This is a genomic window from Candidatus Acidulodesulfobacterium sp. H_13 (genome assembly GCF_048541835.1).
In the GTDB taxonomy this organism is placed as follows: domain Bacteria; phylum SZUA-79; class SZUA-79; order Acidulodesulfobacterales; family Acidulodesulfobacteraceae; genus QIJE01.
The window spans coordinates 461373-506729 of sequence record NZ_JBLEOY010000002.1; the positions used below are offsets into that span (position 1 = coordinate 461373).

Sequence of the window (45357 nt, forward strand, 5' to 3'; positions counted from 1 at the left end):
TCGGTTATAGTTTTTTCAAACTCTTTTTCAAACTCTTTTCGCAATTCCTTGATCACGCAAAACAGCTCGTTGATATTGACAAAAGCCATTACATCATCACCACCAGCGTAGATGAGCTTTCCTATAGATTCGTTTTCAAATATTTTTTGTACTTCTGTGGCAAACTTGTTAAGGCATCCGGCTAAGTATTTATGAAAATCCAGTAAACCAGCGTCATTTTTTAGCCACTTTCCTGAAAGGCACTTCCCCATATCATCGATATCGAGCATGATAAGAGCATAATATTTGTTGAATTTTAAATTTTCATTCCTTGCTAATTCGCGAATATTAAGATTTTCTTTCCTAATGTCAGAAAGATTGTTCAAACCATGTTTTTTAAAGTATTTTTCTGTTAAATTTTCATAATAAAACAGTTGCTCATCAAAATTACTATTAAAAAGATTCTTGTATGCATTAATTTTACATCCATCAAGCTTTTGTAATGTATATTCTAGTGCTATTTTAGCCGTAGATGGAAAGCTTTTATTACTTTCATTATAAAACCTCTTTGTAAAACATACAGCGCACAAAAATTCATTTTCTTCAATCCTTTTGCGGCTATCAGGAACTTTAAACTCCGCCGTTTGTTTTTTCAATGCTCCATTGCCACGCCCAAATACAATATCCCGCTCACCGCAGAGACTGCACTTAGCGTCAGTCTCCGGATACTGCTCGAAAACTCGAACGCTCTTAACTGCGCCTAATAGTGATTCTATTTTCTTAAATTGTTTTGGATAATTGATAGGATCATTATGATCATACGGTAATGCTGCCCATGAGATTTTAAATAAACTCTCCAATTGATTTATGCACTTTTGTTTTTTTTCATCACTAATGCCATCAGAAGTATTCCTATAATTTTTTAAAGCTTCAGAAAAATAAAAATTTAGTTTATCTTTAATTAGTTTTTCAATTTTATTTTCGATCTCTTTTGGCTTATTAGTAATTACCCCGATAAATTTATTCGGTTTGTCAGGAGCGTCTTTTGAAGGGAATATCAGTTCATTACCAACAGCTTCATTCTCGAATAACTCGTTTATTACTTTCTTAACCAGCTCTGACAGTAGCTTGCTCCCACCGTACAAATCGGCCGTCTTTCTTGCCTGCGCTATGAATGATTGCACGGGGGATATGGTAAATATAAATAGTAATTTATTCACATTTTCTCTCCAAAATACATTTTTTAAATGACGCAACGTTTTTATTATTCGCATTATTATGCAATGTTGTAACTACCGGATGATATTTATTGCTTATTTCAACTACCGACACATATATTGGAGACGCGAGCCGTTTTTCATTACGGGCGTATCCAAGCGCATCATCATTATAATCTGAGCTTGCTTTTTTTATTTGTTTTAATAACTCATCATAGGAATTATACTGCGCTCCGATTTCAACTTTTTCGATATAAGGGTATTCTTTTTGCTCAGGCTCTTTGGTTATTTTTATTGCACTGCGTTCATTTTTATAATATCCAGGTTTTAGATTGTTTAATAATTTATCAATATTAACAATAACTTTATTAATACTGATAAATGCTTGTTCAACAATCATAATGCTACCATAACCCCTTCTACTTCTCCCCCCTAACCCGCCCAATAAAATAGTCAACTTGAACAACCACCCAAGCATTTTATCGTCAAAGTTAATCCCGTTAGTTAGTTTAACTTCATTTGTTAAATTCAACCGGATTTCTAATTTTTGCCCAATGTGAAATCCTTCATCATTAACACTCTTCTTAATCTTTCCTTTACTGTCTGTTTTACCATATATTTCGTCATCTCTATGAGTAAGCACTTTAATGTTTTGATGGCTTAATGTTGCTACAGCCCTTATCGCCACCTTACTCCGCCCCGTATCACTGCTACCAAAGATAGCGGCCTCATTTTTCTTAAGCTCACATAATTCCCCTTCCGCCTGCACCGCTCGCCACCAAAAGCGCATGACCCCCTTGATTGACGGCGGTCTTGGCTTATGTGTTTTACCATCCGCACCGGACATGAACATCGGTGTTATAGTTTTACAATTAAATATCATTCCTTCACCCCACTTTCATGAACATTCCGTACATTCCATCCTAGCGCCGGTGCTTTCTCCGATATTAATGACGCTACCTAATATAAGGCACTAAGTGTATTGGGAGTCAGACTGTCATCTGATATCCTTACTCTCTTTGCGGGTCGAACCCCATATGAATATTACTCAGCAAAAAGTACCGCTGAAGCGGGTTCTCAATTAAAACATGAAACCCAAGCGTCTCTGCAGGTTCACCATTTTTAATGATCTACAACGGCGTGAGGAACCTTATGCTCAGCTACTTTGCCATCTTCACACCGCGTAGTAAACTCCGGGGCTTGCCACCATTAGCGCTTTCAAGAGCAATACCGGTCAGCATCATGCCCAAATTCAAGTAAATTATCGCAAGTCAGCTCATTTAGAGTGTCAGAACGCGGCCGTATTGCATAAGGAGCGCGCGGTCTTTCATATAGTTTCATCATTTTAGATTTCGGATTAGGCGCGGCAGTGAAAATTGTATAATATGAGCAGTTCGAGTTTTTGGAACAGGAATCGCACTTACGCTTGTTCGTCCCGCAGACTATTTGCCTAATGGTCTTATCAAAAGAGCCTCTTATGGCAGTACCCTTGAACGGTGGGAGACTCACCTTAGTCAGAGGGGTAAAGTTTACCTTTAGTTTTGTAACTTTGAACTCGTCTATTTTATTCATAGCATGACTGGGCGCTGTTAAAATATATTTTAATTATTTAAGTAATAATTATTAGTATTAATATAGTCCGCATAGTCTACAAAAAAGACGCATATAATAAACATGAATACTAAAATACAATTTCTTATCTATATAACATTATAACTTTATTTGCAAGGAAATAATGTACGTGGTTTGCAAGCATGAAATTCAAGGATCAATGTCCGCTGAATCAAAATCAATTCGCAGAAATATACCTAAAAAAAGCTTCCCCGCTGTTTTTTGTAAACGTGGTTCTTGACCGTAAGCAATTGCTGCTACATGAATGATCGGTGAAACGTTTCCCTTTTTCATCCGTTTGCGGGATTCAGTCGACCCGACATCAGACAGGGAATGTCATCAGGTTTTGGACAGATGAAATGTATAATCTCATTTCGGTATGAGGCTGTTTGCCCCGCATAATTCTGGCTGTTGTAATAATTGCCGTTCTTGAACCGCGGATCTACAATTCGGTTTTGAAGCTCTATCAGCCGTTCCTTCTCACAGAAGTCCTCTTTTTCGGCAAGTTCCAAGGATGCAATGGGCTTTATGTGCTCAATTTCAAAGGAAGACTTTGTCTCTTTGTTATAGAGGTAGCTCAGTGCCCGGCGAAGAAGTTCCGGTGGGTACGCGGTAACAATATCCTTACATCTTTTACGCAGATCAGTGGAATCCAATTTGGAGAATTTCTCTGTTCTTCTGATAATCGGGCAGAAGGATTGGGGACCGAGGATGTTGTTGAATATACGATGCCGCCGGGATTTTCCCCCGCTGGTGGCGGTGTAATATTCCCTTGTATCTGGTGCATCAACATAGTTGCCGAAGTGATGTCATTCATGGGAAGATGCTTGCCGGTCAGGAACTCATAGAAAAACCATATTCTTAGAGCATACTTTCTTGTTGGCTTGTATTGGATGTATTCGGTGAGTTCTTCTTTAGCGACATGCTCAAAGATGCGAGCCAACAATCATAGGTCGACGCCGTCATATTTCAGCGCAAACTCAAGATGGTCGCCTACTTTTTTTTCCGGGCCAGTACTTAATCGGATAGATATCGCGGGTTGTACCGTTTTGAACTTTAGATTTACGAACTCCGGAAGACGACACAAATGAAGTACGCCAGTGGGGCATCCCTGTTAGCCCGAAGTTTTCAAGCAGATAGATATATCCGGCAAGACGAGATTTTAAAACATCTATTTCCACAAGGCATCCTTGTAAAATGATTATAATTATGCTTCAAGCTGGTAAATTAGTTACAAGAGTCGCCAGTATAGAAAGATTTTAGATATTACGCTCCTTATTTCATAACCAACTGATAATAGATCTTTATGGGATGGACGTTACCATATATCAGAGAGTACGGTTGCGGTCAGCTCTGTGTACCGGATTCTGTCAGTTTGGCCTTGGACATCACGAACAACTGACTACCTTCGACTACTGTAACCCTGTCTAAATAAAGCAATTTCAGCTTATAGTATTTGACTTAAGACTTTCCTTTAGTATATGATGAAATAGCTTAATGAGAGGCCTGTATTTATAGCTTTCCTTGGCTGTTTCTATAGTTTAAAGAGGATGGTATTGTCACTTTCGAGTAGTATGAAAGCTTAAAAGGAATCAGACGGATGTATGGGTTGAGGTTGGAGGAGCGGCGGACAATATTGCATACGAAAGACCGGACAGGTAGTTGAGTTACGGTTAGGAGCAAATTATGGCAGAGCTAGTTGAACATAAAGTGACGCGCTTGCTCAAAGTAGCGAGAGAACTCTATTACCAGCTTGTGTTGATAGCCGGCAAATGCGGTTCAGGTAAAACGTTTCTGACCAATTCGGTATCTCAGAAAATCGATAAATTCAGACCGGTATATAATTGGTTCAAGGATAATCTGGAACTGATTGCTCCTGACTCAAGATTCGAGCCTTTTGAACGTTTTTTTGATAAAGGACACCCTCTGTACAGCATCATGAATGAGATGTTACCTCAGCTTGACACCGGAATTACTCATTTAGGCGGACAGGAAATTCCATTTGACAATATTCTTCTTCCGGATGTCGTTAAAAACAAGCTTCAGGAGGATATAAAGGAAGGCATGACCGTTCACTTCCTTTCCTCACCAACAAACGAGCGGTTTATTATTACAAGAAAAGACGGCGATCTGATTACCAAGAAGCTGGTCACATTTCACCATATGTCCGATGGGACAGAGGTAAAATTTGACATACGCCAAGAATCCGATGGCTCGCAAAGGATTATAGATCTATTGCCGGCCTTTCTTGACGTTTCATCTGCCGGCTCAAAAAAAGTGTATGTCATCGATGAAGTGGATCGCAGCCTCCACACCATGTTGACTAAGCAATTGCTTACGGACTATTTGGCTAATTGCAGCACCAAAAGCCGGGCTCAATTGTTAATTACGACGCATGATGTTCTTCTAATGGATCAAGGTCTGTTCAGGCGTGATGAAATGTGGGTTGCGGAAAGAAACCGCAAGGGCAGTTCCGAATTCATGTCATTCAGCGAATATAAGGATGTTCGTTATGATAAGGATATCCGTAAAAGTTATCTTCAGGGACGATTAGGCGGCGTTCCAAAGATTCTTATGAATAATACTTTGATAAACCGCAGGGAGGATGGCTGATGCCTCCCAATTCCAATCTAATCAGTTAAGCTTAAGCTAGATCATTCTGCCTTGTGATAACCGTCTTTAACAGCTTGCTCCATAGCCGCGAGTTCTTCGTCGGTAAGGAAATCAAAATGAGAAGCTCTTTTTCTGGCTGAAAGGCTTCCGTTGTTCTGCAGGCACAGCTGGATGAACAAATCAATCAGTCGGTCAGGCATGTCGATGATATCCTGTATCGCCTTTTTGGTATTGTCATAGTTGGCAAGAAAGCTGAGCTCTTTCACAAGTTCTTCTTCGATGGTTTTGGTTACAAACTCGTACAAAGCCTCAGCCTGAGCTGTCATGTCCATATACTGATACCAGTACGCGGTATCATTCTCGACGGTCATTTGCCCCATTTCATCAAGCTGATAATCGATGAGCCTCAGTAAAGGGCGTGAAAAAGCCTCCAACGATGCATCGTAATCTGCTGGATTTTTGAGCATGACTGCTGAAACCGGGAACATAAGCCCACGCGGAACCATTTCCTGCAGCGAAAGGATGTTGTGTATCAAAAACCGATGAATTCGTCCGTTTCCATCTTCAAAGGGGTGCAGGAATACAAAGCCGTAAGCAATCGCCGCTGCATGGATGACCGGTGAAACATTTTCCTCTTTCATCCGCTTATGGGATTCGATAAGACCCGCCATCAGGCCTGGCAGGTCATCAGGCTTTGGACAGATAAAATGTATAATCTCTTTCTGATAGGCAACTGTTTGGCCGACGTAATTCTGGTTTTCCCGATAATCACTGTCTTTGAATCGTGGGTCGACAATCCGGTTCTGAAGCTCTATTAACCTTTCCTTCTCACAGAAGTCCTCTTTTTCGGCAAGTTCCAAAGAGGTAATGAACTTCTCCGTTCTGGAAGCATTGGGCTTTATATGCTCAATTTCAAAGGACGACTTTGTCTCTTTGTTATAGAGGTAGCTAAGCGCCCGGCGAAGCAACTCCGAGGGATACGCGGTAACAATATCCTCGCATCTTTTTCGCAGATTGGCAGAATCCAGTCTGGAAAGTTTTTCTGTTCGCCTGATGACCGGACAGAAGTTTTGGGGACCAAGAAGGTTGTTGACGATACGGTGGCGCGGGGATTTATCCCCGTTCTGGACAGTATAATATTCTTTTACATCCAGTGCATCGACATAGTTACCGGAAGAAATGTTATCGATGGAAAGCTGTTTGCCTGTCAGGAACTCATAGAAAAACCAGATTCTTCGAGCGTACTTTCCGGTTGGCTTGGATTTGATGTACTCGGTGAGCTCTTCCTGAGAAATGTGCTTGAAGATTTGAGCCAGCAAGCCCAGGTTGACCCCGTCATATTTCAGCGCAAACTCAAGATGGTCGCCTACTTTTTCTCCGGGCCAGTATTGAGTTCTGAAAACCTCATCAACAAAGCCATTCTGAATCTTTGAAAAATGAGTGCCTGTGGTGGAAACCGATGACCTGTGCCAATTAGGCATACCTGCAAGCGCAAACTTTTCCAGCAAGTATGTATAACCTGCTGGTCGAAAATCAAAAACGTTTATTTCCATGGGCAAACCTCACAAAATTATTATCTCACTGTAAATATAGTTACAAAAGCTGGGTTTGTCAACAAAAACTATTATATTCAGCTATATCTAAGCAAAAACAATTAATCAGCTTGACATGAAACTTACAATCGCGGAGTTGCCTGTAAAAACAGTTATCATGCTGTAAAAAGGATTAGAAATAGGTATTTTGTTGCAAAAGTTATTACAAAGACCGCCGATGTAGAAAGGTTTCAGAGGTTACTCCCCCTTACTGTTCATTTTTTCTTTTTTCCAGTTGAAGGCCATAGTGAAAAAAACGGGCTATGCGTGAGTAATATTTATACCTTTCTACACTTTCTATCATCCGACACCCATGGCCTGGCTCCGGTAAGTAATGGGAAGAAAAATAAACCCGAACTTCCGGATGTAAATCATGAGCCTTTTACAAACCATGCTCACGCATCTCGATTCCCCAGAGTGTGAGCCTTCCGAACAAGTTCCTCCGCCTGCTGAAAACAATGGTAACGCACCGGAGCCCGATCTTTTTGTATCCACAGATCTTTAAACCGCCTGGTTCGAGTGGGCAGTCACTTCAGCCTGCGATGTTGAATACAACAGCAAAATCTATCGCCGTCTCGAGCCGGAGTATTTTGCATGACTTCGTTCCCGCATGCTGGCAGCTTAATCAGCATTCAAAGCAGGGAAACTTCCAGAAACAACGCGGGAAAGCCTGAAAATCAGATTCAATCCGCTTCAGGAATACGCCATTCAGAAATTCGGCAAAGAGTCTCTGCAACAGACATCCCGCCAGTTTAGCCCGCAGGATTATCAAGCGCCTCGTCTTATTCCCAAAGAACCGGAGAAACCTTCGGAACCTCCCAAGAACAACTGAACTTATCCTGAAAACGAAGCATGGAATTGCATTCAACAGGTCAGCGCCATTAAGGAGGAAGCCATGTCCAAGAAATGGTCTGAAGCCAGGCTTTATCAGAACCAGGGACGCTTTAAATTCCCCTGCGGCCAGGACTACGGTCTGATCTGCTTTGTTGGTGATGATCAGAAAATCGGAGCCGTAACGGAACAGTACATAGAGATAATCCACGGCCAGGATACACCACGCCCCAGCACGCTCAGGTTTCATAATCCGGATGTTCCGCAGCCGTGGTTAAGGAAAGGGGAGAGCAATCATGAACATTAATAAATACACGTCAATGCCGAACACTCCGAGGCCATATGAAGAATCTCAAGACCACCAAGATTGCCTGCGAGGGTGAAGAACCGAAATGTCCGCAGACTTCTCCCGCTGAATGGGCCTCCGCTCTTCTTGAAAAAGTAAGTGAAGCCGCCGCTCAGAAGACCGCTTCAGTGAAAAAGCCGAAAAAAAGTTCAGATAACACCAGAGCCTCAAAAAGAAAGAGTGCGAAGGATTAGACAGTTATGGAAGCTCAAGATGACAGGAATTTCAGATAAGGCATATTCTCTGAATAAATTGGTTCCGAACATTAAGGATCGGTGTTGCCAGGCTGGCCGGCCCCAGACCGGGCGACCGCATCTGCGACCCGGCTTGGGGTTCCGGTGGGCTTTTGATTCAGGCAGCAAAAGAAGTGGGCAACCGTAATTTTGCTCTTTTTGGACAGGAATCCAATGACAGCACCTGGGCACTGTGCCCGAATTGAATGGTGCGACACTCTGAACAGTCCGCTGCTGGTTGAAAATGACCGCCTGATGAAGTTCAACTATGTGGTAGCCAATCCGCCATTTTCCCTGGATAAGTGGGGTGCTGAGAATGCTGAAAGCGATCAATACAACCGCTTCTGACGTGGGGTACCGCCCAAAAGCAAAGGCGATTGGGCATTTATCAGCCATATGGTGGAAACCGCCCTTGAAAAAGAAGGGCGGGTTGCCGTTGTTGTGCCCCATGGTGTGTTGTTTCGAGGTGCAGCCGAAGGTCGTATCCGCCGAAAAATGATTAAGGAAAACCTGTTGGATGCGGTGATCGACTTGCCGGGCAATCTCTTCCCCACCACCAATATTCCGGTTACTATTCTGGTCTTTGATCGCTCACGGGAAAAAGGCGGCCCAAAAGAAGATTGCAAAGATGTTTTATTTGTCAATGCCAGCCGAGAATTTGTTTCCAGGAAAAACCAGAACACCCTTTCTGATGAGCACCTTGAAAAGATTATGACCACCTACAAAGAGCGCAAAGAGGTGGAAAAATACGCCCATGTGGCAGAGTTTGATGAGATCAAAGAAAACGACTTCAACATCAACATTCCCCGCTATGTGGACACCTTTGAGGAAGAAGAGCCCATTGATATTGATGAGGTTCAAAAGGAGATTGATGATCTGGAAAAAGAGCTGACAGAGGTGCGAGTGAAAATGGAGGAGAAGCTGAAACAGATCGACAGGAGTGCTGAGGGATGAGTTATGAATGATGAATTAAAACTTAGGCGTTTCCGGCTATATGATGGCAACCTCATAAATATGCTATACTAAAAATATGAAAGAAACATTGGAAGAATTTTATAATCACCTTTTGGGCTGAAACTCCATGGGAGGTCACATCCCTCAAACGAGATAGTACAAAACGCATTGTAACAGCTACTGTTCAGTTTAAGAAGAATGAACCGCTAATCTGTCCTGAGTGCGGAAAGCCTTGCAAACTGCACGATCACTGGCACAGGAAATGGCGCCATCTTGATTCATGTAATCATAAGACTTTAATAGAAGCGTTAATTCCTCGTTTTAAATGTGCAGAACATGGAATAAAACAAGTTTCTGTGAGCTGGGCGGAAAAGAACTCTCGGTTTACCGTTGAGTTTGAGGAAACCGTGATACTCTGGCTCAAAGAAGATCCAATATCGAGGGTAGCGGAAAACCTCGGTATTAGTTGGGATGAAGTGGATGGGATCATGAGACATGCAGTCAAAAGAGGTTTAAAACGCAGGAAGAAGACAGAGCCTACTAACATAGGAATTGATGAGACATCATTTCAGAAAAGGCATGAATATGTAACTGTCATACTCGACAAAGAAAATGATACAATCATTGATATTCTGGATGATAGAAAGGCTGAAACACTGAAGGGCTGGTTCAAAGCCCAAAATAAAAGTGATTTTTCTTCGCTTAAAAGCATTTCGATGGATATGTGGGACCCATTTATCAACGCTGTAAAAGCTAATTTTGAAAATGCCGACAAACTAATTGCCTTTGACCGGTTTCATGTTGCTCAACATTTTAGCAAGGCACTGGATAAGGTACGAGCTGAAGAATATAGTACTTTTAATTCATCCCTGGGAAATAATCCCCTTATCCGTACAAAATATCAATGGCTTAAGAACTCTGAAAGAATAGATAATCGCGTGACAAAACGGAAAGAATTTATGGTTCTTAACCGACTGAACCTTAAGACAGCCCGAGCATGGAGAATTAAAGAAGCTGCTGCGATGCTGTGGAATTACTCGTATATGGGCGTTGCAGAGAAACAATAAAAGCGTCTTCTTAACTGGATAAGTCATTGTCGGCTTAAGCCAATGATGCGTGTTGGAAAGATGCTCAGGCGTTATTTTTATGGTATTTTAAACGCGATCAGAATGAAAGCAAATAACTGTATGCTGGAAGCTAAAAACAATATGATACAGAAAATCAAGAAAACTGCTTGCGGGTTTAGAAACAGGGAACGATTCAAAACAGCCATACTTTTTCACCTCGGAGGGTTGGATCTTAGTCCGGTTGCCACCATATAGCCGGAAGCGCCAAAACTTATAACTTGCTGCCGATGACCATTTTTCCCAGGTGGTGAAAATGGTTGAATTCGACCACTTTGGAAATTAAGGAATAAATATATGAGTAAAAATACAGAAATCACGGTTTTAAAAGACTCTGTGCGAGTGCTGAAAATTCGAAATGAGGATTATATTTCTCTGACTGACATTGCCAAACACAAAAATCCTGATGACCCAAGATTTATTATTCAAAACTGGATGCGCACCCGTTTTACCATGGAGTTTCTTGGAATATGGGAACATTTGAACAATCCTGATTTTAACCGTGTCGAATTCGAGGCGGTTAAAAATGAAGCTGGTAGCAATGCCTTTGTTATGACTCCGACCAAATGGCATACCCTTACCAATGCAATTGGTATCGTTTCCAAGTCGGGGAGGTATGGCGGCACTTATGCCCACAAAGATATTGCCTTTGAGTTTGCTTCATGGATATCCGCCGTAACCTCACCAAAATCAATTATCGCATTCATACCGATGTCATCAAAGAGCATCTCATTCCGCCGCAACTGAGCAAGCAACAGGTGAATCTGGTTTATGCCTCTGAAGCGGATATTTTCAATATGGCACTGTTCGGAAAAACCGCTAAACAGTGGCGCGATGAAAACCTGGACGAAAAAGGAAATATTAGGGATTTTGCCAATGTCTCGCAACTGGTCTGTCTGGCGAATATGGAAAATCTCAATGCCCATTTTATTCAGGAAGGACTGAAACAATCGGAACGGCTTCAAAAACTTAATCAGGTTGCTATTTCACAGATGAAATTACTGGTGGAGAATTGGACGGTGAAGCAGTTAGGAGGGGGCACGGATGGACACATATAGACACGGATGTGAGGGCGTCTGCCCGTCTTGGGAAACGGTCAGGTTTGGAAAAATCTGTGCGATTCCAAAGGGGAAGCAGTTGAATGTAGCGAATATGAAAGATGATGGAGCTTATTATGCCCTAAATGGTGGCATTGAACCATCTGGAAGAACAGACGATTGGAATACAGAAGCCGAGACAATAACGATTAGTGAAGGTGGTAATTCATGTGGATATGTGAACTACAATACAGAACGTTTTTGGTCAGGCGGACACTGCTATGCTCTTCTGAACCTTAAGAAGAATGTATGCAAACGCTACCTTTACTTCTATCTAAAGAGGCATGAGCCAAAGCTCATGAAATTAAGGGTTGGCTCTGGTCTCCCAAATATCCAAAAGAAGGATGTTGAAAAATTTATAGTTGCTTTGCCCCCTTTTCCTGAACAGCAGCAGATTGATGAGACATTATCCACAGCCCGACAGGAAATCGACCTGCTGAAACAGCTCGCAGAAAAATGCAAAACCCAGAAACGCGGTCTGATGCAGAAGATGCTCACCGGCGAATGGCGGGTAAAACCGGAAATCGTTAATCAATAGGCCACCTCGAAAAACCTTACAATTTATGGTATAAATAAGCTATCAACTAATTAGAGAGGAGAAACTATAATGATCAAGTTAAGCCTATTTGCAGCAGAAGAAAGAGAGGCAAAGCTGAATAAGCTTAGAGATGTACTGCAGGTATTAGATAAGTATATCGACTTTACAGCACTTGCAAGTGAATTGATGGTTCGTGTTCTAATTGTACAGCAGATGTTCAATTTGAGTGATGAACAGATGGAGTATCAGCTTCTTGATCGTTTAAGCTTTCAGCGTTTTGTCGGTCTGCGTCAGAGTAGTCAGATTCTAGACCGTACTACGATATGGACATTCAAAGAGCGTCTGACAAAAGCTGACGTTGGCAACTGTATATTTGAAGCGGTAAATCAGCAGCTTGTTAAACATGGTTATGTTGCCCGAGGCGGACAGATGATTGATGCCAGTATTGTTCCTGTACCGATTCAACATGTCAGTAGCGATGAGAAAGCGCAGATTAAAGAACAGGCGATTCCGTCAGACTGGTCACCAGAAAAACGACGGCAAAAGGATGTGGATGCCACATGGACAAAGAAGCATGGCAAGTCGTTCTTTGGCTTCAAGTTGTCTGTTAGTACGGATAATCGTTACAAGATAATTCGGAAGATAAAAATCAGTACGGCCAGTGCTCATGATACACTCCATTTAAAAGATGTTTTAGATGAATCTAATACCAGCAGGGAGATCTATGCCGACAGAGGCTATACGGATAGCAAACGGGAAAAACAGTTGAAAGAATCAGGCTGGCGGCCTCAGATTCAACGGAAAGCCAAGAAGAGTAAGAATATTTCAGCATGTCAGATTCAACGCAACAAACGGATATCTAAAACCCGCGTCAGGGTTGAACACCCATTTGCCTCATTGATGCAAATGGGCGGCAAGCTTATACGCAGTATTGGACTTAGGCGAGCGACATTGCATCTGAATTGGAAGGTGGCTACCTACAATATGCGTCGTATGTGTTACCTGAAAAAAGCAGCGGTTGCACCACTTTACAGCCAAGTTGTCTCTTAAAAATGGGAAATACAGGCTTACGCCCCAAAAACGGCTTCAATTGAAGCTTCTACAAGAAGATAAACCACTGATGATTTGCCCATGTTGTTGCAATCAGAGACTCAACGCTGTTTTCTGGTTGGGAAATGGTAGTTTTTCGAGGTGGCCTATATAAAGTTTGGCAGAAATTCAATGGTCTTGGCATTGGCAAGCCTAAACTATCTATTAAGCGAATGCAAAAAAGGTGGGGCAGTCTTTCAGGCAAAGGCATAGTAACCCTCAATGCAGACCTGATCAGAGCACCTAAAGAATGTATTGACTATGTTGTTACGCATGAGCTGTGTCATTTGAAATATTATGATCATAGCCCAGAGTTTTATAAGCTCCTTGATTCCGTCATCCCAGGCTGGGAAAAGATTAAACATAAGCTAGAACTCAGTATGGTGTGATCATGAATGGAGAGCTGAGCTATGAACATTCAAGACGCAACCATACTGATATAGAATAAAGCTGAAAAACTTATTTATGCCAAAGAAATTGCCGATTTGATATGACAGCGGGAATCGAACCCACGTCTATTCTCTGTTTGGGGAAAATGTGGAGAAAAACATTTTCCGCGTAGGTACGCGGAAAACGGAAACTGGGAGATCTTAAGGCATTGTAAAATAAAGAACTTTTGATGTGTTGGCGCTGGGGAGACTGGATTTATGGAAGGCGGTGTTCCCAGCACCAATTTGACCATAAAAATCCGTCTCTGCGGTAGTATATGTGCTCAGGCGGGTTTCTCTTTTTCCTAAGTAATCAAAGAGTTAAGACCTCTGCACAGTCCAAGACTCCTGCACGGTCTCTTGAATTATACTGTGTTTAGGAGCATTGTCAAAAAAAACTAAGTATGTCGTTTTTCACGCATAAAATATTTGTAAATGTATAATATATATGCTACATTAGTAATAAAATTGGTGGTCATTTTTATTGGGTGACGCGACGATAATTGAGTCGGCGGCACTCCCGAATAAGGTAGTAAAATAAATGACTAATGATCGCGAAGAGGATGCAGTCGATCCCCGCCCGAAAACGAAATAGAGTATTCAAAGGATCCAGACGCGAGGTGGCTGAAGAAGGGGAAACGCTATCATTTCGAGTACAAAGTCTTTGTGACGACCGATAGTGAGATGAAAAATCTTGAGAATGCGCTGGGAAACACGTAGCCTAAACGGGTTTACGCGGACAAGGGTTACGCATCGAAGAAGAATCGCGAGAGCCTGAAATCGCGTGGATAAAGGATGTAATTTTGAGCAAAGCGGTGCGAAACAAGTCGCTGACGAAACGTCAGAAGGTTCGCAACAAGCTGATTTCGAGGGTGCGTTTCAAAGTGGAACAGGGCGTTCGGGACGCTAAAAAGACGCTTCAAAGCAGGCCGCGCGACGTACATCAGGTTAAAAAGTGGCTGCCGAGTTTTCGATTCAAGGCGATCTGCTTTTAATCTGTTGAAGGCAGCGTGAAAAAGCCGAAAAAACGGAAAAAAAGATCAATAAGACCGTTGAAAATAGCAAAAAGCATAGGAAAGTTGAGTAACTTTGCTGGTCGAGTGGCGAATGAATTTAGAGAAGACACAAAAAAATTTGTCAAAAATGAAAATTACAAAAAACACGGAACTGAGATATCTGTAACATTTATTGGATGAACTCAACATGGAAAAGCCAGATGTTGTTCAGTTAATTGAACGTCACAACTTGGAGTATGTAGATAAGCGGGGTTCAGATGGCGCATTATGGGTGATTGGCGGTAGAGAACTCTTGCCCACAATTCTGAAGCTCAGGGACTCTGGTTTTTCTTTTACTTTCAAAGGTGGGCGAAGTAGCGATTACAGAGATGCTTGGCGGTATAAATCTTCAGAAACGGTAAGCGGGCAAAAGTCTGAAGCGGAAGAAGCCCAGCCCGTCTATGAAGAGCCGAAAGGTATCATGAATTCGGCACAGCGCATCGACTTTACTTGTCCAGAACTCTGCGCCAAAACACAACTGCTGACTTGCACCATCAATGGGCAAGCCGTCGTTCCGAGCAAGCAGAAATGGTCGCAGTTACTTGTAGCCATAACAGAGCAGTTTTTCGCTGAAGTCAACCCGAACCTTGAGTCGCTTGACCGTAAGCCTTTGTATGGCAACAAGATATTCTTTTTGCCGACTAAAGTCGACTCTGGGACTTGCTCTCTGCTCTCAAATGGTAAGTGGATTTACACCAACTACAACCCGCAGACCATCGTCACAATTATCAGGAATCTGTGCCTACACTGTGGTGTGGACTTGGATGATGTCATTATCACCTATGAGCCTAAATACGGCAAACCCACGCAGTCGGTGCAAACGTATACATGCCCTAATGTTCTCCCCGCCACACCGCCAAAACCTATGCTTGACACGGCGGTAGTCGAGCAACTGACAGCCGTGCTTTCATCACACTTTACTAACGGCTACAGGCTGAATTCCCCGATTGAGATGACGCGTTTCCGCTCGTTTGCCGCAGAGGATTTTTGCGAGGACATTATGCTGGCCGATGAGGAACTGAAAAGCTATATCGCGGCTTGCGGAACAACCTTTGACGGAAAAGTCTATGCCGTGTCCGCACAGGCAAAAGAACGAATCAAGGAACTGGCGGAGGATTACTTCGCCGACGGCGCACAAGTCATATTTTTTGCCGAGTTCTACGCCAAAAACGAGAACTGGCTGTTCGAAGCAAGTGTGGTCACCGAGAACATGCTCATCGACATTCTCCATAGGCTGTTCCCGAAGTTGCTGTTCACGCAGACCTATTTCGGCTACACTGATGCTTCTGTCTTTGCCGCTCTGGAGGGCGAAATCCTACGCGTGTGGGGTTATAACGATGTATTGCTGACCTACGGCCAACTTGCCGGGCGGTTGCGATTCATACCCCTTGAAAGGATTAAGTACGCTCTTGGTCGAAACGGCGATTTCATTCGGAGCAACGTGGAGACCTTCTCACACGTCAGCCGAATTGAAATCATCGATGAAGAGCGGCAAGTAATCCGCGAAGCCGTTGTGCGTGAATGCAACACTCGCGGCTATGCCTCTATTGCAGATTTGCCCTTCAGTGAAATAGAGGAACGTAACTACGAACTTTCTATCGCGGCGGTTCATAATGCAGTTTACCGCATCTGCCTGTCGGACAAATTCAATAAAAAAGGCAAAATTGTCGCGCGCAAAGGAGATGTCTTTGATGCGTTGACCATAATGAAGAAATACTGCCGAACCATAGACAAATGCTCGCTTGACGATCTGCTGACTTACGAGAAAAAACTAACGGGTGAAGTTTATCGTCGGATTTCGATGGAAGCGGGCAACACCGTTCTGGTTCGTATTGACAAAGACACATATGTGGCGGACATATATATAAACTTCGAAGCCGACATAATTGACGAAGCAATTGAGCTGTTTGTTAATGGAGATTATCTTCCGCTTAAGTCTTTCACTACATTCGGGGTGTTTCCCGACTGCGGTCAGGCGTGGAATTTGTTTCTGCTTGAAAGCTACTGCCGCCGCTTTAGTCGTAAGTTTCGGTTTAATACCGCATCAGTTAACTCGCGGAACGCCGGAACGGTCATCCGCAAAAGCTGTGCCATGGACTACATGGAGATTATGACCGATGCCGTGGCGAATGCTGACGTTCCCTTAAAGGCCACCGCCGTGGGCAAGTTCTTGTATGAGAGCGGCTTCAAGTGCATAAGCAAAACCGCAAAAGTTAACGAAATTATAAATGAGGCGAAGGCCATACGAAAAAGGATGGATTGAAGATGTATTCGTACACCTACGACAAGAAAACGGGCGGGATACTTCTCAATTCCTCGCCGACCGGGTTTTCCAAAGAACCCCGCCCGGTTTACGCGTCCGAATTGGACGTGCTGGGCTTTGATAAGTATTGGAAGTACGATAAGCAGACCGCCCACCCCTACGTGTGGGCGGAAGCAAATCAATACTACTATTATGGGATGCTCATAGCAAAGTTGAAAGGCGGTAATGCCTACGCCGCCCCTGAGATTATCATTTCGAACGGCGAGGACGGCAAACCGATAATGCCGGAACCTAAAGGCCTATCGCTTCACCCCGTTGACATAAGGGCTATGGTGGAAGCAAACCGTGAGATGCTTGAAATCATTGAGCAGACCACGGTCAAGAAAATACTGGCTATCTACACCAAGTACAAGGATAGGCTCGACTGTTTCCACGTGGCGTTTTCGGGCGGAAAGGACAGTTGTGTCCTGCTCGACCTTGTCAAGAAAGCCCTGCCCAAAGGAAGCTTCGTGGTGGTATTCGGCGATACTGATATGGAATTCCCCGACACCTACGAGGTTATCGGGAAGATGAAGCAGCAATGTAATGAAGACAAAATACCATTCTACATTGCAAAGTCGCACCTCAATCCGAAGGAATCGTGGGAGTTGTTCGGCCCCCCGTCACGTGTGCTCCGTTGGTGCTGCTCGGTGCATAAAAGCACTCCGCAGACGTTAAAGTTGAGAGAAGTAACTGGCAAGAACGATTTTATCGGTCTTGACTTTGTTGGAGTTCGGGCTCAGGAGAGCGTTGCTCGAAGTACCTATAAGTATGAAAACTATGGCGCAAAACAAAACGGACAATTCAGCCATAACTCAATCCTCGAATGGACGTCTGCTGAGATATGGCTTTATATATACGCGAACGATGTGCTGATTAACGAAACCTATAAGAAGGGCAATGGTCGTGCCGGATGTTTGCTTTGCCCTATGTCGGGCGGTACAAGCGACTACTTACGTCGGACGAGCTATCCGACAGAGATTGATAGCTATGTCGATTTGATTAAGGATACCTACGATGGGGACAAGCGCAAGGAGAGCAACGCCGAATCGTATATCCTAAACGGCGGTTGGAACGCCAGAAAGAATGGGCGCGAGTTATCGAACAATACTTTCCGTTGCATTGAAAAGATTACAAACGGAATTTTGACTATAACCATTACTGACCCTGATTCTGACTGGTTGGAATGGATAAAAACGCTCGGAGACTTACGCGGTAGCAATGGTGATTTTTCCGTTCAATTTGACGGCGAATACATACGGTTTTCCGTTAAGGAGACAAAGAACGGCTACATCGTAACAATCCCGGAAGTTATGCTAAAAGAGCGGCCCACATTCGGGAAGATTTTCCGACGGGTATTCCGAAAAGCCTCGTATTGCAAAGGTTGCCGAGTTTGCGAAACGAACTGCCGAAACGGTTGTGTCAGTTTTGTTGATGGCAAAGTCAAAATAAATAACTGTATCGGGTGTCACGAGTGTCACGAAATCGACAGCGGCTGTCTGTTATTCCACTCGCGGCGTCACCCACAAGGAGGAGGTAAATCAATGAAAAGCCTAAATTCATTTGCCGACCATGCTCCAAAGCCGGAGTGGTTGCGCTCATTCTTTGAACTGAAAGAGGCTTTCTTTTCGGAGCATACACTGGGCCCAATGATGTTCGATATGTTTAGACGTTTTCTTAGGGATGCTTCCCTAAATAAAAAGAACCACTTCACGTCGTTTGCCGAGTTAATCTCGCAGATTGGTTGGGAAACGGACGCGGCGCAAGGTCTGATTCTTATCAATCTTGTTGCCGAAAACCCGCAGATGGAGTGGTATGTAAACAATTTTGATGTCGGCAGAAACTATGCTCGCCAGACAGCCGAGGATATGCTGACTGCTGTTGATGCCAAACCGAAGGACGCTAAGTCAATCGCCAAATCCTTCAAGCGTCTAGTCGAGACACCACTCGGCACAAGCCTGCATTGGGGCTTCGTTACCGACGAGGGCGACCTCGTTCGGACGAAATGCTCGGTGAGCGACCCGCGCGTGGTGCTGTACGGCCTGTTTAAGTTTGCGGAGAAGTGTATCGACTATAAGGAGTTCACGCTTGCCACGCTCCTGAATGAAAGCATTGACCGCGACGGCATCAGCCCTACCCGCATATTCGGGCTTGACCGCGACGATATGACGTCGCTCCTGTTGGGACTGTCGGCAAAATATCCGAAATTCATCACTGCATCGTTCACACACGACCTTGAAAAAATAACGCTGGCAGAGGATAAATCACCCCAAGATGTACTCGACTTGTTTAAGGGGGATGTAGCAAATGACTAATAACAACAAATACCGCGAATACATTGACATTGACGAGGAGTATTTCCCTCAAGTCGACCAATCTGCCATCGACAAAGCCAGCCCGGACTTCTGGACGCACACATACCCGCACCCCATGTTCATCGAAATGCTGAATAAGATGGAGCGGGTATTGGCACGGCAGGAGAAGCGTTCCATTTGGATTGAGGGAGCGTACGGCACGGGCAAGTCGATGTGTGCCCATGCCCTGGAAAAGATTCTCGAAGTGCCGGAAGAAGAGCTCCGCGCCTACTGGGACAAATACGAGCCACTGAAAAAGAAAACTGACCTGCTCGAAAAACTAATCGGTCACAAGAAAAATGGCATCGTGACCGCCCACAGATACGCTTCGGGTATGATTAACTCGCCCCGCGACCTCTTCTTTGCTGTTCAAGAAACACTAAAGGTTTCACTGGAAAAGGCAGAGCTTTACGCAGGCGAGGGCACCCTGAAAGAAAGCGTCATAGCTTGGATTGACGAGCCGACGCACAAGAAGTTCTTTAACAATCTCTTGGAAAAGACGGAGTGGAAGGTTCTGTTCACGCAGACCTCAGCTGATGAGGTGCTGAGTGCCCTCCGTAAGGGCGGTAATATCAAGACGCTGATGGATAACATTTTCCGTCTTGCCGACGAAGAGGGTATCACTGCGCTGAATATTGACGCTGACAGGCTCATCGCTTGGCTGAAGGACATTATCGACCACAACAATGTAAAGGTTGTCTTTATTTGGGACGAGTTCTCCGATTACTTCAAGAACAACCAAAATACCCTTTCGGAGTTTCAGAGACTTGTCGAGTTGGTGAACCAAAAGCCGTTCTACTTCATTGTCGTCACGCACGAATCGGGACATTTGTTCGCGACCGGCAACGCGACTTGGAAAAAGGTGCGTGACCGATTTATTACTGTGCAGATTACTATGCCAGATAGCACCGCGTTCATCCTCGTCAGTCAAGCTTTCAACGCAAAGTCTGCCGCCGAGAAAGACTGGGAATCAGTTCGCGATGATTTGAATGCACGTCTAGATAGCTCTCGAACGGCTATTATAAAAGCGATTGATGCGACTGATATTGATGACCAAGTAATGAAAAGAATAATGCCGCTTCATCCAATGACAGTTCTGTTCCTCAAAAACATATCCTCTGCGTTCAAGTCCAACCAGCGAAGTATGTTCGACTTCATCAAATCATCATATAGCGCAGATGATGTGAAGGCGTTCCAATGGTTTATTGAGAATACGGGTCCTCATGATGACCACCCGCTTCTTACGGTGGATATGCTGTGGGACTTTTTCTACGAGAAAGGAAAGGATAACATCACATTAGAAATTCGCTTGATAATGGATATATTCCCGCAGCAGCAGAATTTGCGTGAGGATGAGAAAGCTGTCCTGAAAGCCATCCTTATTATGCAGGCGATTGATTGGCGGTTGAGGGGTACGATCGACCTGTTCAAAGCTACCGAACAGAACCTCAGCTATGTTTTTGAGGGTATCCCCGACTTAGAGGGAACGAAGTCCGCCAACCTTGCGAAAGGGCTTAAGAAAAAAGGCATCCTCGTTTCAAACCTGATAAGCGGTGGGCAGTATGCCTATGCGGCTGCCGTGCTTGCGGGAGACCAAGCCAAAATCGACAGCTACGAGAAAGATATACGACAAAAAAGCACAACCTCGAAACTCGTGACCGAGGGTAGGCTTTCTACCGTACTGTCTCTTTCATCTGCTTTGCGTCTGCGTTTCGAATCAGAACCGGGAACAGGCGAAATCATGTCCGTAACCACCACCGACTTCACAAGCAAAATCAATAGCCTGCGCAACAGAGCCACTGGGTGGAATTTCCACGCCGTTATCGCCTTTGCCAGGGACGATACGGAAGCGGAAAACTTCCGCAAGACCCTCAGAACAGTGGTTGCGGATAAACAGTATGAGAACATCGTATTCATCGACGCGCTTTCTACACCGCTGGGCTTGGAGGCGTTTGATCGGTATGTGACATTCTCCGCTATGGCGATGTACTACCAAGGTAGCAACAACACGTCGTCGCGGGAAAATTCGGATAAAGCAAAGCATGTCTTAGACCAAGACTGGAAAAACCGCATCCACAACGGTCAATTTGTCGTATACACCTACACAAATCAAGAGGGCGAGAAACTAGGCAATGCAAAAGACGTGGCAAACTCCCTCCAGATCATAGTGATGGACAAGTTCCAGTATGTGTTTGATTTCAACAAGGGCATTACTGAAAGCCAACTGAAGATGACTCCTGCGATGAAGCAGTCAGCGAAGTCCGGCATATTACAGGCCACGAGCGGTGTTGTTAAAGGCGTCGAGAGCCACCTCTTTCCGAGCGTTTGGGGGATTGATAGGTATTGGGAAAATCCTACGACAGCGTCTTTGCCTATCTCGAAAATCAAAGTCGAGGTAGACAAGCGCATTGAGGTCGCGTTTGCCAGCTACGGACGGATTTCGATAGACAAAATCTACGGCTTCCTTGAAAAAACCTATGGCTTTGCGCCATGTAACCTCTCGTCGTTTATTGCCGGTTTCCTTTTGAAAGAGTACAGCAGTGAGCCGTTCCACTACAACGACTCATCCGGCGGCCACGAGCAGATGACGCAGGACAAACTTGCGGAGATGCTCAAAAACTACATCGGCAAGTCTCCGAAGCTGACCTATATCGCAAAGATGACTGCCGACGAAAAGGCGTTTTATGAACTTACCGAAAAGGCGTGGAAGATACCCGGAGAATCGTTTTCTTCCGCAGGACAGGTTGCCATAGTCGTGTCTACGAAAATGCGCGGTCTGAAGCTACCAGTATGGTGTCTTGAAGAAGTGGACACAAGCAGTATCTTTGATGTGGTTCAGAAGTACATTGAGCTTGTTCAAAAGGAAGACAAAGGGGCTCATGATAAAGCGGCGGAAATCGGCAAAATTGCGTCAAAAACGCCATCACTCGCCGACAGCTTGTCTGCCCTGCTCACAAGTGAGAACTGCCAGAACGGTATGCGCAAGTACCTCCGATCCTTTGATAACGGCAAAGTTATGGAACTCGCCACCGTAATTGGTGCTGAGAATAATGTCCTTGGCGACATATGCGACTTGTTCGAAGTGAAGCACTCGTGCCTTTGGGATAAGCAGACGGGTGAGGACGAAATACGTAAGCTGCAGACCGAGTACAGCGTGGTCAAAGAGAGCAATGCATTACTGAATATTATGGAGCATTCCTTGACAGAAGCGTACAAGAAGTGGCGCGATCGGCTGAATTTCATCAGTATCTCATGCGAGGCTCTGCGGGCAAAATATCCTGCCTTGGAAAAAGTCTTCGGCACACTCCTGAAAATCTGTAAGCAAGAGGATATTCTGCCCGAACAGTTGAAAGCGTTCCATGCGGAGTTGGTGGTGCATGGTGAGAAAATCAGGGAGTTCCTGAACAACGGCAGCCATGATTTTGTCGAGGTCTATGAGCCGTACCTTGAAAACCTGAACGATAATGACATCAAGAATGTGAAGAGCAAACTACTAGGCTTGTTTGAGTTATCGAAAACTGACTGCAACATCAAGGTAAAAGAAGCTGCCGAGGAGTTCCGCAAGAGCCAGTTGAAATCGAAACTCTTCAATTCTTGGAAAGACAAGACGGAAACTAAAAATCCGCGTGACTGGTCAAGTCATTACAGGATGCCTATCCTGTGCTGTGTATCAGAGACTGAATATGAAAAAGCAAAGAAAGCATTTGAAATTTGCAACAACCTAAACTGGGGAACGGATTCCGAAATCAAAGATGCCCTATCATTCCTTGACTCCACCACACTGTTCGACATTATTACGGATGACGAGAAGCGGAATGCGGCATTCAAGCGGGATATTATCGGCGAATACAGCATCTTGCTTCCAGACATTAATAAGGTCAGGGATGCACTCGACCATCTTAGCGTAGACACTTACGATTGGTGCGACAATCCGAGCGTAAAGGGTAAGGTGAAGAAACTCGCCGAAGCCGAGTACAACGCCGGCGGCAGCGACAAGGTTCTCCTGAAAATAGATGCGATGGACGACGCCCAGTTGAAACAATATCTCAAACTGCTCGTCAAAGACAGCATTACGGTCGGTATTGGAATATTAATAAATGGAGGCGGGAAATAGAATGCAAATTGACTCTGTAAAGAATTACCTTACATCTAAAGAAGTCTTGCCGTCGTATTTCCTGTTCATCAGCGACGGACAGTATAAGACTGTAAAGTACGACTTATCGGTCTTGGGACTTGATGTTGTCACATTGAGCAGTTTTTGCAACAGCGACGACAAAATGCCTGACATCGACGGACTCCTCAACTATATGATAGATGCAAATGCAAATGCAAAAAAGTTCGTTGTGACGGGGCTTGGCGAGTTTCTTGCGCTTCGTGGAAGAGAGGAGGCAAAACGCACCCTGTCACGGCTGAAAGACCTCAATGTCGGCAGTGCAAAAGTCGTGTTTCTTCTAAGAGGGCTTGCCTCGCTGATTGCCGAGTTGCAGGCCGATCCTCGCTTTGACAGCCGTAGGTTCAGCGTCATCGACAATGCATCGTGCGACTTATCGTTTACCCTTACCGCCTCGTCTGTCGGATTGCCGGCTTTATCTGGTTTCAAAGCGATACTTACGGAACTCGAAAAAGGACGGTGTGGTAGTGTTGTAGTGAGCACCACGGTAAATCTCAATAATGCGATATTCACGGTACACCAAATCAGCAACGCCTACGAGGGCATTAAGCTGTTATCAGCGGGCTTTGCATTGGCGCGTTCCTACGGAAGCGACGATCGCTGGGCAGAGTTGCTGAAAGAACTCAATCAGAGCAACGGCTCACTCGACGAGATCTTCGAAAAACATGACCTTTACAAGAATCTGGAGTCGGATTTTTATGCCCGCATTACTGGGAGCCATTACCTTAACTGGCTCTATTTCATCTGCCTGAAAAGCAAAGCAGGCACATTGCAGAACGGATACCTTCAGTTCGTATTGGACGAGACGAGCCGTTTTGAGGATTTTGCAGGGAATGTCCTGAACGCGATAATCAATATCCAGCACACGGACGAGCGGTTCCCCTCGTTCTATCGTGAGCGTAAGGCTCTGGTCGAGAAATTCCCTGAGTCGGATATTGCTGGCTTTGTGGTGAACAGTCGGCAAGTGGTGTCAGAAAGCATTTATAAGCTGACTGACGGAACAAGGGTGGAGCGTGAAGAGATTATTGCTTGGCTCTCGAAAAACGGTATGATCTCGCAGCTTGATGACATCTACCCCTGGCTGGCGGATTACCTGAAAAAGTACGTTTTCAAATGCCCGGAACTGGCTAACTTATTGACAGATTATTTCGAGGCGTATAAACGGCAAAAACTGTCCAACCAGATTGAGCCTAAATTTTTAAAAGATGTTGATAGAATTGCTCTTTCACGGGAGTTCAACAGACTGCCGACGCGGAATGAAATTATGGATAGCGTGGATAAGAGCGACACTTTCCTCTACTGGATAGATGCCCTCGGTGTCGAATATTTAGGCTTAATCGAAGCCTTAGTACTACAGCGCGGCCTGTTGGTTCGGGTCAACATCGTCCGTGCGGAACTTCCGACGATAACAGCCATCAACCGAGATTTCTTTGTTGAGTGGCAAGGGCACAAAGAGAAGAACAATGAACTTGATGAAACCAAGCACAGTGACGCGGGCGGTTACGACTTCATAAATAATGAATTGCCCATTCACCTTGCGAAAGAACTGGACATCATCACGACGATGATAGACAAGGCGGCTACAGAACTTAAGCAACATCATTACAAACGCTTCTTAATTGTAAGCGACCACGGCGCATCTCGGCTTGCTGTTCTGCAGCGCAAAGAGGAAAAATACGATACCGATACCACTGGCGAGCATTCTGGGCGTTGCTGTAAGCTGTTTCAGCCCTATGACCTCCCGTTCGCCGCAGAGGAGAACGGATACCTTGTACTCGCCGATTACGGACGCTTCAAGGGTAGCCGTGCCGCGAATGTCGAGGTTCACGGCGGGGCTGCCCTTGAAGAGGTAGTCGTTCCAGTTATCGAACTGTCTCTGAAAGACAGAAGCGTAACGGTTAAGCTGGTCGGCGAGACCGTGACCGTAGACTTCCGAACCGGCACGGATATTAAGCTATTTTTTGACTCGCCGGTGCGAGATGTTTCCGTTGTCCTAAATGGGAAGCACTACTTGGCTTCGCAGATAGACGCTAACCACTACTCCGTGAAGTTGCTCGACATAAAACGGGCAGGAAACTATTCGGCGGACGTTTACGCAGATGACAACCTGATTGACAATATTAAAATTAAGGCGCAAGGCAAGAGCGGCAAAGTCAACGACGCTTTTGATGACTTGTTTTAGGAGGTGCGATTGATGATTGAAAAACTCAGAAATTGCTTTGGCGAGATGGTCGTATATAAAGACCTCAAGAAGAGCAACTTCTTCTCTGCTCTGAGCCTGCCCTCCTTTATGCGTGACTGGCTCTTAAAGAAGTTCGAGGACGAGAACGGTCACTTTGACTCCGACGAATTGGTTCGCTTTGTGCGGACTTACTTGCCGCGTAAGGACGACTGGACAGCTATTAAGAATCAGGTGATAATCGAACACGAGCGGGTGAAGTTCCTTGCCAAGGTGTCGGTCGATATCGACATCGGGACGGGCGAGGTATCGTTTGCTTTGCCCGACTTCGGGTTGACAAGCAAAGACACCATCATCGAGGATTCCGTGTGGCAAACCAGCAAGGATGATTTGGTTCGTGGGCGTGAGACTTGGGGAATGGTCGAAATCGGATATCGTCCGCTTGACGATTATGACGTTGAGTTCAAAAAAAACAAAGCAAAAAGCGCAAACCGTGGCAAAATCAAGCTGACGGCGTTTAAGACTTTCTGCCCATATATCATTGATATAGACTACTATAAAGAGGCACGGCTGGAATTCACTACAGCGGAGTGGCTCGATGTCTTGCTTGGCGCGGTGGACTACAATGCGAGCGGCTATCTCGGTGATGAGGAAAATAAACTCACGATGCTTACCCGCTTGCTTCCGTTCGTTGAAAAGAGACTGAACCTCATTGAACTTGCCCCGAAAGGAACCGGCAAGTCATATCTGTTCGGTCGCGTCAGCCGCTTCGGGTGGCTTTCGAGCGGCGGCGTTATGAGCCGCGCGAAGATGTTCTACGACCAGAACAAGTGTGTTGAGGGCTTGGTATCTGGCAACGACTTTATCACCCTTGACGAAGTACAGACCATTTCATTCACCGATGTGAACGAAATGCGCGCCGCGCTGAAAGGTTACCTTGAATCGGGAATCTTTACAGTCGGCAACTATGAGGGAACCGCCGAAGCGGGCGTTATTCTCTGTGGCAACATCAAGAAGGAAACGATGGACGAGGATGGCTTCGGGAATATGTTTGAGGAATTGCCATCCGTATTCCACGAGTCGTCTTTGGTAGAGCGTTTTCACGGCTTCATCAAGGGGTGGAATATTCCCCGAATGAACGACGACCTTAAAATTGCGGGCTGGGCGTTGAACTCGGAATACTTCTGTTCGATTATGCACGAACTGCGCGATGATATGAGTTACCGCGCAATAGTGGATGAACTTATCGAAATCCCCGAAGCGGCGGACACCCGTGATACCGAAGCGGTCAAGCGTATCGCCACGGCTTACCTGAAACTGTTGTTCCCGCATGTTCGCAGCGCAGACGACATCACTGCTCGTGAGTTCAAGCGTTACTGCCTCGACAGGGCGCGAAAGATGAGGGATACGATTAAATACCAATTGGGAATGCTCGACGTGGAGTATCGTGGGAAAGACATCCCTGCGTTCAGCGTTAGACCTGACTCTGAAGAAGCGGGGTAATTGTGTGGAGAAAAAAAGCTGTTATATCTGCGAAAAAGAAGCCTTGAACAAAAATGAAATCGGGCTGACTAAGAAACTGCTCGACAGTGATTCAAAGCGGTTCTATTGCCTTGATTGCCTTGCCGAGTATTTGGAGGTCGATACTGAGTTCCTGCTCGCCAAGCTCGAGGAGTTCAAGGAACAAGGCTGTAAACTATTTTGAAAAGGTGAAACCATGATTTACGCAGACAACGCCGCGACTACAAGAATATCCGACAGCGTCTTTGAGAAGATGCTTCCGTTTCTGTGCGATCAATACGGCAATGCATCTAGCCAGTATTCGCTTGGGGCAAAAGCCAAACGCGCTATAGAGCGGGCACGAAAACAAGTTGCAGCGGCTATCGGTGCAGAGCTGCTTGAAATCACCTTCACCTCCGGCGGTTCGGAAGCGAACAGTTGGGTGCTTAGATGTGTTGCGGATACCTACCGCAATGAGCCGATGCACATTGTAACTACTGCTATCGAACATCATTCTGTGCTAAACGCTTGCCACTCACTTGAACAGACTGGCATTGAGGTTACCTATTTACCCGTTGATAAGACGGGGTGTATTTCGGTCGATAATGTAAAGGCGGCAATTAAACCTCACACCAAACTGGTGTCGATTATGCTTGCCAACAACGAAATCGGCACGATTCAGCCGATAGCGGATATAGGCCTATTACTGAAAGGTGAAAACGTCCTGTTTCATACAGATGCCGTGCAATCTGTCGGACATATCCCAGTTGATGTGAGTGACCTACGAGTTGACTTTTTAACCGCTTCAGCCCATAAGTTCAATGGAGCAAAAGGCACAGGGATCCTATATAAACGGTCAGGTTTAGACTTGTCGCCGTTGGTGTTCGGCGGCGAGCAAGAGAGAGGGCTTCGTGCCGGAACGGAGAATGTTGCCGGAATCGTAGCGGCGGGTTATGCTATTGAGGAAAGTGTCGGTGAAATAGCTGATACGTCAAAGCGACTAAAGGCAATGGTCGAAGATACCGTGAATGGCATAAAAGAAAAAATACCCTCCGTGAGGGTTAATGGGGACAGCGAGTGCCGTCTGCCCGGCACGGTCAATCTTTGTTTTTACGGCGTTTCGGGTGAATCCCTCATGCATCTGCTTGACCTAAAAGGTGTTTGCTTGTCCACGAGTTCGGCTTGCACTTCTGGTAAAGGCGAGCCGTCGCACGTGCTTCTTGCTTTGGGGCTTACCGAACAGCAAGCAAAGTCGGCGATTCGCATATCTTACGGTAAATATAACTGTGCAGATGAAGTCGGTAAGGTAGTTACGGCTGTGTGTGATGCTTACAAAAAAATAGTTGAAAACCGCTAATGGCATACATAAAAATGCACCGACTGGGAGCGCTTCATATCATCGCACATTGATTCTCTGACGGCTACAGACTTTTTCACAGTGGAAGCCATGACACCTGATGCGCTGGTCAGGTACATGGTTCTGTTTTTCATAGATATAAAAACCAGAAAGGTTGAGCTTGCCGGAATAGCTAACGATCCCGATGGTAAATGGATGGTTCAAATGGATAGAAATCAGACGGATGCTTTTAATGGTTTTCTCCTGGGGGAAAAGTATTTGATTCATGACCGATACCCGCTCTACACAAAACAGTTTGATGCGATTATGGAAAGCTCTGGTGTCATAATCAAACGGTTGCCAGCCTTTATGCCTGTAATTGAATGCATTTGCTGAATTCTTCGTTAAAAGCATTAAAACCGAATGCATAAATAAAATGATTATAGCAAGCGAAAAGCAGCTTAAATATATTGTGAAGGAATACATTGAACACTACAATCACGAATGCTCCCATCGAGGTCTTGGGGGAAAAAGGATAGAACTGTATTTTTAGGATAAAAAAGGAGTGATTGTATAATTCAGCAGATTAGGGGGCCTGTTGCACTTCTTACCGCAGGGTACCCAGACTCCCGAGCAGCATAGCAATTATGGAATCCTCCCAGAGGGGTGTTTTTTTCCCTGAATAGGGGGGGGTGTGTCATTGCGAAGTTGTTTTAAGATAATTTCCCTTCCTTTCACTATTTTAGAAATCGTCAGGGGAGGATGGTATAATTTGTATTATTACAGGCAGTTACCAGATACTCTACAACAGAGTATCAATGGTGTTAAAACTTGATACCCTCCATGAAATGTGGGTTGCGGAAAGAAACCGCAAGGGCAGTTCCGAACTCATGTCATTCAGCGAATATAAAGATGTCCGCTATGATAAGGATATCCGTAAAAGTTATCTTCAGGGACGATTAGGGGGCGTTCCAAAGATTCTTATGAATAATACTTTGATAAAGCGTCGGGAGAATGGCTGATGCCTCCTAAAAGAATAAAGTTCCGTCGGTTACTGGGTGAGCGTCGATATCGGAAAGATTACAAAAGGAGCAGACAAGGATGAATCTAAATAGTTGCTGTAGTATGGCTATAAATATAATGACCTGCCGTTTTCTTTTAACCACTTATCACGTTCTTTATAATCAGGAAGGATTACCCTTACCGTATTCCAATATCTTGCGGAATGGTTGTGGTGCCTTAAGTGCGCTAATTCGTGGACCACAATGTAATCTACGATTTCAGGTGGTGCCATTATCAGGCGCCAGCTAAAATTAAGCGTTCCGGAAGGACTGCATGAACCCCAACGCTTTTTAGCATTTGATATTTTGACTGATTTACATTTCCAGCTGGTTATGCGGCTATAGCGGGAGACCCGTTCAGAGATATCCCTTAATGCTTGAGCCTTATACCATTCTATCATCCTTTCTTTTGCACGTGACAAATCTGCGCGGGGATAGATTAGCCGGTCGTTTAAGGTAATTTGTTTCTGGTCTGAGAGCATTAGCTTATATGTATTACCTAAATGCAAGAAGCCTTCGCCCTCAATAAACTGTTTCGGTTTATATGTATCATTTAATTTATTGGCCCGCGCTTTTTGCTTCTTGATCCACGGCAGACTCTTATCCACGAAGTTGCGGATGTAATAGAGCGGCGTCCGCATCGGCGCGCGTACGATCAGTGTTGCATCTGCCATAACTGCCAGCGCGACCGTTTTCCTCTTAGAGCGAACCAGTTTATCTATTTTAATTTGCGACATAAAAAGCCTCTCTTACATACGATTTTGCCGAAAATATCTATTTTTAAATATTTAAGTTCTGATGGGAGTAATGCTATTTGCATAAAATAGCATGGAACAAGAATGGCTACCAATTTAAATCTGAAACTAATCTGCGGTAACATTCGTAATAATAAATCGCCGCTCGTTATCATAAATGGTTTTCTTACCTTTAAATATTGCTGCTTTTGTCGTTTCCATACCCGGCATTATACATATTATCCGCTTGGTTTACAAATGAAATATGAATGCATGAGAGTAGTTTGTCCGGAAGATAGTTCCGTCCCGGATTACCACTATGCGTGCGCTATAAATTTAGCCATTTTTTTGCCTTCTAACCGCTTGCGTAGCTTCATCTATTTTTTTTTGCATATCTTTCAGCTCTATTTCCATCTTTATCATATTGTAAAATCCCCTATCCGTTTAATAAACTTAAGCTTATTTGCCGGGTTAAAGAGCCGTTTGCAGTGGTTATAATATCGGATAGTGTGACACAATCGGCATAATAGACCGAGACGTTATGCTTGCCGCAATGGCCAATGATGCCCGGGAATAAATGCGAGAGCGGGTAAAACCAATCTACTGCCTAATCCAAGGTAAATATTCAGACTCTTCGCATCGTTTATGCCTAAAGGGCATGGTTACTTTTTTCATGAGTGGAATCTCGAAATATATTCGATCAGAAAAGAAGTGGAAAATTTAAAAGAAATAAAAGTAGATTATTTATAGAAACATAATTTGGGAAGATTTAAATGAGAAGCAAAGTACTCACTCAAACGCATTTTAAAATTCTCACTAACATGTTTTTATGTACGACTTAGAAGTGCAGAATTAACCCCTGTAAAGCAGTGAAATCGCCAGAGTAGTATATATATAATAAATAAACCTATTAAGAAAAAGAGAGATTTAAAATGCCTTATTCGAGCTACTCTTATTTAGGTAAGTCTTGGCCGAGACTTGAAAGAAACAGCCGAAACAGTACTAGTTCAACGCAGTTTATGATTCTTAAGTGAACTTGTTTAAAATGATTGACAAATGGGCAGAAATAATTGCAATAGATACTGTAAGTGGTTATCAATCTCATGAGGCGTGTTCTATTTGCGGCTATTAATTATTATATATAAGGAGGGTTTGCGAGAAAAGTGTTTACATAGATTTCTCGTAGTTGTTTCGTCCCTGAAACTTAGGGACTTATAGTTTGCGAGAAAAGTGTTTACATAGATTTCATTAATATTGCGGGGATACGGAAAGAAACGAAATGCTGTTGCATAGTATGTTGCTACGCCTGTCATGCCATGAAAATTAACAGAGGAGCCCGGAAGAGATTAAGCAGGGTATGAAAGCTTAAATGTTTGATATTTGTGAGATGAAAAAATGAGGATTGACAATGTAGATGTAAAACCTGCACAGGACTCAATAAATCCTGAGATGATTTTTGAGATTGAACTTTACATTCAGAGGGGAAGTGAAATTCCTGTAGAGATTTGTGGATCCGTAAAGTCGGATGAAGATAAAAGAATAGCTAACATTTATGGGTGTGAGTTTACAACCCGGATAGATGAAAAGATTGAATTATCAGCACGAGACCTAACGCAAGATGTAAAAATTAAAGGAGAACAGAAGTTAACGATAGAAGTAAAGGTGCCATTAAATCATAAAGTACTGGACTACATTGAAGATAGAAGGGCTGCTAATCCAAAGGGAGACGTAATGCTAAACTTAGACATTCGTATCAGAAGTCTTTGCTCAAGAGTGATAATTTCACCTGTGTTTTCTGCAGAGGGTACGGGATTTCCAACTTTACCAAAAGACTATGAATTTGACGGGTTTGTACTTCGCGGAGATCCATCATCAAGAAGTCCGCAGTCAACTTTGAATATATTGTCAGGTGATAGCGGCACAACTTTTATTGAATTAGCTAACGTTAAAGAGGTTATTTCCGTTACTATTGCATCAAGCGACTGGATCCATGATTTTTGTCCGGTATTCGGGATAGGAAAATTTCTTGTACTTGAATATTTAATACCTGACTATGTTGAAGGAACTGACGATATTAAGGAGAGATTAAGGCGTTCCATAGATGTAATAAAGAAGATGGAAGAATGCGTTATAAAGTGCAAATGGAATGAAGTTATTGAGCATTCCAGGCGTGTCGGGGAACTACTTAAAAATCATCAAGATGATGAAATAAAAGTTTTGTTAACTATGGACGGATACACAGATGAAGCATTTACGAGTTTTAACAGAATTTTAATAGGATTGTATGATTTTGCATCTAAATTTCTTCATGAAGAAGACAAAAGTAAGAAGATCATGGATGATATAAAAGCCTCAAAGGAAGATGCTTACCTGATTTATGCGGTATCAGTGAATGTAGTCAATCTAATCTCAAAAAAGATGCAACGGTTGAATAAATAGCATGACCTTATTCACTTTTTGTAAAAATACTATAAAATGCTTACGACTAAAGCATGAAGGAAGGTTGCGTTAAGTTATACATAGACTATTTATGCGGCCTTCTATGACGGCGTTCGATTGCTATATGGTTTCTTTTTAGCTATGTTTACAGTCCGGAAATAATGAGATAGACTCGCCGATCCTCATGATGGGTCTTTTATTTGTATATTACTGAGGGTCGTTTTGTCCGCTCTTGCCGTAATGAAAGCTAACCTTCTCATTTTACGCACCGAAAAAATAACTTTCGCAACTTAACATCGGGAAACCTATCAATCAATTGCAGGGTATTCATTATTGATTTACCCTTTTTAAGCCTTCAAGTTGCTTAACGACCGGTATTGAAATGCCGGCAGTCTCGTAAGTTTTTTGTAATCCTCAATCGTCACACATTTTAGACAAGCGGTCGCAAAATCCATAACACACCTTTTTTCTTATTATTTGTCTTGAGTATGGCATGCTACGCTTTGCAGAGATAATAGTTACTTGACGAATTTTCCTTAATTTTATATCATTAATACTGCTTTGTTGCCTTCTCATGTCCAAAAAAGGTTCAAAAATGCTTAAGGCTTCTGAGATGCAGCTCCTAAACTATCTTTATATTTTTTCGAAAAAATATAAAGATAGAAGGGAAATAATAATTCCAAGAGAAAAAGGATTATATCTATTGGGTTTGGATAAAAGGAAAAACTAATAATTTAGAATATCCACAAAGGGATAAAGGGACTTGCAAGTGAAGAAGAGATTCCAAGCGCAGTTAAAATAGTGTGTCGAAGCTGTTCTTACAGTGAATTCTGCCGGGCTTATATTATGAAACAATCGATGTACATATTTTCAAATGGTAGACTTAAGCGTAAGGACAATACGCTATTTTTTGAGGATGCCGATGGCGTTAGAAAATTCATCCCGATTGAGAATACAAAAGAAATTTTTGCGTTTGGCGAAATAGAGTTGAACACGAAGGTCCTGAATTTTCTTGCCCAAAAAGAAATAATTTTACACTATTTTAATTATTACGATTATTATGCCGGCAGCATATATCCGCGTGAACATTATAATTCCGGTTTTATGATATTAAAACAGGCAGAATTCTATATGGATAGCAAGAAAAGGGTTTTCATAGCCAAGAAATTTATTGAGGGTGCTGCAGAAAATTGCCTGAAGATATTAAAATACTACGGAAGACGGGATAAACCGCTTGAGCATCAGATTACAGAGATAGAACATTTGATAAGTGTGCTTGAAAAACAGACTTCTATTAATGAGTCAATGGCAATTGAGGGGCAGATAAAGCAGGTCTACTATCAAGGCTTCAATGCCATAATGGGGAGCGATGAGTTTAAATTCAACGGACGAAACAGGCGTCCTCCAAAGGATTCTATTAATGCGTTGATAAGTTTTTCCAATTCACTGATCTATACCTTTTGCCTCAGTGAGATTTATCAAACCCATCTTGATCCCAGAATCGGTTACCTGCATACGACTAACTTTAGGCGATTTACACTCAATCTTGATATTGCGGAGATTTTCAAGCCGGTGATTGGTGATAGAACTATTTTTGCAATGATTAATAAGGGCATAATTACACATGCGGATTTTGAAAAAGCTTTAAATGGCATTGTGCTGAATGATAAGGGCAGGAAAAAGTTTTTGTCATATATTGATGAAAGGTTGAAGCAGACAATAAATCATTCCACGCTTAAAAAACAAGTCAGTTATCGCAGGCTCATGAGGCTTGAGATGTATAAATTAGAAAAACATTTAATGGGCGAAAAGGAATATAATGCGTTTGTAATGGACTGGTAAAAATGTTTGTAATTTTGTATTACGATGTGGGAGAAAAAAGATGCGGCAAGATGCTTAAGACTTGCCGAAAATATCTTCAATGGGTGCAAAACTCTGTGTTTGAGGGAGAAATATCAACAGCAAAGTACGAAAAGCTGATCTATGAAATTAAAAGAATCATAAAAGATGAGGAGGGTGATTCGATAGTAACATACCTATTTAGAACAACGAAATATACGAAACGATTAGTCTATGGGAAAGATAAAAAGGCCGATATCCAATTTATATAATGTATGATTATTTTCGTTAAAAATTCTGTCGATGGCAGGTAGCGTGAAAATCCCCATAGATCGACAGAAAAGTCTGCGCGATTTACTTGCTTTTCAATAAACATTATTGTAGAATAAAATTAATATAGTTGATGTTTGGCTATTTTATTGATCTTTTGACTCTACCTATAAGGAATTGAAACTGCATGCTTGATGGGCGTAGTGCAATGGCTTGATGGCTTTTGACTCTACCTATAAGGAATTGAAACATAAAGAATTATGGAAAATGTTAGGCACTATTACAGTCTTTTGACTCTACCTATAAGGAATTGAAACGAACAAAACAAGCCAAAAAGATAGACGCCATCGTTAAAACTTTTGACTCTACCTATAAGGAATTGAAACATCGTTGGAACCCATCTGGCGATCATGATGGGTTTGGGTCTTTTGACTCTACCTATAAGGAATTGAAACCCTTAGGCGACGATGTTGAGATGTTTGAGATAATGGACTTTTGACTCTACCTATAAGGAATTGAAACTTAGAAAAAATGGAGGCTGAATTGCCTCCTGATTTAACTTTTGACTCTACCTATAAGGAATTGAAACGGTGACGCTGAAGAATTTAATAAGAGAAGATATTTTCTTTTGACTCTACCTATAAGGAATTGAAACTAATAAAACCCCCATTTACCTGCCATATTTCAGACACTTTTGACTCTACCTATAAGGAATTGAAACACAGAAAGAAAGAAAAAACAGAAAGAAAATGAAAGAACTTTTGACTCTACCTATAAGGAATTGAAACTGAGACATAACACGGTTAAGTTAGCGTATTTAAAAGCTTTTGACTCTACCTATAAGGAATTGAAACCCATTTACAGGAGTTTTAAATGTAATTGGGTCTAATCTTTTGACTCTACCTATAAGGAATTGAAACTTAATCGACAGACTTGCGAAGCCTCCAAAAATTCCGACTTTTGACTCTACCTATAAGGAATTGAAACCAGGTATGACTTTAAGCTTTTGCCTGTATAAACAAACCTTTTGACTCTACCTATAAGGAATTGAAACATCCAAATATAATTATTATAGAAGTTGTATCCATTATCTTTTGACTCTACCTATAAGGAATTGAAACTTACTACATTGGTAATTTACAAATTTTGAGAATAATCTTTTGACTCTACCTATAAGGAATTGAAACTCCTCCTTTCTTTCTACAAGGACCTTTTCCACTATGCTTTTGACTCTACCTATAAGGAATTGAAACTACAAAAAATAAAATATATTGAAGAGTTTATCCCATCTTTTGACTCTACCTATAAGGAATTGAAACTTTTCGTCCATTTTTTTACTCCTTTGAAATATTTGGACTTTTGACTCTACCTATAAGGAATTGAAACAAAAACTTGTTGAATCCTGGAAAGGTAGCGGGTACGACTTTTGACTCTACCTATAAGGAATTGAAACCATAATGACCGTTATGAGACATAACATCGTTAAGTTCTTTTGACTCTACCTATAAGGAATTGAAACACTTTAGCGTATTTATACGCCAGTTGACCATTTGTAAAACCTTTTGACTCTACCTATAAGGAATTGAAACAGGGACGTAAGACCAAATCGCTATATTTTGCTTTTGCCTTTTGACTCTACCTATAAGGAATTGAAACTCGCATATGGAAATATATTTCTGTTCCACCCACTCTCTTTTGACTCTACCTATAAGGAATTGAAACTATGTTAGAAGGGCGTCAATTATTTTGTCGTCCTCCTCTTTTGACTCTACCTATAAGGAATTGAAACGTTTCCCTATTTCTTTGGGCACTTACTTCGTACCCACTTTTGACTCTACCTATAAGGAATTGAAACATAATATACCGGAACAAATAGCTCCATTCGTCTCTTCTTTTGACTCTACCTATAAGGAATTGAAACCTTTGCAAAAGAGACCACTCTCTTTCGCAATTTCTTCTTTTGACTCTACCTATAAGGAATTGAAACACATTAGTCGGTAAAAATTTAGTGGTGCTTGTTTCAATCTTTTGACTCTACCTATAAGGAATTGAAACATTATAGGATACCCGCCAGATGCAGTATTTGCAGGTAAAACTTTTGACTCTACCTATAAGGAATTGAAACCGAGGAGGAATTGTATGTTTGGTCTCGACATGAAACTTTTGACTCTACCTATAAGGAATTGAAACAATCTGATGACGTATTCCATCTTTTCATTATCTTTCACTTTTGACTCTACCTATAAGGAATTGAAACTCAGTTCGGTGGGGGAAATTAGGGATATAGGCAAATCCTTTTGACTCTACCTATAAGGAATTGAAACATGGGAGGTAATTTTCAATGTATTTAATTTTTTGTATCTTTTGACTCTACCTATAAGGAATTGAAACACCTTCAATTATTGCGTATTAAAAAAAATGGATAAAACTTTTGACTCTACCTATAAGGAATTGAAACCGTTAAAAAAAACCTCTATGTCGGTAACACGATTTCCTTTTGACTCTACCTATAAGGAATTGAAACTTATTATGGATAAAACGACCTGTTTCCCTGGCTTTACTTTTGACTCTACCTATAAGGAATTGAAACTCGTCTTTCCAGACGTAGAGGTCTTTGTTGTATCCGGCTTTTGACTCTACCTATAAGGAATTGAAACACATCTTTCTTGTTAGGCACTTTGATAGTGCCTAACCTTTTGACTCTACCTATAAGGAATTGAAACTGGCTTCATCAGGCAAAAATCTTAAAAAGTATTTCTCTTTTGACTCTACCTATAAGGAATTGAAACTCATATTCCTTTTTATTAGGCACTTTGATAGTGCCTAACTTTTGACTCTACCTATAAGGAATTGAAACATATTATCAGGTATAAAGGTTAATAAAAATTCCATGGCTTTTGACTCTACCTATAAGGAATTGAAACGGTGCAAATACTTGGCACCCAAAAGTTATAAACTTACTTTTGACTCTACCTATAAGGAATTGAAACCTACCCGTTACAACGACTTCTATTTTATTGCTATTCCTTTTGACTCTACCTATAAGGAATTGAAACTCAACAATCACCCCCCTCAGCCTCTTCGGGTGGGTTCCTTTTGACTCTACCTATAAGGAATTGAAACAAAATGCGATGTGATAAACTGCATACATAACAATTAACTTTTGACTCTACCTATAAGGAATTGAAACATGGGCAGCTTAATACCCAAAAATTTGCGAATAAAACTTTTGACTCTACCTATAAGGAATTGAAACCCTTAAGCGTTTAAATTAACTTCGATTAAAGTTGTTGCTTTTGACTCTACCTATAAGGAATTGAAACAGTACGCCTTAAAACGCCTCCTATGCGTTTCTTTAACTTTTGACTCTACCTATAAGGAATTGAAACAGTACGCCTTAAAACGCCTCCTATGCGTTTCTTTAACTTTTGACTCTACCTATAAGGAATTGAAACTCGTACCCGCTCCATTTCCATGCTTGAAGAAGTCTATCTTTTGACTCTACCTATAAGGAATTGAAACTACATTTAAATCATCTCCTTTTTTTATAAGTTAGGTCTTTTGACTCTACCTATAAGGAATTGAAACTGACTTTTCTAATTTGGACGAAGACAGGAGAGGAAACTTTTGACTCTACCTATAAGGAATTGAAACACAATTCTATACGCCCACCGGCGTAAGATTGTCGGACTTTTGACTCTACCTATAAGGAATTGAAACTATTGTACACTTCTGTTTACTTCTGCCACAGGCAAGGCTTTTGACTCTACCTATAAGGAATTGAAACTCTTTAGCTTTTTCTACATCTTTAGTTCCTTCGTCCTTTTGACTCTACCTATAAGGAATTGAAACAGCACGCCTTAAAACGCCTCCTATGCGTTTCTTTAATCTTTTGACTCTACCTATAAGGAATTGAAACTCGTTAAGTTATTGTATTTAAAAGGGATTATAAAAACTTTTGACTCTACCTATAAGGAATTGAAACAAGTTCCAACACTTGTTATATTTGGTTGAGTTGCTGTCTTTTGACTCTACCTATAAGGAATTGAAACATCCAAATATAATTATTATAGAAGTTGTATCCATTATCTTTTGACTCTACCTATAAGGAATTGAAACAAAAATAGTGAACTAAACGAAGTATTTAGAGCTTGCGCTTTTGACTCTACCTATAAGGAATTGAAACGTCTAATCCTTTTAACTTTATCAAATCGTTTAAAACTCTTTTGACTCTACCTATAAGGAATTGAAACTTCGTTGGGCTAAACCCCAACGTCGTATCCCTTTAAACTTTTGACTCTACCTATAAGGAATTGAAACTTCGTTGGGCTAAACCCCAACGTCGTATCCCTTTAAACTTTTGACTCTACCTATAAGGAATTGAAACTTCCTGCTCCAGGATTTAAAGTGTATCCTACTTTATCTTTTGACTCTACCTATAAGGAATTGAAACGTAGCTGTAATATGAATAGAACGTTCAAGATTACCTGTCTTTTGACTCTACCTATAAGGAATTGAAACCTCAGACAGGATTGCTAATATAAAACTAAGCTAAAGGCTTTTGACTCTACCTATAAGGAATTGAAACCGATACAGTATACGCCGCCTTGCAATCTTTCAGATATCTTTTGACTCTACCTATAAGGAATTGAAACAGATTTGCATAAAAATCTTGAATCGGAGGGATTAAGACTTTTGACTCTACCTATAAGGAATTGAAACTTTTTTTCCTCCGTTAAAATTGAATTACAATAAAACCTTTTGACTCTACCTATAAGGAATTGAAACCATTATAATAAATCTGTTGCGGTATCCAAATTATTCCTTTTGACTCTACCTATAAGGAATTGAAACTTCCTGCTCCAGGATTTAAAGTGTATCCTACTTTATCTTTTGACTCTACCTATAAGGAATTGAAACAAGTTTAACCTTGCTACACTTCTAACCCATTACTCAGCTTTTGACTCTACCTATAAGGAATTGAAACAGGTTTGGAAAACGGTAGATTCTCCAGCACCCCCTCCCTTTTGACTCTACCTATAAGGAATTGAAACGTAAATTTGTCATAACAACATTTCCTGTCGAAGTTACTTTTGACTCTACCTATAAGGAATTGAAACTCACATTCGGTTGTGCAACTGTAGTGAGCGTTCCGGCTTTTGACTCTACCTATAAGGAATTGAAACATGATTATATTACAAAAAGAGATTCAAATAATTGATCTTTTGACTCTACCTATAAGGAATTGAAACGTAAAATACTTGTACCCATTTTCAGAAAACAAGCCCACTTTTGACTCTACCTATAAGGAATTGAAACGTAAAATACTTGTACCCATTTTCAGAAAACAAGCCCACTTTTGACTCTACCTATAAGGAATTGAAACGCATTTGATATACGCCTACACTTGCTTTATTTATTCGCTTTTGACTCTACCTATAAGGAATTGAAACTTTTATGTATTCCATATTATCCTTGTTCCAGGTAGACTTTTGACTCTACCTATAAGGAATTGAAACATAGTATAAATAGTGCATTTTTCGCTTTCATCAATATCTTTTGACTCTACCTATAAGGAATTGAAACTCGTCCGGGATTCAGTTAACTTTTAACCCAAACGCCCTTTTGACTCTACCTATAAGGAATTGAAACTTCAAATTTTTATTTGGTTGTTTTTCAAATCCCTTTCTTTTGACTCTACCTATAAGGAATTGAAACTTTTCTATAGGTAGATTACCTACAAATTTTTCATGGATCTTTTGACTCTACCTATAAGGAATTGAAACAGCGACTGTCGCTACCCGTTATAGTAACATCGATTTTATCTTTTGACTCTACCTATAAGGAATTGAAACGTAAAATACTTGTACCCATTTTCAGAAAACAAGCCCACTTTTGACTCTACCTATAAGGAATTGAAACCTTACTGTCTTTGAAGCAGATGAAGCTGTACTTGGAACACTTTTGACTCTACCTATAAGGAATTGAAACCACCATTTGCGAACGACTGATAAAATTAATTCTTAACCTTTTGACTCTACCTATAAGGAATTGAAACTGAAAAATTAGCAACTGTCATAAGTGTTATGAAGGCCTTTTGACTCTACCTATAAGGAATTGAAACAAACAATTGCCTACACAGGCAACCATAACAGCAAGTGCTTTTGACTCTACCTATAAGGAATTGAAACTCGCTAAATGGAAATATTTTCATTTTTGCACCTCCTTCTTTTGACTCTACCTATAAGGAATTGAAACCGTATTACTCTATTCGTAGCGAACCTAAGGAACAGATCTTTTGACTCTACCTATAAGGAATTGAAACATAACTTACACCATTATAATAAATAAGAAAGTAGTTTCTTTTGACTCTACCTATAAGGAATTGAAACCGCTATGGACGTTTTCTTCTTTATAGACGCCAGTATACTTTTGACTCTACCTATAAGGAATTGAAACTGTTGCCTTGTTCAATCTCTCAATTTTGAGAGATTTGCTTTTGACTCTACCTATAAGGAATTGAAACACGCAACCATCGGCTACGGAACGATAGATGCAAGCCCACTTTTGACTCTACCTATAAGGAATTGAAACAGTATGGCACCTATTGTAAGGGGTAAGCTGTTCCCGGCTTTTGACTCTACCTATAAGGAATTGAAACAGCAATACATTTAGCTGTTCCCATTGATAAATTACACCTTTTGACTCTACCTATAAGGAATTGAAACGAAATACCTTTTTTATAAATCTCTTCGGATTTTAGACTTTTGACTCTACCTATAAGGAATTGAAACTTTTGTAAATCTAATCTTGTAGTAATAATTTCGTAATCTTTTGACTCTACCTATAAGGAATTGAAACATCCCTACGTCTAAAAATTCCTTCCAATTATTCATTCTTTTGACTCTACCTATAAGGAATTGAAACTAGAGGAATATATAAAATAGAATATTTTTCCCACGAACTTTTGACTCTACCTATAAGGAATTGAAACAGATTTTTATGCAAATCTTGAATTATGATATTTAAACTTTTGACTCTACCTATAAGGAATTGAAACATTACAAATAAATTTGTATAAGCAGGCAAGTTATCCACCTTTTGACTCTACCTATAAGGAATTAAAACACTTTCACCCTCTATTTTTCCCACGGTTTGATAAAACTTTTGACTCTACCTATAAGGAATTGAAACTATATACCCATATTCACATATATCGATATTCACATACTTTTGACTCTACCTATAAGGAATTGAAACGAAAAATACGTCCGACCCTGGTCTGACCAGTTCCGACCTTTTGACTCTACCTATAAGGAATTGAAACTCTCTATAGATCATTAGCCGTAATTTTACAGACTTTCTTTTGACTCTACCTATAAGGAATTGAAACGCTTAGAATTATTAGAAAAATAATTATCGGCAATAGTCTTTTGACTCTACCTATAAGGAATTGAAACATCTATCAAAAAAGGGAAAAAGTTAATTTTGATTATACTTTTGACTCTACCTATAAGGAATTGAAACCTTTTTATAGTTTGTCAAGTCTTTATTTACGATTTATCTTTTGACTCTACCTATAAGGAATTGAAACTAGGATACCGTTTCATCGACTACTCTTTCTAAATTATCTTTTGACTCTACCTATAAGGAATTGAAACTTTGGGTGCTTAGCCACCCCGTTACCTTTGTTTCCTGCTTTTGACTCTACCTATAAGGAATTGAAACTTATTACGGCATCATTTTCTACATTTGTTATTTTTATCTTTTGACTCTATCTATAAGGAATTGAAACCGGTGTCTTACAATGTTCCATAAGATTTTGCTAATAAAATAAGGAAAAGTAATCATTGACAATATTGTTATGCTTGACATAGTAAAAAGATAGGCATACAATTAGAAAAATAGTTGCCGAGCTATTTTATAATGCTCATCTCAATCCATATCGCATAAAAAAGAAGGGGATGTATGAGGATTCTTGTTCATCTTATTTCAGATAATAATATAACAATAAGACAGAGCTATAATAATATTCTTCAGGGATTGATATATCAATATTTGGATAGAATGGACGCGGTATGGCTTCATGAACATGGTTTCGAATTCGGTAGTAGGAAGTTTAAACTTTTTGTTTTTTCTGAAATTAGGGAAAAGGGAACAGTAGATCGGAATACTCAAACCTTTACATTTTTCAACAAAATAAGTTTTTATTTATCGTCTCCGGTAGATTGGATTATGACCCAATTTGCAGGCAATATTATCCGTGCGAGAGATCTGGATTTCGGTAACAATAAAGTGTCCGTAGAATCTATTAGTGTTATGAAGGACAGGGTAATAGACGGTAGCTCTATAACCGTTAGCGCAATCACCCCGATTGAAGTACATTCAACTTTAATTAAACCTGATGGTAGGAAACTGACACACTACTATAGCTCGTTTGAAGATGAGTTCGGCAGGTTAATCAATAACAATATGATAAAAAAGTGGGGAGCGCTCTACAATAGAGAAGCGCCGGGCAGTATTTTAATTAGGCCTCTATATAGTGGTAACAGAAATGAGCGTGTCAGATATTTTGTCAGTAATGGCAGAAAAACTGTTATAAAAGGATGGCTTGGAAGATATAGACTGTCTGGAGACAGGGATATCTTGAGATTCGCGCTTGACGCGGGGCTTGGAAGCCGCAATAGTCAAGGGTTTGGTATGGTGGAGATAGATAGATAGAGTGCTCGGATAATAATATTGATATTCAGAAAAGTGTTTAAGGAAAGGATAAAATATGAATTTTTTCTTGGATAAGACAAAAAGTGTTGCATAATGTTCTGGAGACATTAGGGCGATTTTTAATAGGGACGAGATAATGGGGATACGACTAATTGATTTTGTTAAAATATTAAATTTACCTATGATCAAACTGAGAAATGGAAACATGTGAAGATAGAATTAAATAAAAATATGGGGTTTATTTATGATTCACGAAATAGTCAACTACATGAAACATCTAAAGGAAAATTCTCCGCAAATTTTTGAACAGGGATTTAAACCCTCTCAAGGACTTCATATCTTTGTTAAGTTGAATCAAAATGATGATGTAACATGTTTTCCGGGAGAAAAGGGGACAGATTGGGATTATTATGATGGGAAAGAGATGTCCAAGTTTTTAAGCAACATTAAAAACTATGAGCAGCAGGGACAGCGAATAGGTACGGATATGAACAAAGTTTTCGATAAAAAAAAACAGCTTGTTTCCTGTTCTCCCTACATGATTTCTTTTAAGAAAGATAAATTGAAAAATGATAAAAGCGAAGGGGAGTCTTTTGAAAAGATTAGCAATTTGCTTGATTTTTATTTTGACAAAGCGATAACCGAATGCTTTAACAAAGATGAAGAAAAAAAGACTCAAATTGTATTTTATTTCAAAGATTTTCTTAAGAGCAATCTTACTCGAATTGCCGAATTTGACATATTCTCCAAGATGACAAAAAATGATTCTATAAATATTTATCTTGAAAGTGCTTTATTGGAGGACTTTAAAACAGCCCATAACAACTATTTAAGGAAAAATCTTTTTAATAAGAATGACTTTAATTCCGATGAGGAAATATCGGATACTACTTATGGTTTAAGTGGCTTTTTTAACGGTTTAAATGATGAAAAACCATTTTTAAAACATAAAACCGGGACTATGTATATGGGTTTGGCGGGAAGAATACAAGCGAAGGATACCGTTTATTTAAATGATTTTGATTTGTTATTGAAAGGAAAAATTTTCCCCCAGCCATTGCCGATTTTTATCAATAAAAATGAATTTGAAAACAGTGATGAAATAATTAGTATTTTTAAAAATGATTCAAGATTAAGCTATAGTCAGATTCTTAAACAACTTTTCAAAGACAATAAAGAAAGAATTTTGCAAAATTATTATTTACTGTCTTTTAACTACAAAAACAAAAAAAACAAAAAATATGGGTTGCAAGACTTTGATTTTGTTTCAAAATTTCGCTATTCATTGGAAGAGAATGGCAAATATCCTGAAATAATAAACTTGTTTAAAATTAAACAGAATAAAGATTTAAAACAAAATTATCCTATTAAAAACATTTTTCAGTTTGAGGCTGACATTATTAAAACCATCTTTAACAATTCATTGGTAAAAATTAAAGACAATAGTTTTGATGCTTATTATTTTGGAGAAATTAAAGTAGAGTATAGAAGTGGTGGAGAACCAATTTTTCAGATGATCATGAAATATCGCAAAGCATTTTATGACTATATCTATAAATCCAAAACTCAAGCGATTAATTCCCTAATGTGGGATGAAATTATGTTTAATAGTGTTATTGGAGATTTACGAAATGATGGAGATTTACGAAATGATGGAGATTTACGAAATGATGGAGATTTACGAAATGATGGAGATTTACGAAATGATGGAGATTTACGAAATGATGGAGATTTACGAAATGAT

At 41.3% G+C, this 45357-nt stretch carries 27 protein-coding genes, 3 pseudogenes and 1 CRISPR repeat array (1 of these 31 cut by a window edge); of the genes and pseudogenes, 26 read left to right on the forward strand and 4 right to left on the reverse strand.

Features of this window, described 5'->3' with window-relative positions:
• On the reverse strand, positions 1-1199 hold the 5' portion of the coding sequence (gene cas10, locus ACMCNP_RS06815) for a type III-B CRISPR-associated protein Cas10/Cmr2 (protein WP_419315581.1). 619 nt of this gene lie to the left of the window's left edge; the window shows 1199 of its 1818 coding nt (coding positions 1-1199); the start codon lies at positions 1197-1199; the stop codon falls past the left edge of the window.
• Positions 1192-2079, reverse strand: a complete 888-nt coding sequence (gene cmr1, locus ACMCNP_RS06820) for a type III-B CRISPR module RAMP protein Cmr1 (protein ID WP_419315583.1) — start codon at positions 2077-2079, stop codon at positions 1192-1194. The genes cas10 and cmr1 overlap by 8 nt, the downstream gene beginning before the upstream one ends.
• A gap of 1117 nt (positions 2080-3196) precedes the next feature.
• Here cmr1 and ACMCNP_RS06825 point away from each other — a divergent pair.
• Both ACMCNP_RS06825 and ACMCNP_RS06830 read left to right on the forward strand, forming a co-directional pair.
• The gene (locus tag ACMCNP_RS06825) at positions 3197-3655 is read left to right on the forward strand and encodes a hypothetical protein (RefSeq protein ID WP_419315586.1); all 459 of its coding nucleotides are present in this window, start codon (positions 3197-3199) and stop codon (positions 3653-3655) included.
• A gap of 838 nt (positions 3656-4493) precedes the next feature.
• The gene (locus ACMCNP_RS06830; RefSeq protein ID WP_419315588.1) at positions 4494-5420 is read left to right on the forward strand and encodes an AAA family ATPase; all 927 of its coding nucleotides are present in this window, start codon (positions 4494-4496) and stop codon (positions 5418-5420) included.
• 41 nt (positions 5421-5461) lie between these two features.
• On the opposite strand, the gene ACMCNP_RS06835 is transcribed toward ACMCNP_RS06830, so the two are convergent.
• Positions 5462-6973 (reverse strand): Fic family protein, encoded by a 1512-nt coding sequence (locus tag ACMCNP_RS06835; protein WP_419315591.1) that lies wholly within the window; start codon positions 6971-6973, stop codon positions 5462-5464.
• Between the two features lie 934 nt (positions 6974-7907).
• Here ACMCNP_RS06835 and ACMCNP_RS06840 point away from each other — a divergent pair.
• The 19 genes and pseudogenes from ACMCNP_RS06840 (at position 7908) to ACMCNP_RS06935 (ending at position 29571) form a co-directional block, all read left to right on the forward strand.
• The gene (locus tag ACMCNP_RS06840; RefSeq protein ID WP_419315594.1) at positions 7908-8150 is read left to right on the forward strand and encodes a hypothetical protein; all 243 of its coding nucleotides are present in this window, start codon (positions 7908-7910) and stop codon (positions 8148-8150) included.
• A 35-nt stretch (positions 8151-8185) separates the two neighbouring features.
• Positions 8186-8383 (forward strand): hypothetical protein, encoded by a 198-nt coding sequence (locus ACMCNP_RS06845; protein WP_419315597.1) that lies wholly within the window; start codon positions 8186-8188, stop codon positions 8381-8383.
• Positions 8384-8466: 83 nt separating this feature from the next.
• Positions 8467-9376: pseudogene (locus ACMCNP_RS06850) on the forward strand (N-6 DNA methylase); the annotation flags it as partial.
• Between the two features lie 167 nt (positions 9377-9543).
• A pseudogene (locus ACMCNP_RS06855) lies at positions 9544-10698 on the forward strand (ISL3 family transposase).
• A gap of 99 nt (positions 10699-10797) precedes the next feature.
• Positions 10798-11558 (forward strand): annotated as a pseudogene (locus ACMCNP_RS06860) (KilA-N domain-containing protein).
• Positions 11545-12135 (forward strand): restriction endonuclease subunit S, encoded by a 591-nt coding sequence (locus ACMCNP_RS06865; protein WP_419315600.1) that lies wholly within the window; start codon positions 11545-11547, stop codon positions 12133-12135. Before ACMCNP_RS06860 ends, ACMCNP_RS06865 begins: the two are co-directional and overlap by 14 nt.
• A gap of 69 nt (positions 12136-12204) precedes the next feature.
• Complete coding sequence (locus ACMCNP_RS06870; protein ID WP_419315603.1) at positions 12205-13185, forward strand: IS5 family transposase; 981 nt, start codon at positions 12205-12207, stop codon at positions 13183-13185.
• A 125-nt stretch (positions 13186-13310) separates the two neighbouring features.
• A complete protein-coding gene (locus tag ACMCNP_RS06875) occupies positions 13311-13613 on the forward strand; it encodes a M48 metallopeptidase family protein (protein WP_419315606.1) in 303 nt (100 codons plus the stop codon).
• A gap of 1049 nt (positions 13614-14662) precedes the next feature.
• On the forward strand, positions 14663-14848 hold the full coding sequence (locus tag ACMCNP_RS06880) for a hypothetical protein (RefSeq protein ID WP_419315609.1): 186 nt from the start codon (positions 14663-14665) through the stop codon (positions 14846-14848).
• Positions 14849-14855: 7 nt separating this feature from the next.
• Positions 14856-16970 (forward strand): hypothetical protein, encoded by a 2115-nt coding sequence (locus ACMCNP_RS06885; protein WP_419315611.1) that lies wholly within the window; start codon positions 14856-14858, stop codon positions 16968-16970.
• 2 nt (positions 16971-16972) lie between these two features.
• A complete protein-coding gene (locus ACMCNP_RS06890; RefSeq protein WP_419315924.1) occupies positions 16973-19324 on the forward strand; it encodes a phosphoadenosine phosphosulfate reductase domain-containing protein in 2352 nt (783 codons plus the stop codon).
• Positions 19317-23477 carry a hypothetical protein gene (locus tag ACMCNP_RS06895; protein WP_419315614.1) on the forward strand — a complete coding sequence of 1387 codons (4161 nt, stop codon included), beginning with the start codon at positions 19317-19319 and terminating at the stop codon, positions 23475-23477. Before ACMCNP_RS06890 ends, ACMCNP_RS06895 begins: the two co-directional genes overlap by 8 nt.
• Position 23478: 1 nt before the next feature.
• On the forward strand, positions 23479-25716 hold the full coding sequence (gene pglZ, locus ACMCNP_RS06905; protein WP_475393019.1) for a BREX-4 system phosphatase PglZ: 2238 nt from the start codon (positions 23479-23481) through the stop codon (positions 25714-25716).
• Between the two features lie 12 nt (positions 25717-25728).
• The gene (gene brxL, locus ACMCNP_RS06910; RefSeq protein ID WP_419315616.1) at positions 25729-27216 is read left to right on the forward strand and encodes a BREX system Lon protease-like protein BrxL; all 1488 of its coding nucleotides are present in this window, start codon (positions 25729-25731) and stop codon (positions 27214-27216) included.
• A 4-nt stretch (positions 27217-27220) separates the two neighbouring features.
• Positions 27221-27418, forward strand: a complete 198-nt coding sequence (locus ACMCNP_RS06915) for a hypothetical protein (RefSeq protein WP_419315619.1) — start codon at positions 27221-27223, stop codon at positions 27416-27418.
• 12 nt (positions 27419-27430) lie between these two features.
• Positions 27431-28570 carry a cysteine desulfurase family protein gene (locus ACMCNP_RS06920; protein WP_419315621.1) on the forward strand — a complete coding sequence of 380 codons (1140 nt, stop codon included), beginning with the start codon at positions 27431-27433 and terminating at the stop codon, positions 28568-28570.
• Between the two features lie 90 nt (positions 28571-28660).
• Complete coding sequence (locus ACMCNP_RS06925) at positions 28661-28945, forward strand: hypothetical protein (RefSeq protein WP_419315624.1); 285 nt, start codon at positions 28661-28663, stop codon at positions 28943-28945.
• Positions 28929-29102 (forward strand): integrase core domain-containing protein, encoded by a 174-nt coding sequence (locus tag ACMCNP_RS06930; protein ID WP_419315627.1) that lies wholly within the window; start codon positions 28929-28931, stop codon positions 29100-29102. The genes ACMCNP_RS06925 and ACMCNP_RS06930 overlap by 17 nt, the downstream gene beginning before the upstream one ends.
• A gap of 265 nt (positions 29103-29367) precedes the next feature.
• The gene (locus ACMCNP_RS06935; RefSeq protein ID WP_419315630.1) at positions 29368-29571 is read left to right on the forward strand and encodes a hypothetical protein; all 204 of its coding nucleotides are present in this window, start codon (positions 29368-29370) and stop codon (positions 29569-29571) included.
• 107 nt (positions 29572-29678) lie between these two features.
• Here ACMCNP_RS06935 and ACMCNP_RS06940 read toward each other — a convergent pair whose 3' ends face one another.
• Positions 29679-30347: a M48 family metallopeptidase gene (locus ACMCNP_RS06940; protein ID WP_419315632.1), complete on the reverse strand. Its 669-nt coding sequence runs from the start codon at positions 30345-30347 to the stop codon at positions 29679-29681.
• Between the two features lie 1392 nt (positions 30348-31739).
• On the opposite strand from ACMCNP_RS06940, the gene ACMCNP_RS06945 reads away from it, so the two are divergent.
• The 5 genes from ACMCNP_RS06945 to ACMCNP_RS06965 form a co-directional block, all read left to right on the forward strand.
• Positions 31740-32783, forward strand: coding sequence for a hypothetical protein (locus tag ACMCNP_RS06945; RefSeq protein WP_419315634.1), 1044 nt, complete (start codon positions 31740-31742; stop codon positions 32781-32783).
• A gap of 846 nt (positions 32784-33629) precedes the next feature.
• The gene (gene cas1b / locus ACMCNP_RS06950; protein ID WP_419315636.1) at positions 33630-34625 is read left to right on the forward strand and encodes a type I-B CRISPR-associated endonuclease Cas1b; all 996 of its coding nucleotides are present in this window, start codon (positions 33630-33632) and stop codon (positions 34623-34625) included.
• Between the two features lie 2 nt (positions 34626-34627).
• Positions 34628-34894 (forward strand): CRISPR-associated endonuclease Cas2, encoded by a 267-nt coding sequence (gene cas2, locus ACMCNP_RS06955; RefSeq protein ID WP_419315639.1) that lies wholly within the window; start codon positions 34628-34630, stop codon positions 34892-34894.
• Between the two features lie 152 nt (positions 34895-35046).
• Positions 35047-42687: a CRISPR direct-repeat array (repeat unit 30 nt; unit sequence CTTTTGACTCTACCTATAAGGAATTGAAAC).
• Positions 42688-42860: 173 nt separating this feature from the next.
• A complete protein-coding gene (gene cas6 / locus ACMCNP_RS06960) occupies positions 42861-43613 on the forward strand; it encodes a CRISPR-associated endoribonuclease Cas6 (RefSeq protein ID WP_419315642.1) in 753 nt (250 codons plus the stop codon).
• A gap of 244 nt (positions 43614-43857) precedes the next feature.
• Positions 43858-45357 (forward strand): hypothetical protein (locus ACMCNP_RS06965; RefSeq protein ID WP_419315645.1); only part of this gene is annotated, 1500 nt, incomplete at its 3' end.

Bases quoted from the DNA above. Each gene is read 5' to 3' on its own strand.
- cmr1 (WP_419315583.1), bottom strand. From the start codon at position 2,079: ATGATATTTAATTGTAAAACTATAACACCGATGTTCATGTCCGGTGCG.
- ACMCNP_RS06830 (WP_419315588.1), top strand. From the start codon at position 4,494: ATGGCAGAGCTAGTTGAACATAAAGTGACGCGCTTGCTCAAAGTAGCG.
- ACMCNP_RS06835 (WP_419315591.1), bottom strand. From the start codon at position 6,973: ATGGAAATAAACGTTTTTGATTTTCGACCAGCAGGTTATACATACTTG.
- ACMCNP_RS06840 (WP_419315594.1), top strand. From the start codon at position 7,908: ATGTCCAAGAAATGGTCTGAAGCCAGGCTTTATCAGAACCAGGGACGC.
- ACMCNP_RS06845 (WP_419315597.1), top strand. From the start codon at position 8,186: ATGAAGAATCTCAAGACCACCAAGATTGCCTGCGAGGGTGAAGAACCG.
- ACMCNP_RS06865 (WP_419315600.1), top strand. From the start codon at position 11,545: ATGGACACATATAGACACGGATGTGAGGGCGTCTGCCCGTCTTGGGAA.
- ACMCNP_RS06870 (WP_419315603.1), top strand. From the start codon at position 12,205: ATGATCAAGTTAAGCCTATTTGCAGCAGAAGAAAGAGAGGCAAAGCTG.
- ACMCNP_RS06875 (WP_419315606.1), top strand. From the start codon at position 13,311: ATGGTAGTTTTTCGAGGTGGCCTATATAAAGTTTGGCAGAAATTCAAT.
- ACMCNP_RS06885 (WP_419315611.1), top strand. From the start codon at position 14,856: ATGGAAAAGCCAGATGTTGTTCAGTTAATTGAACGTCACAACTTGGAG.
- ACMCNP_RS06890 (WP_419315924.1), top strand. From the start codon at position 16,973: ATGTATTCGTACACCTACGACAAGAAAACGGGCGGGATACTTCTCAAT.
- ACMCNP_RS06895 (WP_419315614.1), top strand. From the start codon at position 19,317: ATGACTAATAACAACAAATACCGCGAATACATTGACATTGACGAGGAG.
- pglZ (WP_475393019.1), top strand. From the start codon at position 23,479: ATGCAAATTGACTCTGTAAAGAATTACCTTACATCTAAAGAAGTCTTG.
- brxL (WP_419315616.1), top strand. From the start codon at position 25,729: ATGATTGAAAAACTCAGAAATTGCTTTGGCGAGATGGTCGTATATAAA.
- ACMCNP_RS06920 (WP_419315621.1), top strand. From the start codon at position 27,431: ATGATTTACGCAGACAACGCCGCGACTACAAGAATATCCGACAGCGTC.
- ACMCNP_RS06925 (WP_419315624.1), top strand. From the start codon at position 28,661: ATGACACCTGATGCGCTGGTCAGGTACATGGTTCTGTTTTTCATAGAT.
- ACMCNP_RS06935 (WP_419315630.1), top strand. From the start codon at position 29,368: ATGGTGTTAAAACTTGATACCCTCCATGAAATGTGGGTTGCGGAAAGA.
- ACMCNP_RS06940 (WP_419315632.1), bottom strand. From the start codon at position 30,347: ATGTCGCAAATTAAAATAGATAAACTGGTTCGCTCTAAGAGGAAAACG.
- ACMCNP_RS06945 (WP_419315634.1), top strand. From the start codon at position 31,740: ATGAGGATTGACAATGTAGATGTAAAACCTGCACAGGACTCAATAAAT.
- cas1b (WP_419315636.1), top strand. From the start codon at position 33,630: ATGAAACAATCGATGTACATATTTTCAAATGGTAGACTTAAGCGTAAG.
- cas2 (WP_419315639.1), top strand. From the start codon at position 34,628: ATGTTTGTAATTTTGTATTACGATGTGGGAGAAAAAAGATGCGGCAAG.
- cas6 (WP_419315642.1), top strand. From the start codon at position 42,861: ATGAGGATTCTTGTTCATCTTATTTCAGATAATAATATAACAATAAGA.